The sequence below is a fragment of the Haloarcula rara genome, from assembly GCF_029338235.1.
Lineage (GTDB): Archaea > Halobacteriota > Halobacteria > Halobacteriales > Haloarculaceae > Haloarcula > Haloarcula rara.
Map to the genome: position 1 here is coordinate 2,041,746 of NZ_CP119785.1, position 57,171 is coordinate 2,098,916.

Below are 57,171 nucleotides of genomic sequence, written 5' to 3' on the forward strand. Positions count from 1 at the left end.
CGACAGGCGGGCGAGCTGGCGCTGACGGACACCCTGGAGCGTCTCATCGAGCACGACCGGGTCCGCGGCGTCGAGGTCGACGGAATGTGGGTCGACGCCACCTACCCGTGGGACCTGTTGACCGTGGCTCGCGAGGTACTGTCCCGGGGCCGCGTCGTCGAGGCGGCCCGCAGCGACGGCGTCTGGATTGCCGATTCGGCGCGGGTCCACCGCGAGGCCGTCCTCCAGGGGCCGGTCGTCGTCGGCCAGGACTGTGAGGTCGGGCCCGACGCCGTCATCGGCCCGAACACGGCGCTTGGCAGTAACGTCACCGTCGGCTCGAACGCCGTCGTCCAGGACAGCGTCATCGACGCGGACACGCGTATCGACCCCGGGTCGACGCTCATGGACACCGTCACCGGGCAGGACGTCCACCTCGGGGCGAGTACGGTGGTCCCCGCCGGCCCGGCCGACGTCCAGGTCGGGACGAACATCTTCGAGGAACAACGCCTTGGTGCGGTCATCGCCGACCGGGCCCGGGCCCGCGGCAACGTCAGCTTCACGCCGGGGTCGCTGGTCGGCCCGAAGGCCCGCCTCGACGTGGGCGTAACCGTGCGTGGCAACGTCGCGGAGGGCGCGGAGGTGACCCGCTGATGTGCGGAATTATCGGCTGTGTCGGCCGCGGGTCCGAGACGTTGGAGACGCTGGTGCATGGCCTCTCGAAGCTGGAGTACCGCGGCTACGACTCGGCTGGCGTGGCGATGGCCGACGAGCGGGTGTCGCTGTGCAAGAAATCGGGGAAGATAGCGGACCTCCGGGACGCCCTGGAGAGCGCCGCGCTGTCCGGCTCGGTCGGTATCGGCCACACCCGCTGGAGCACGCACGGGCCGCCGACCGACGCGAACTCCCACCCCCACCAGGACTGCCAGGGTGACGTGGCCGTCGTCCACAACGGCATCATCGAGAATTACCAGAGCCTGCGCGACGAGCTGGTCGCGGCCGGTCACACCTTCACCTCCGATACGGACACCGAGGTTGTCCCCCACCTCATCGAGGACGCCCGGGCCGAGGGCGCCGAACCCGAGGCGGCGTTCCGCCAGGCCATCGCCCGCCTCGAGGGCAGCTACGCCATCGCGGCCGTCGTCGCCGGCACCGAGGCCATCTTCGCGGCCCGCCACGACTCCCCGCTCGTTCTGGGACTTGACGACGGCGCGACCTACCTCGCCAGCGACGTCCCCGCGTTCCGCGATTTCACCGACCAGGTCGTCTATCTCGCCGATGGCGAGTTCGCTCGGCTCGATTCGAGCGGCTGGGAGGTCACCGATTCGGACGGTCTCGTCGTCGAGAAGGACGTCGACACCGTCGACTGGGACCCCGAGGAGACCGGGAAAAGCGGGTACGACCACTACATGATAAAGGAGATTCACGAACAGCCCCGCGCACTGCGGCAGTGCCTGCGCGAGCGCGTCGACGAGATGGCCGGCACTGTCGACCTCGATGATTTAGGCGACCTCTCGCCGACCGGCGTCCAGTTCGTCGCCTGCGGGACCTCCTATCACGCCGCGCTGTACGGCGCCCAGCTGTTCCGCGAGGCCGGCATCCCGGCCCAGGCCTTCCTCGCAAGCGAGTTCGCCACCTCGGTGCCGCCCATCGGCGACGCCCTGGTCATCGGCGTCACCCAGAGCGGCGAGACGGCCGACACGCTCTCGGCGCTGCGGGCGGCCCAGAAACGCGGCGCCCGAACGCTCGTGGTCACCAACACGGTCGGCTCGACGGCCGCCCGCGAGTGCGACCACGCCTTCTACATCCGTGCCGGCCCCGAAATTGGCGTCGCCGCGAGCAAGACCTTCTCCTCGCAACTGGCCGCGCTGAACCTGCTCACGCTGGGGATGACCAACTCCGACGACGCCCGCGAGGTCATCAACGCCCTGCGGGAACTGCCCGCGGACCTCCAGCGCATCCTCGATGAGTCACGCGCCGAGGCGGTCGCCGAGATGTACGCCGACGCCGGCGCGTACTTCTTCATCGGCCGCGGGCTCCAGTTCCCGGTCGCACTGGAGGGCGCCCTGAAGATGAAGGAAATCACCTACAAACACGCCGAGGGCTTTGCCGCCGGCGAGCTCAAACACGGCCCGCTTGCGCTCGTCACCTCGGAGACGCCCGTCTTCGCCGTGGTCATCGGCGACGACGAGAAGGCCCGCAAGACCGTGGGCAACGTCAAGGAAGTGGAAGCTCGTGACGCACCGGTGGTGGCGATCACGGACGGCCAGACCGACGTGCACCGGTACGCCGACCACGTGCTGGAGATTCCCGAGACCCACGAGCGGGCGGCCGCTGTGCTCGCGAACGCCCACCTGCAGCTGCTGTCCTATCACACCGCGGCGAAGCTCGGGCGGAACATCGACAAGCCGCGGAACCTAGCGAAAAGCGTGACCGTGGAGTAGACTGAATACGAGCAACGAGGGAAGTGAAGCTGTGAGGGGCTACTTGAACTCCAGATTCCGTATAAATTGTACTTGGATACGCAGAAATATTTCGAGGATGCGCCCCATCTGTACGTCTTGTTGGCAGTGTTTAGTTAGGCGGCTCGGAGCGCGAACAGCCAGAAAGCCCCGGCTGGCTGAACTCGGGGGGCTCGCTGTGCTCCTTGGCCTCCGGCCTGCGGTGCTTGCGTCGCCCGCCGTCGTTCAGCCAGCCGCCCCTTTCAGTCCCGCCCGTAGCCGGTCGGCCAGCCGGCATGGGCGGGACTGAAAGGGGCCGCGTTCTCGACGAAGCACGACGAAGTCGCCGAAAGACGCGGAGCGTCTTTCGAGATAATGAAAATCGCGTCGCGATTTTCAGATTACAAGCACCGATGGCGCGCAGCGAGTCGCGCGAGTCGAGAACGCGGGGGCTTTCTGGCTCTCGGAACCACTCGCTGCTAAACTAAACACCACCGTCTTGTTCGGCGAAACGCTTAGCCGTCCTGAACTCGAACACTGGGTGAGAGAACTGGAGGTAAGAGAGGCATATGACAGACTCCAGCGAACGTGAGTCGCTCGCGAAAAAACACGAGGCTAACAGAACGCAGCGACTCGAACAGATCAAACACTGGGTCGAGTATATCGAGTCGAACCCGTCGGAGACGTGGGGGCCACAGCTCAACCGACTCGTCAATACGCAGCTCGAATCGGCTCGTGACACCGACATTTCCCCGGAGCAGTACCGACGAATCAAACGAATCAGTGATTCTAGAGACGATTGAGAGACGGACTGCCGCCGGGTTCAGGCAGCACATCGACAAACCGCGGAATCTGGCGAAAAGCGTGACGGTCGAATAGGAGACGTCTCCGAACCCGCGAATCGCTACTCAATCTGCTCTTCGTCTTCTGCGGGCGGCTCCGGTGGTTCGAGCAACGCGGCGAGCAGCTGTCCCGTTCGAGAGTCTGCTAGCGCCGCGCCGATGGCGGTCACGGTCGACGCTATGTGCGAGTCTGCCCACGCTCGTTCGACGGGATCAAGCACCATCTCCAGCAGCCGAACGAACGGGCCGATAGTGCGTGTCACCCGCAGGTCGATGACGATGACATCGGGGTCCGGCTCAGCGGTCAGCCAGCGGAAGCAGTAGGAGTGACGGACTATCGTTTCCATGCGGCCTGTGAGGCGCTTCGCCGCGCCGACGAGTATCGACCCCTCGCTCGCTCGCCCAACTGCTGCTGTTGCCCCCCGGAGTAGACGCGCGGTTCTGGACTGGTCCCAAACCATGGGTCATCGCCCGATGTCGACGACTTCCGTTCGCACAGTGACCGGACCGAGGTCGAGCACGACCGTCGAGCCGTACTGTATCCGTTCCCCTCTGAACTCGACGCCGCCGTCCGTCTCGCTGACTCTGAGCTCGGTCGTGAGCGTGACGTCACGCAACGTCGGATGGTCGTTGACGACGATAGTCCCGTCCTGGGCAGTCGAGATAATCGGTGTCGGCTCCCTGTCGACATCCCTCACGTACGCCGTCGGGACGGTCCCAGCCTGCTCGGTCTGGCCCGGTCGAATCGCGTTCGCGGTCTCCTCGGACACTTCCGATAGCTCGAGCGTTACCGTTCGGTTGGTTAGGGCCCTGCTCTGGAGACTGGTATCGACCTGCTCGATGCGGCCGTCGATAGTGTACTCCTCCGTCGGCAGCGTCATCCGTTGGCCGGTCCTGAGATCTGTCCTGCCGAAGCGACGGCTGTCCTGCTGGGTGTAACTGGACACGTTGGCTTCGACCAGGACCCGGCGCCGATCTGGATTCGTAGTTGGATAGACGGCCACGTCCTCGACGGTCGCTGCAGTATAGCCGGCGACGCTGACCTCGTCACCGGGAGTGACCTCGCTCGCGTCGGTTGCCGAGACTCTATCACTGAGCAAGACGGTGGTGGTGCCTGTGTCGAGCCCGCTGCCGACTCGCACGATGCGACCGTTGATGGTGTACTCTGCTGTCGGGAGCCGCACTCTTTGTCCGGCACGAAGTGCCGTCGCGCCGAATCGCTCGGTGCCCTGCTGGGTGTAACTGGACACGTTGGCTTCGACTAGCAGGACTCGCCTGTTCGGGTTCGACGTCGGGTACACCGCCACGTCCTCGACGGTTGCAGCGGTGCGGCCGCCGACGTCGATTTCGTCACCGGGCGTGACTGCGCTCGCATCGTCCGCCGAAACCGTCTGCCGGAGAACGACACTCGTGGAGCTGCTGTCGAGGCTTGACTCGCCACCGATATCGCTTATCTTCCCCTTGACGTCGTACTGTGACGTATTTATGCTCAGGCTCCGACCGAGACGCGGCGGGGCCCCGGCGTAGTCGATACTATCGTTTCGGTCGATGCCCTGGAGTCGGACCTGAGCGATTACACGTGTCTGATCTCCCTGTGGCGCGAGGTAGAGGTCGGTAATCGTCAGGTTCGACCCCTTGGTCGCGTTCACTGTATCGCCTTCGTTGAGCGCGGTGACGATGTAATCCGGTTGCGTGCCGAGGTCCAGCGTGACGAACGCTGTGCCTGTCTCCGGGCCTGCGTCAGTCTGTTCTCCACCAGAGAGTACCAGTCCGATGCCGGCGACAGCGACTGCAAGAACGAGCAAGACGACGAGCGCATCGACGACGTTGACGACCCCGAAGAGATTGCCCTCGTCGTCGATGAGTCCGCCAGACGGGCCACCGAGGGAATCCATACGAGGACGTTTATTGGGCGGGGTATGGGTTTTTCGCTTGTTGAGAAAATAATTGCCCAGACGTGCGCAACTTGCTACACCGTTTTAGTAGACCATATATGTGTTTAATATGGGTCTATCACGACTACAAGTAGAATCTGATGTGTGGTGGAAGACTGATATAGGATCCAATTTTTGAACGGAGTAAAACGCCTGTTTCTATACATTGGGTTCACAGATTTTGAATCCAATAACCTATTACTGCGTGCCTCTGTACTCCCGTACACCTCGTTCAAATGTCTCTGAGAACTGCTGTGACGAACCTTCGAAAGGCCATTCAGAAACCCAAATTGGCTGTCAGAGAATTAAACCTCCGTTACTACCGAGTCAGTAATCAAACTCGATTTAATGATGATGGGCTCAATTTCATTGAAGAAGATTGGGATAATATGCTGTTACTTGACGCATGCCGTTTCGATATGTTCTCTAAGTTTTCTAATATTTCTGGAGAGCTTTCTAAGGTGCAGTCATCTGGATCCTGTACTATAGAGTTCCTTCATGCGAATATAGCCAACCAGGAATTACATGACACTGTCTATGTTACCGCGAATCCTGTTTACCATCGAAATCGCGATGAACTTAATGCTGAATTCCACGACGTGATTAATGTTTGGCAAGAGGATGGTTGGGATGATGAGTACGGAACTGTTTTACCTGAAACTACATCAGAATATGCTCGTAAAGCAGCTAAAAAATATCCAAATAAGCGCCTGCTTGTACACTATATTCAACCCCATTACCCTTTTATTGGTTCTGACACCTCATTTGATAAGCAGCAGCTCCACACGGACCCGGATCAGCGGACCGAGGATCAGATTCGGTTCTGGTTCAGGATTTTTATTGGCTCTCTTGACATTTCGCCCAATGTTGTTTGGGAAGCATATAATTCAAATCTACGCCCTGTTCTGAGTAGTGTAAAAGACCTTCTTGATGATCTCTCTGGCCGAACCATTGTTACTGCTGACCACGGAAATCTTGTTGCTGAACGAGCTTTCCCGATACCTATCCATGAGTGGGGGCACCCATGTGGGCTATATCATTCAAAACTAGTCAATGTCCCTTGGCTTGTAGTGACGGATGGTTTCCGAAAAAGTATCTCCGCTGAACCTCCTAAAAATAAAGACGGGGAAATAAATTCTGCTACCGTGGAGAACCGGTTGAATGATCTTGGTTATCTCTAACTATGGCTCCGATTACAGACGAACTTTCCACCGTTTTCAATAGCGCTGTATTTGTTTTATTCGGCGGCTTGCTGAGCAAAGGAATTGTATTGTTGGAAAAACTGTTGATTGGTAGGACGTTTTCTGTTGCTCAATTCGGCGAAATAAACCTCGCAATTGCGATTTTTGCGCTTGGTGCAACGGTATCTTCTGTAGGACTGACTCAGGGGGTACCGCGCTACTTACCACGTTCTGAAGATAAAAAGATACAGCGCGGAATATTATTTAGCAGTCTAATTATCACTGGTATAATTGCAATTCTTGTCAGCCTTATATTGGTTGTTATGACAGGATTTCTCCAGCAAGCACTATTTGACAGAGCAATTCCCAAATTGGCTCTTTGGGGCTTCTTTATTTGTATTCCTCTTTTTGCTCTCCTTCAAGTAATGGTGTCTGGCATTCGAGGACTCGAAAACACTCGATATAAAGTGTATGTGGAAGACATTTTTTACCCAGTTTCTCGTCTAGCTTTTATGTGGGGTTTGATAGTCTTTGGAATCGGAATCAACTCTGTTTGGATCTCCTATATCACAGCGCTAATTTTAGCTTTTGTTCTATCCAATTCCTTTTCTAATAAACTCTTAACACTAATTGGGGAATATCAGCCCCCGTCTAAAGAATTACTAACATACTCTGCGCCACTCATGGTTTCTGCAGTTGTTGCCACTTTATTAACTAAAGTTGATACTTTTATGTTGGGTGCCTTTACTAGCTCCTACGAGGTTGGGCTTTATAGTGCAGGGTACTCCATTGCTTCAAGCTTACTCATAATTTTATCATCATTTGGATTTATCTATTTACCAATTGTATCTAGGTTAGATGTTGACGACGATAGCGACGTTAGCACAATCTATCAAGTTGTCTCAAAGTGGGCTTACATTCTAACTTTCCCATTATTTGCTGTATTAATAATCCACTCCCACGAAATCTTGGGATTAGTACTTGGCAATCAATATCGAGCAGGTGGAACTGCCTTATCACTACTTTCGATCGGGTTCATGACGCACGTGGCTGCTGGTCGAAATCGTGAAACACTATCTGCATTAGGATTTCCACGATACGTGCTCCTATCAAATCTTATCGTCCTATTATTGAATATCGTGCTGAACGCCTTTTTTATACCCCTTTATGGGCATATTGGCGCAGCGCTCGCGTCTCTACTATCTTTTGTCGCTGTGACGGTTGTTGTTTATATACTCTTATACTATCTCGCAGATGTAACTCCAATTTCTAAACGTCTTATCCGAATCTATGTCGGCCTCCCAGTTTGCATACTCCCGATTATATGGGTTTTACAGGCTCTAATTCCAATCTCTGTTCTAAGTATTTTCATTTCTGCTTTTGTAGCTACCGTCTGTACAGGAGTAGTAGTGTATCTTTTGAATGGTCTACAAAAAGAAGATACTGCTATCATTGATGCGGTTGAGTCTCGAACCGGTATCTCGTTCGATGTGCTTAGGTCAGCTCTCCGTGAGTACATGAGAATATAGATTGTAAAAGCACCATTTGCTTGGTACCGACTACACCGCAAGGAATATTTCCTGTGATAGCTTTCTAAGTTACATCCACCATGTCACTTAGCAATATTTCGGGCCTATCAAATACTGTAAAAAAATTCCTTTCTAATATCGATAACGAGGCATGGATGCGTGCTCAATTCGCTGACCGAATTCTTGCTCCAATACATCAACAAGTCTATGATGATGAAAATGCAGTTGAGATCCTTGACGAAGATTGGGACAATCTATTCATTTTGGACGCCTGTCGGACAGATTTATTCGAACAAACTGCAAACCTAGACCAGTTTGATTCATACGGAACTCGCCAAAGCAAAGCTAGTGGTACACGCGAATGGGCGCAAAAAAATTTCAATGGAGATGCTGCTAGTGATGTTATTTATATCAATGCATCCCCAGTTGTCTCAAGAGAAATTGGCACTGCAGTTGGCCGCTTCATTGAAGTTTGGAAGAACGATTTTAATACAGAGATAGCTACTGTCCCACCAGAAAAGGTAGCTGAAGCCGCGATTGAAGCTGCAAAGGAGCATCCAGAGATGCGTTTGATAGTCCACTTCATGCAACCTCATTATCCATTTATCGGATATCCGGATCTTCGATTCACCTCGTTTCAGGGGACTGACGAAATTGAACTTGATGTGTCTGGAAAGGCCGACAATGTATGGGACGGTTTAGCACTGAATCTAGTGGACAGTGAACAATGCTGGGAGGGATATGAATCAAATCTTGAAACTGTGTTGGAAGTTGCTCTTCCGCTTGCAGAAAGCTTAGATGGGAAAACTGTGCTAACATCTGATCACGGAAACCTATTCGGCGAATATCCAGCAGGGTCCCCCCTCAAAATCTATGGCCACCCAAACGGGGTTTATCATAAGAACCTTCGATGTGTTCCATGGGCTGTAATAAATAAAGATTCTGAGCCAACAGAATCAACTCAGGAACAATCTATCGATAGAGATGATCAATTGAAAGCATTGGGATACACTTGAGGCCTTTCACTATGGTGTAACCAAATTGCTAATAATGATTTAAATTATGAAAGCCGACTTAATTGAGCGTGGCCGGAGCTTTAGGACAGCAATGTTAATGACTTTTTATATTTCATTCATTTCATATCAGCTGTTGGGGCGCCCGGTCAGCTTGAATCCTCTTTTTACTGTTCAAAATATAATATTAAGCATCTGCTTATTATCGCTATCATTTTCCGCCCTCCATTTGATTGCAGTAGAAAAACAAATAATTTTCAATAGGCAGCTACAAATGCTGACAGTAATTCTAATATTTGCATTGATTAGCATTCTTTGGGCTAAATCCACAGTAAGGCTTATTCAGCTTCTAAAATTCCAAGTCCTCTCCTGGGCGGCCTTCGGTATTTTAGTCTCAACAGTTAGAGATAGGAAGCAAATTAAGTATTGGATAGGTTTCCTGGTGTTTCTCCCCATATTTAGCATTATAATAATCACCGCAATTACACTAATATATCCACCAGCTGGCGGACCTTCTATAGGCTACTTCCGGAACTTCCCATTTGATTCAAATATTAACATACACTCAATAACATTACTCACCGCATTTCCAATTGCTACTCACTATTTTTATCATGGCGACACGATTTATAAGCGACTTGTCGGAGTTTTTATATTGGCCAGTGGCATCATCGTAATCCTGCTTTCAGGCTCTCGGAGCCCATTCTTGGTCTTGGGTTTCTATCTTGTTGGTTTAGCAATTCTCAATCATAAACAGATTGGATGGCAGCAATCACAAACTGTTGCTAGAGCCGCTCTTACACTTTCAATCTCATTTATGCCAATTATCCTTCTGTTTGAACCCTCGATTTTTGGAAGATTGGTAGAGCGGTCCGTATTAGAATTGACTTATTTAATCCAAGGAGATCTTTCTGAGCCAGGTCCGGTTCGCTCACGCATCTATATTACTGTTTGGTATATAATTAGTGAGCCGCATAACTTATTGACAGGTGTTGGATTCAACAACTTTGGTACTGTATATGCTGAATATTCGGGACAAAATTACTATCCGAACCCTCATAACCCTATATTCAAGCTTCTAACTGAATTAGGTGTACTCGGAGCAATATTCATAACCTTGATAATATCCTTTCCCCTTATATGGACGTATAAGGGATTGTTGCAAATTGGAAATAGGGTACGTGCAAGTGAGTTCGCCTCCATCGGTTGGGTTTACGTCTTACTTTTGTGCTTCGGCATCTTCCAGCCACTTTTATCAAGACATCAGTTTTTCATTTCCAGTGCCCTTGTTTTCTCTCTTTATCGACTTTCGGGATCTGAGCCTGGACAAGAAGATGGTGATTAATGATGGTTGATGATTTTAATATATTACTGATTACTGCACATCGTCCATCTAAGACAGCCGATCCGATTAAAACTGTTAATGGTTCGAGAGCGATTGTTTTGGATAACTCTAAACCCTTTATAAAAAAGTATATATGTTTACTCATAAATATATTTAAAACGATTAATTCTGGAGACTATGATACTATAGTGGTTAATGGGATGAATTTGTTGGGGCTATTGGTTGTGGCCACTGGCCAGGTTACTAGAACTCCGGTTGTGGTCCGACTTGGCGGGAATATATGGCTGAGAAATAAAAAACGAAGGAGGCAATATTGGAATCAAAAATCGTTCCGAAAACTTGCAAAATATGTGCTTCGTAGCGTAATTTCTTCTATTGTTCAATTGGGGGCTGTTGGATATATAACTGTCTCAGAGGATTTAAAAGAAAAGACCATCCGCAAGACTGGCTGTAACAAATCGTGTGTTCAGGTTGTTCATTCTCCAGTAAAACCAAACCCATATGTAAATGAATCCGACACAAACCTCAGCTTAGATATAGAAAAATCTAAACAAGTCATCTTGACCGTCACTAATCTCAAGTTCCCGGCCAAATATGAGGGTGTTATGGATGTAATTGAAGAAATCAGACCGTTGCTGGAGGAACATGAAGATGTCGTTTACATCATAGCTGGTGGCGGTCAATATTTATCTAAAATCGAACATTATGTCAAATCATTAGACATTAATAATATACATTTACTCGGCTACGTGGATGAAGTTGAGAAATTATATCCTAGTTGCGACATTTTCACGTACGTTTCGTATAATGATGGATATCCAAATGTTGTGCTTGAGGCTGCTGCTGCAGGATTACCCAGGGTAACGAATGATGCATGTGGTCTGCCAGAACAGATTGACAATGGTGTCGATGGTTTTTTAGTTGATATTAATTCCAATCCAGGCTCGCTTCGAGATTCTATAAAGTATTTATTGGATGATTCTGAACGTGCTGCTTCCATAGGTGATGCAGCAAAGAGTAGGGTTGAGACTCAAAATAATGATCGGCAAATTGGTGCGGATTTCCACTGCTCTGTAAAAAAAATACTCACCGAAATCCAGTAATGTAACTATGCGAGGTTGTTATACTAATCTACCGACGCTCTTTTTGACTCTTACTCAAGTATTCAGGTTAATGCCCGTCTCGAGCCATTGCCTGAGCTGTTTTCACCGTCGATATACCGTCGGTGAACTCATGGAAGTTGCTACTATGAATAAACTAGTATCCTGCCATCGCCACCCTGGTTTTAGAGTTTTTAATAACTCACTGGATATTGAAATAAAACCGCCGTTTGTATATCTCTGGCCGATGAATGGAAATAGTGACGCTTCAAAGGGAAACCCAGAATGTATCTCCAATCATCGAACTGTTAAACAAATTTCAGGAAGACCATGGTAGCTAACTCTCTTCGAGCGTCGTTCAGAGACCTCTCGGTTTCGAACGTCTTCGTCTACGTCGGTGATGCGGTTCGTGCAGATGCTATCCCTGCTGAGTTTGCGAATCAGGGTGCTTCGGTCCGAACAGTCGCCAGTTCCACACATAGCCCGGCATCGTTCGCGTCACTCGCCACCGGGTGTTATCCACCGACCCACGGCGTCCGGTCGTTCAACGACCGGCTGCCGGAGAGTCTAACCCGTCTTTTCGATCTCCCAGGTGTCGACACTCGGTTTCTGAACTCCATCTTCGCATATGCGACCGAGTATCACGGTAGCGATGTTGACCCAATACATTCTGTACTTAATACCGAGCCAGATGCAGTCTCGTCTCCCTTCGAGGGACTGGAGCCGCCGTTCGTTACGATGGAGCGGGGCCCTGGTGGACACGCACCATACGGCGACCACACCGGTACTGCGGTGGAATACTTCGAGGACAGAGGTGGCGACCGACAGACTATCCAAGCTGACTACGAACGGAGTATCGAACTCGATATCGAAGTGTTCGAGAGCCGCATCAAGGAGTTGGCCGAACGCGGAATACTCGAAGAGACGCTGGTAATTTACACTTCGGACCACGGGGAACTACTCGGTGAGGGCGGGGCGCTGGGTCACAACGACCCGATGCGTCCGGAACTGGTGTACGTCCCGACTATTTTCCGACACCCCGATGTCCCCCAAGAGACACTCGGTGACACGAGTTTCCATCATACGGACCTTTTCCCGACGATCCTTACAGCGCTCGGGCGTGACGCTGACTGGGACCAATTCGACGGGAAAAGCCTCGTCGAGGCACTCTCGGACACCCCGCGACCGTGCTTCTGGGAAAACCAGTTCCTTCCCGACAAGATACCCGGCATATCTGGACGCCTCGGATACGAAGGCGTCTGGGACAGCGGTGGCGGGTGGGTCCGAACTGACAGTTCGAGGCTTGACCGGTACAGCGTGTTGCTGGGGAAACTGTTCCGCAGTTCCAAGCGGCGATATATGCGCCGCCATATCGGGGAGTGTTTCCGGTCTCACTGGTGGGGCCAACAGACGTTTGGCAACCCCGGGTTCGATGATGACCAAGCCCAGTCAGTCCTTGAACGGGCAAAATCTGACGCACGAAGGGGAGAGAGGCGAGACTTATCCGAGGCAGAGACAGAACGACTCCGAGACCTAGGATACTTAAACTGATGTGGACCACACAGTTACACCTACGACCGACTCTACCTGTCCTGTTGAGACAGACGTATGCGCGTTCTCAGTAACGCTCCGGACCCCCGATTTGGGGGGCCGTTACAACGCTCGCTCTCGGTCGCGAAAAAGCTCCGACCACAGGGTATCGAGACAGTCTTTCTCGTACCACGAGGCGACGACCGATTCGTCGATCGTGCCCGTGAAGATGGCTTCGAGTGTCGCCGTATCGACCAGCCACGGATTCGTTCTCCGAGACTCGTCGGTGCAAACCTCCGGTTCCTCACCGGCTTTGCAGGATGTGTACGGACTGCGGCAGAAACTATCGACGAGTACGATATCGACGTCGTTCACGTCAACGGACCGCTGAACTACGCCGTGGCTCTTGCAGCTGCCCGCTCAGATGCGGCTCTGGTCTGGCATTTTAACGACACGCTCACGCCGACGCCCCTGAAACAGCTCTCGGCTACCCTCGCACGACGATGGGCCGACGAGATCGTCGTGGCTGCCAACGCTGTCGCGGACTACTTCTTCGACGAGGCAACCCAGACGGCGACAGTGTACGCCCCAGTGGACCTGGACCGGTTCGACCCCACTAAGGTCGGCGCTTCGTCGGATACGCTCCGCTCGGAGTTGGGTATCGAAGCGGGGGTTCCGATTGTCGGGACCGTGGGGAATATCAACCCGGCAAAAGGCCACGAGTACCTCGTCGAAGCATTTTCTGACATCGGTGGCCCAGCCCACTTGGTTGTGGTCGGGAAGCAACTCGACTCCCAGCAGGGGTACTACGATGACCTCCAAGCCAAACTCTCCGAGTTCGGTATCGACGCTCGGGTCACGTTCACCGGCTGGCGAACCGATATTCCGGCTCTGCTCTCTGCGTTCGACATCTTCGTGCTGGCCTCGGTAACGGAGGCCTGTCCGATGGTCGTCCTCGAAGCGATGGCTATGGAGTGTCCCGTCATCGCAACCGACGTTGGGGGTGTCCGGGAACAGATTCCCGGCCCGAAGTACGGATGGGTCGTTCCGCCAGAGGACTCCGCCGCGCTCGCAGCGGCCATTGAGTCTGCACTTTCGGCTGCAGACCGAACTGAACGGGCGTCTAACGGACGCGCCCGTGTCGAGGAACAGTTTTCTCTCGCAGCCTGTGCGGACGCCCACGAAGCGGTGTACCGGAGCGCAGTCACCGAGAATTGACGCCGTCCCGGAACAGTGTTCGAATAGCTTATCGGCTCGCACCTATCAGTGGGGGGCATGTCGTCTACTGGTGGGAAGAAACCCTCTGTTACGCTGGTCTCTCAGGTTTTCACTCCCGACAGCTCGGCTAACTCGACGATTCTCTCGGAGCTCGCTGTCGGACTTGCCGACCGCGGCGTGGACGTCACGGTAATCACGACCCAGCCGTCGTATACGGAAGAAGACCGAGCGACAGACGCGCCGAAACGGGAGGTTCGAGATGGTGTGGCGATTCGCCGCCTGCCCGCGACTCGGTTCGACCGGCAGGAGGGAATCGCGAAACGAATGTGTAACGAGCTAAGTTTCTTCCTCGTTGCCTTCTTTTATCTGCTTGGCCGCCGACCTGGCGACGTCTTACTGTTACCGACAGCGCCGACGTTCCTTCCGCTCGCTAGCTGGCCGCTCCGTCTGCGTGGCTATCAGCCGGTTCCTATCGTGATGGACCTCTACCCTGCGATGGCTGTCGAACTGGGATATCTCTCGCCCGGAAGCCGGGTCGCCGATGTCTGGGAGTGGCTGAACCGGCGGGCGTACCGGCGGGCAGTAGAGACCGTAACCATTGGGGACTCTATGGCTGACGAACTCCGCAACCGGTATGGAGACATTCCCGTCACAGTTATCCACAACTGGGAAGACGGCGAGTTTATCACGCCCATGGACAAATCGGAGAATGATTTCGCACGGGAACATGGGTTCGGTGAGGTCTTTACTATCCTGTACTCCGGGAACCTCGGTCAGCATCACGACTTGGAGAGTCTCGTCGAGGCGGCGGACAAACTCGAAGGCGAAGGCGTCGATGACTTCGAATTCGTCTTCATTGGAGAGGGCGGAAAAAAATCAGAGTTACAGGCGCGTTCGAAGCGTCTTGACCTCGACTCTGTCCGTTTTCTCCCGTACCAGCCGTTCGACAAACTCCCTCAATCACTGACATCGGCCGACGTCGCCGTCGTTACCATGGCGAAGGGTGTCGAAGGGCTCTGTGTGTCGAGCAAACTCTATTCAGCGCTTGCCAGTGGGCAGGCCGTTTTGGCGATAACGACACCCGATACTGAGGTCGCCCGTGTCGTCAAGCGTACTGGCTGTGGTATCCACGTCGAACCGGACAACCCAGAGGCAGTCGCTGAGGCTGTCCGGAAGCTCAAGAGTGACGCGGCAGCAGTCGACCGGATGGGAACTCGGGCCCGCGAAGTATTCGAGTCCGAGTTCGAGCAGGAGGTAGCTATCGACGCCTACGAGCGCCTCGTACGGGACTTGGGGTCTTCGAAGCCGAGATAGCTGCTCCATCGCTCCGTAATAGAAAGAAAAATACAGGCCGAAACGAGACGTGTGGCTAATCAGATGGATATCCAGTCCGAACTTGACGACCGGCCCGTCTTTGTCACGGGCGGCGACGGTTTCGTTGGCTCACACCTCGTTGACACACTCGTTGAACACGGCGCAGACGTACACGTGTTCGTTCGCGCCACTTCCAGTGGCGAACTGAACAACATCCGCCACCTGCGCGACGACATCACCGTCCACCGCGGCGACCTCAGGGACAAGCACTCCGTCGAACGCGCCCTGAAGACATTTACCGACCACAGCGAGACGCTCATTTTCCACCTCGCGGCTCAGGCCCACGTCGGCGAGTCGTGGGACCGGCCCTACGAGACCGTCGACACCAACGTCACGGGGACGCTCAACCTCCTGCAGTCCGTCGTCGACCTTGACCTCGACATCGCGAAGTTCGACACCGCAGGGACGAGCGAGGAGTACGGCAACGTCAAAGAGGAGATGGCCGACAACCACGAGTACGAGGACGACGGCCGCGTCCTCCTCTCCGAGCGCTCGCCGGTCAATCCGACGAGCATCTACGCGACATCGAAGCTTGCCGCCGACTTCCTCACGATGAACTACAACGACGCGTACGGGCTGCCGACGGTCACGACGCGGATGTTCAACAATTACGGGCCGCGCCAGAACCCCCGCTACATTACTGGGACTATCATCACGCAGGCGCTCGAACGGGATATCGTCGAACTCGGGAATCTCCAGCCAAAGCGGGATATGTGCTACGTCAGCGACGGCGTCCGTGGACACCTCCACGTCGCTCTCGGTGGCAACCCCGGTGAGCAGTACGTCTATGGCTACGGTGAGAACATCTCCATGCGCGAGTGGACCGAGACTATTCTGGAAGTCGGCGACGAACACGGCTACTGGGAGCGCCCCGAGATTGTCCAAGCCGACGACCGCTACCGGCCCGGTGACAGTGACGTCGAGGAACTGTTGGTCGGCTACGAGAAGCTCCACGAGGAGACCGGCTGGGAACCGCAGGTCTCCTGGCGTGAGGGTATCAAAGAGACTATCGACTGGTACGCGAATAACAAACAGGCGTGGTACGGACGGGTGGACTGGCGATGAGCGACGAGTTCTGGGACGGACGAACGGTGATGGTGACGGGCGGGAGCGGCTTCCTTGGCAGCCACCTCGTCGAGGAACTGCGTGAGCGATCGGACGATGTCGAGGTGTTTGTCCCACGTAGCAACGACTACGACCTGCGCGAGCGGGCCGCGATTCGACAGGCGTTCGTCGAGTCGGGAGCCGATACTGTAATCCATCTCGCAGCGACTGTCGGTGGCATCGGCGCAAACCGAAAGAACCCCGGCCGCTACTTCTACGACAACGCCGTCATGGGTATCGAGCTCATGGAGATGGCCCGGAAGTTCGACGTCGAGAAGTTCACTATCCTCGGGACTATCTGCTCGTACCCGAACCACACCGAGGTCCCGTTCAGTGAGGACGACCTCTTCGACGGGTACCCCGAAGAGACGAACGCCCCGTACGGTATCGCGAAGAAGGCGCTCCTCACGCAGTCGAAGGCCTACCGGAAGCAGTACGATTTCAACAGCATCTATCTGATGCCGGTGAACCTCTATGGTCCGCGGGACGATTTCGACCTCGAATCCGCCCACGTCATCCCTGCTATCATCCGCAAGTGTCTGGAGGCCCGCGACCGCGGCGACGACGCGATTACCGCGTGGGGGACCGGCGAACCGACCCGGGAGTTCCTCTACGTAAAAGACGCCGCCCGCGGCATCTTAGACGCCACCGAGGAACTCGACCGGAGCGAGCCGGTCAACCTCGGCAGCGGCGCGGAAATCAGCATCCGCGACCTCATCGAGAAAATCGCGGAACTGACGGAGTTCGACGGCGACATCGAGTGGGACACCTCGAAGCCGGACGGACAGCCGCGGCGAAAGCTCGATATCAGCCGTGCCGAGGCGTACTTCGGCTGGGACGCGGAGACCGACTTCGAGGATGGGCTCCGACAGACGATAGAGTGGTACGAGTCCGCCCGAGACGAGTATCCGGCCGGAGGTGTTCACCGCGGTGACTAGCGGTGAGGAAACAGCAAACTCAGGTCCGGTCGACCCGGGGTACATCTCAAATGGGGACTGGGAGACCGTCGTCCGTTCGGTCCCCATCGTTTCGGTCGACTTGGTCGTCCTGACCGATGACGGAGTTGTGCTGACCAAGCGAACGAACGAACCCGCCAGTGGAGAGTGGTTTGTCCCTGGTGGCCGGGTCAGGAAAGGCGAGCGGTTAGAGGCAGCCGTCCACCGAGTCGCAGAGACAGAACTCGGTATCGATGTCACTATCGAGCGGTCGCTGGGTGCCTACGAACACCTCTACGAAACGTCTGAACTCGGCGACGCTGGCGGAAAACACTACGTCCCACACGGGTTTGTCGTCCGAACTGTGGGTGAGTCGTTCACGCTCGATTCGCAACACGAGGCCGTCGATGTGTTTGCAGACCCGCCTGCGGATCTCCACGAGTACGTAGAAGCTTATCTCCACGATGCAGGCGTGTACTGACTCGTTAGCTCCGTGAGTCGGGCTGGCCACAATCGGTCAGTCGTGTTTTTGCGAGGACTGCACGCCCAGCTACTGTCGATGTATTTTTCGCCAGACCAGTAGTCCGACGTCCACACCCACACCGTACAGCTGCCTGGTGACAATTTTCAGGTCGAACCAGAACGACTGCTTCCGGATGTACTCGATGTCGTAGCGGAGTTTCTCTCTGGGGTGCTCGCTGGTCATCCCGTTTATCTGTGCCAGTCCGGTCAGGCCGGGTTTGACGAACCATCGCTTGCGCCACTCGTTTGTCTCCGCTTCGAGGTGCTCTTCTTCGTCAGTCCAGGCGGCGCGTGGGCCGACGACGCTCATGTCGCCGACGAGTATCGACCACAGCTGTGGAATCTCGTCGAGATGTGTCTGCCGGAGGTATGTACCGACACGCGTTATCCGGTCGTTGTCTTCCCCAGTTGGCGTGGTCGTTTCTTGGCCGGTCGTCATGCTCCGGAACTTGTAGATGGTAAAGCGCTCCCCGAACGCGGCCGTTCGCGTCTGGCTGTACAGTACCGGCCCCGGAGAGTCCAGCTTCACTGCGGCCGCGATGGCGACGATCACCGGCGAGAGACACAGCAACGCGAGCCCGGAGAAGGCGATGTCGAACGCGCGTTTGACGACGTAGTCCTGCCAGTCCCACGGCTCCAGATGGGTGTCGACGAGTTCCGCGCCCGCCGATTCTGCGACCAGGACGCTGTCGGCGTGGTCGCGGTGGACTTTCGCCTGCACGCCGTGTTCGAAACACGCCGAGAGCGCGCCGAAGAACTCCTCGCGGTCGGGGTGTTCGAACGCCAGCAGGACGGTGTCGATATCGTGTTCCACGAGCACTTCGTCGAGTCGCGAGAGCCCGCCCAGGCGCGGGAGCTGGTCCGGGCTCTCGATGGTGACGCCGCCGTCGGCGATACGGTACTCCGAACCGCCGTGCTGGACGCCGGCCGGGGCGACGAGTCCCAGAATCGGCACCTCGGAACTGTCGTGGAGGGTCCGCATAATCTCGATGTCGTCACCCACGATAATCGCCCGGGAGGAGACGCGCGGTCGCTGTCGAATCGTCACGAACCACAGCGGGAGGACGACGGCGAGGAGGACAATCGTCGCGATGAGCGTCGTCCGTGGCAGGCGCGACGACCAGTCGAAATACCCCAGTGTCGCCAGCACGGCCGCAGTGAGAAACACCCGTTTGTGCGTCAGCGAGATGGTGTCGAGAATCCGCCGCGGCCGGGGTTTGAACAGCGGCCACAGCACGGCGAGCGTTATCACGACTGTCGTGCCCACCTGGTCCGTCAGCGCGCCGTTGGAGAACGTGGTCGGCTGTAAGTTGTCGAGCGGTGGGACTGTCGTCACGACCGCCTGGACGAGCGGTGTGTTGGCGAGGACGACTGCGGCGGCGACGAACACCACTGCCCCACAGATTGCCGCCACCCGGTACCGCCACCCTGACTGCATTACCAGATAGGTTGGGAGTACAGTATAAAAATACTACGAGGTCGACTATCAGACATGATTCTGTCACAGAACGTTTGTCCCCGCCCACCGTTCCACAGTAGTAGGTGACTACTGTCCTCTGGCTCCTATCCTATCCCCGACCTGGACGTGGCCTCGTCTCACGACCGCCGAACCAGCGGTTCGTACCACTCCCGATTCGCCTCGTACCAGTCGATAAACTTTCCGACGCCCTCCCGAATCGTGTGACTGGCCTCGTACCCCAGCAGCTCCCCGGCCAGCTCGGTATCGGCGTGGGTGTGCTCGGAATCGGCATCGTGGCGCTCTGCGTACGCGAGCTCCAGCTCGGGGGCCAGCTGGTCGCGAATCTCCGCAGCCAGCGTCTTGATTTCGATGTTGTCCGTCGACCCGATATTCACGGCCCGCCCGTCGGCCGCGTCCTCCTCGAGTAGCGTGACGTTCGCTTCCACCACATCCTCGATGAACGTGAAGTCCCGCGTCTGCATCCCGTCTCCGTATATCACGGGCGGCTCCCCGTTCATACACCGGGAGACGAAGTTCGAGATGGCCATGTTGGGGCGCATTCGCGGACCGTACACGGTGAAATAGCGCAGTGCCACCACGGGGAAGTCGTACACCTCGCCGTAGGAACAGGCGTAGCGCTCGGCCGAGAGCTTCGAGGCGCCGTAGGGCGAGACCGGCGTCGTCGGGTGCTCCTCGTCGTATGGTAAATAGCGTGGTTTCCCGTACACCGACGAGGAGGAGGCCATGACAAAACGCTCGATACCGGTGTCGCGGCAGGCGTCCAGCAGGTTGAGCGTCCCGTCGACGTTGACCGAGTCGTACTTCCGGGGGTTCTCGACACTGGGGCGCACACCCGCCTGTGCGGCCTGATGGTAGACGTAGTCGGCCTCGCTCACGAGCTCTGTGACGAGGTCGGCGTCGCGGACGTCACCCTCCACGAGTTCGTAGCTGCCGCCGCCCGCCGTGGCGGCCTCGCGTCCGGTCTCGACGTTGTGTTCCTTGATCTCGAGGTCGTAGAACGGGTCGAAGTTGTCCAGGACGACGACGCTGTGCCCGTCGCGAGCGAACCGCTCGGCGAGGTGACCGCCGATGAAGCCCGCCCCACCGGTGACGAGAATTTGCATTATCGGAGGGGTGATTGGGTAGTAATTAGTTACGAGGAGCGTACCAGCAAACGAGCATCTGGTTCCCTCTGCTGGCTGGTGTCGCTTCCACGTGTCTGAAACAACGAGCTGTGACGGCTTCGGTATCGAGAGACGCGCTCGATGGCGTTTCGATGTCGATTACCTGTCGACGGACGAAGCGTCGGCGGGATACCGGAGAGGAGTGCCCGCAACCAGACACACGACGGTTACGGCGCTGTTTTTCCAGTGGCTCGTCGGGATATCGATACTACGTATTCCGAGACGGCTGTGGCCGTCGTTCGTCTGCGTGACCGGGCTGTTATCCAGTCTCTATACTCGGTTAGAAACTGCGGGCGACGGCCAGTGGCCATCGGTAATGGGAGAGGACGGGGCCACAGCGAAACACCGTCCCCGCTGTTTCGCTGTCTACTGTTCGCTCGCGGCCAGGTTCTCGGCCGCCAGCTCCGGGTCGACCTCGCCCTGCAAGCGCTCCTCTGCTTCGTCGCGGTCCTCGGGATAGCCGATGTCGTTGCGCCAGCCGTCCATCCGGATGGCGTCGATGGTGCGACCGGAGTGAAGGAGCAGGTCGATAGCGTCCGATATCTCGTACTCGTCCCGGTTGGACGGCTGGACGAGGTGGCAGGCGTGGAAGATGGCCGGCGTAAACGTATAGAACCCGGTCATCACCAGATTCGACGGCGGGTCCTCGGGTTTCTCGATGACTTCCGTTATTTCGCCGTACTTGTTCGTGTCACAGACGCCGTACCGGGAGGCTTCGTCCCACGGGACCTCCTCGACCAGGAACGCGGCGTCGGCGCGCTCTTCCTGCTGGCGGTTGACCACGTCCTGGAGATTAGCGCTGAAGATGTTATCGCCCAGCATCAGCATGAAGTCGTCGTCGACGTCGTCCTCAACGGTCAGCAGGGCGTGGGCCAGCCCCTTCTGTTCGCGCTGGTGGGTATAGGTGATGGGAACGCCGTCGAACTCGTCCTCGTAGTGGTTGATGATGGCCTGTTTCTTGTAGCCGACCACGACCAGCAGCTCCTCCGCACCGAGGTCGATGAGCTGCTCGAAGCAGTGTGTGAGGATGGGTTTGCCGGCGACCTCGACCATCCCCTTGGGCTTGTCCTCGGTGAGCGGACGGAGACGTGTCCCCTCTCCGGCGGCGAGTACGACTGCTTTCATGCTCCTCTGTCGTTCGTCCCCGGGTAAAACTCTTGTTGGCTCGAGTGACTCATCGGCTGGAGAGTGCGGCTGCCGTACCCTCGGCCCGCCGCTTGCACCACCGGCCGACTGCCCGGAGGCCGGGCGCGCCGTCGAACGCCCAGAGCAACGTCGCGGCGGCGAACAACACGACTTCGGCGAACAGGTTCGGCGTGATATCCGCCGCGAGGAAGTGTGCGAGGATGCCGGTCGACTCCTCGTAAGCCGGCAGCGCGAGGGCGGGCCAGAGCAGATAGGATAGCTCGGCGAACTCGCCGTCGAGGAACGCGTAGATGCCGTCGGTCGCGAGGTGGACGAGATACCCGATGGCGAAGCCGGCCCAGGCCCGGCGGGCTGCGGGAGTGTTGAAACGCCACCACAGCAGCGCCAGCAGCGGGACGGCCACCAGTAGCGAGTGGGCGCCCGCCCGTCCCGAGGGGAGGACGCCGAACGTCCACGAGAGCGGCTTGTCGATTAGGTCGGGGAACTGCGTCCCGACGGCCAGCGGGAGGACGAGGCCGGCCGTCGGGACGCGGCCGTACCGGCTGCGAATCCAGAGTGAACACAGCAGATAGCCGACGGCGGCGTGTCCCCAGGGCCACATATCGCCTCCTCCGTGCGAGGCGAAAATGAGCCTTCTGCTCTGGACCACGCGGACCGGGTCTAGTCGGCGGTGACCCTCGTCCCGTTCCGGACGGCGCTCTCGTTGACGGTCACAGTCGATGTCTCGCCGTCGCTCTCTACGGTGTAGTTGCCGGGGTTGGCGACGACCAGCCCGTAGCGCCCGTCCGCGTCTACGGCGGTCTGTCGCACGTACTCGAACTCGCCGTTGGGAACGGAGACAGTCGCCGTCGCGGTCACCGTCGCGTTCGGGCTGGCTGTCCCGGAAAGCGTGGCCCCGGGGACCAGCGCGAACGCCTTGTGTGACCCGCTGTCGGTCGCATAGACGGCCTGGTAGTGGCCCAGCCCCGCCACCGATCCGTTCCGACTCCCGTACCGAGTGTGCAGGCGGGACTGCATCGTCTCGGGCTCGGCCGCGCGGTACTCTGTGACGACGTAGCCGACCCTGCCACGCAGTCGGTCGTACCACTCGCTTTCGTTCGTGGACGAGACGAACGGCTCGTAGGTGTTCCGCGCGTAGGCGTAGCTCCGCGACTCACCGCTGACGAAGTAGTTGTACATTCGGTTCTTTCCCCACTGGCTGAGGACGTAGTTCTCAGGGTGCTCCAGCCCGTGTTCGGACGCGTCACGCTCGATGGCAGTCGCCGTCTGATACTGCCCGCCGTCGACGGTGACCTGCCCCGTCTTGACCGGCACCTGGACGAGGCCGAGGCTCCCGACGAGCAGGAAGAGCACGCAGAGCAGCCCCAGCATTCGCGGCTCGGGGACCAGCGCGTCGGTGACGGCCGCCGTCCGTTCGCCGGTCACTGGGCGGGCCAGTTCGACTTTGGCGGCCAGCCAGACGAAGGCGTAGCCGGCAAAGACCGCAGCGAACGTCGCGAGCTCACCGACGAAGCGGACCTGGATAGCCGCGAGGCCGAGGAAGTACCAGGCGTAGACCGCCACGACCAGCCAGTCGGCGCGGTCCCGCGTCGCGAACTGGACGCCAAGCACCATCACGGGCAGCGCCATGACGAGCCCGAAGCCAAACAGGAGCAGGAAGCCGATTGTCCCGGGGTCGAACAGCCCGACGGTCTCGGCGATAGCGTCGCTCCGGAACAGCGCGTCGGTCCGACTGAACGCCTCGTCCCAGCGCTCGCTGAACAGCGACCGGACGGTGAACAGCCCCACCACGAACGCGACGCCCTCGACGGCTGCGAGCTGTCGCGCCGTCCCACCCGCTCTGGCAACCACCGCTGCGGTCGCGACGACGCTACAGACGCCAAGGAACAACAGGAGCGGCGTGCTCGCGACAAGTTCCGTGTGCCACTCCCAGTTCGTGTGGACAGTCCAGACCAGCGCCGCGGCGAGGCCGGTCCCGCCGACGAGCGGGAGATTCGCAAGCAGGGGCGCCCGGCCGGCCTTGACGTCCAGCAGCGTCTTCGCCGCGACGACGACGCCGACGGGGACAATCAGGAGCGGTCCGGCTTCCCAGGCCAGTACCTGCCCGGTGATACCGACACCCAGCAGGACACCGCCGGCCCACGGCACGGGCGACCGCAGCGACGCCCGGTCCCGTGCCGTCGTCACGACCAGCAGCAGCGCCAGGGCGGTCAGTCCCAGCCAGGGGTAGTCGAAGGCGTGGTGGTCGGCAAAGCCCAGACTCGTCCGCAGCGCGTGGCCGGGGATGAGCGCCAGAAAGAGCACCGACGCAAGCCCGACGCGCCGGTCACTCGTCACCCGAACGGCGAGCAGATACACGAACACGCCCGAGATGACCGCCGAGACGACGGGGTACCACGCGAGCACGTGACCGATAGTCTCGGTGGTCCCGCCCAGCAGTTCGGCGACCCACCACAGCGTGGCGACCAGCAACGGTTCGCCCTTGGTCACGTCCGTGGGGAGCACCGACAGCGCGGCGAAGTCGGCACCGCCGCTGGCTTCGGCGGCCACCTGTTCGACCAGATAACGGTAAAAATACGCGTCGTTGCCGGAGAAGACGATATCGCCGCCCCGGTAGACGCTCCCGACGACGTAGGTCCGGGTGAGGACCACCACCGCCAGCGCGGCCGTGAGCAGGCCAGCGGCCCGTCCGTCGACGGCGGGAACGGCGAGCCAGTCGAGGTCGAACTCCCGCTCCCCGTTCGCCGTCTCGTCTCCCACTGCGTCGTCGCCATCGAGCGCCCGGCGAACGGCAGCCGGGTCGGCGACGGCGTACTCGTCGCCGCGCTTCTCGACGACTCCGTGCGAGACCAGTTCCCCGAAGGCCCCCGAGTCGACGTCGATGTCGTCGAAGCGCCACGCGTCGTGTTCGTCGTCGACCGCAAGTGCGGCCGCAAGCGCGGATTCCAGCTCGGGCCGCTCGTCGAGTAGTTCCGTCGGCCCGCGCTCGTCACTCATGTGTGCTCACATTCCCGTGGGGAGAATAAACCCATCGAGAGTCGAACGTGGCCGTCTGGGGCGGCTGGTGTGTTACTGCTGGATACGCCAGTCGGCGTGGCGCTGCTCACCCCCACCCCGCGACCGGCATCTCCAGGGTAACCCGAGTCCCCGACTCATCGGACTCAAATGCTACGGAGCCGCCGGCGATGTCGGTCCCCCAGGCGGTCAGGGCCAGCCCGAAGCCGCTGCCGTGTTTCAGCGGCGTCTCGGCCCCGTCTTCGACAAGTGCGAGCTCGTGGGGCTCGATACCGGGGCCGTTGTCCTCGACGTGGACCGCGACGGTCTCCTCGCCCGGGTCGACGCTGACGCGGACCCACGGCTCGGAACTGGTGTTGTGCTGGGCGGCGTTCTCGATCACGTTCGAACAGACGATGTCGAAGAGGCTATCGACGAGGATATCCTCTGGCGCGGGCTCGTACTCGATGTCCACTTCGGGATAGCGCCGCGCGGTCGCATCGACACACTCCCGGAGGATGCCGTGCAGTCGGACGTTCTCCCGTTCTTTCCGGCCCTTCTCGAAGACGTCGATAATCTTGCGGACCTTCTCCCCGATTTCTTCTATCTCGATGGCGTTCTGTTTGAGGGTATCGGCCTTCCGCTGGCAGTTGTGTGTCGCCAGGTAGCCGGCGTGGCCGATGATGATCTGGATGTTCGTCCGGATGTTGTGCCGGAAGACGCGATGTAACACTTCCAGGCGCTGTTGCATCCGGAAGAGGTCGCTGATGTCGTGGAGCGTGATGATGCGGCCGATGGTCCGGTCGTGGATATCGGTCACGGGGCTCTCGGAGACGTCGTAGGATTCACGCGTCCCCGGCGGCGTGAACACGCGATTGCTCGCGGTCTCCCCGGGTGCGTTCAGCGTCGGGCTGACGGTCTTGAGCTTGTTGCCGAGCGCTTCCTCGGGCGACGTCCGGAGGGCGGCTGCTGCCCGGTCGTTCATGTCTACGATAGTCCCGTGCGTGTCGAGGACGAGCGCACCCTGGTGCATCTGTTTGTACAGGGACCGCCGGGCGTGTCGAATGGGGGTGGGGCTGGCGCCGAAGAGCTTGAACCGCGTCAGCGCGGAGAGATACGCGACACCGGAGAGCGTGAAGGCGACCGGCGTCGGGTCGATTCCCGCGGTCGGGAGCTGTCCGGACAGGAACAGCAGGTTCGTCACCCAGGGGGCCACGAGCCCGATAAGCAGCGCGAGACTCTGGCCACGGAAGGTACGCACCTGGCTCGTGACGAGTTCTAGGAGTGGGACGATTCCGAGGACGCCGAGCAGATAGGTGTAGGCCGCGATGACCCAGAACCAGGGGCCGGGGAGTCGCATCGGCGTGTCGACGTAGAGCAACTGGTGATACTGGTCGGTGAGCGCGAGAAAGACCGTAATCGCAGGGATAACTGCCGCCAGCAGCACGTGTCGCTGTGTGGTATACTCGTTGTAGCCGCTGTATTCTAGCGCGAAGACGAGCCACGCGACGGGTATGAGTGCGATGCCGATCCAGGAGATGTCGATGAAGAACGCCCGGCCAGCCGCGGTGGTCGCCTGTATCTGGAACAGCAGTGTCGCCGACCACCAGCACTGCCCCGCCATGAGGAGGACCAGCGGCATCGCCCCGGGTTCCGGCCGCTCCCGCCACGCGAGGAGCCCGGCCGTGACACCGACCGCGACTGACCCGACGAGTGCCAACTTCATGAGTATCACTGATGCCACGGCTTACCATGAGTGACGGCTAACGACACTAATAAGATAGGGTAACTGGCGGAAGAATCACAGAGTGTCAAATAAATCCGCTGGAATACGCAGTTTCCCACAGTTCGTTGGTTCCATCACACCACTCCCCACCGTTCACACGGACCGATGCGACATCACACCGCTGGCGGGACCAGGAGTGCGAGCATGGGTAGCCGGCTGCACTCGGCAGCAACCGTGAGTTTCCCGCTGTCGTCGACACGGCCGAGACAGGTCACGATGACGGTCAGATATCCCACACAGAGGAGAAGCAGGACCGTCTCGGGTCGCGTGAGGAGGCCGTCGCTGGCCGCGGTGACGAGCACTGCGGCGGCGAGGCTCGTCACACCGTAGAGCGCGTACCGGGTGCCACGGACACCGAGGACGACGGGGAGGGTTTTGACACCCGCTTCTCGGTCGCTAGCGCGGTCACGGACGTTCGGTATCTCCACGTCGACGAACGTCGCAAGGAAGAAGGTCAGACACACGACGCCTGCGGTCAGGGTCACCGGCGCACCGGCGAACGCGATGGGCAAGAGGACGACGACGAGCGCCCAGGCACCGGCGACGAGCACGGAGTTGAGGATGAATATCTGCTTGAGCCGGTTCACGTGCCCAGAAAAGGGCAGCCAGTCCAGGGCGTAGACGACCCAGATGGCCCCTGGGACCAGCGCCAGCGCGAAGGCCGCTGGGCCGCCAAGCACCGATAGCGCGACCGCGAGTCCGTACGCGAGTGCCGACAGGGTGTAGAGGCGCCGATCGTAGCGCCTGATGAAGGCCGTCCGGGCCGGCGTCGTCTGCTCGTCGGTCTCGACGTCGGCCACCCTATCGTTGCCATATACCGCGAACGTCAACAGCCCCGCGATGGCCGGTGCCGGTGTCAGGGGAAGCGAGAGCAGTTCCGTCACGATGAGTACCTCTGCGACCGCGATGAACGCGAGATACGCTGAACTATACAGGAGGACGTCTCTGGCTGACCCGGCGAACCGATGCAGTCTGTCTCGCATCGGGCGGGGTGGCACAGTCGTCGAATCGTCCGTGTCGTTGGGGGAGTTCGTTGCCATTACTGCGTATAAACATTTGACAGATAACACAGAAAATTATCGACTGCAACACAGATACTAAGGGGTGGATAACTCGCCAGGACGAGGCGAGACTCACTCCTTACCGGCCCTCGCGCCCGCGGCCTGTGTGACGTGTGCGAACGTCACGAGACCGAGCCCGCCGACGATGTTGCCCGCCGTGACGACGCTCACCACGATGGTGAACCGGGACGTACCGACGCTCACACCGAAGAGAGCCCCCAGGAACACGTGCAGCGCCGTGACGACGACGTGTTCGAGCGGGCCCAGCGCGAGCAGGACACCCACGACGTAGGCCAGTGAGAGGCGGCTCCCCTCGCTATCGACCGAGACCAGCAGAAAGGACAGCAGGCTCACGAGCGCCCCGCCCGCGATGGCCCGGGCGAAAGAGGCACCCAGGGCCCGGCCGACGCTCTCGGTCGCCACTGTGGCCAGTACTGCGGGCGTCCCGGGTGGCAAGGCGCCCTCGACGGCGAAGACGAGCGAGAACAGTCCCCCGCCGACGAGGTTCCCGAGGAGCGTCACTACCCACAGCCGGCAGAGCGCCCACACTGCTGTGGGGTCACCGCTGTCGACGGCCGCGGCGACCGGGTCGGAAAAATTCTCGTTGAACAGCTCCGTCCGGCCCGCGACCAGAAAGGTGACGCCGACGCCGAAGGCCAGTGCCCCGCCGAGGGCGGCGACGCCGTGGCCGACCGATTCCAGGCGGCTCTCGACGATGCCGAGTGCGACGAGCCCGAAGACGATGGTAAACCCCGCGATGAAGCTCGTCGAGACGAGTTCGAGCAGCGACTGGTCGAGCCGGCGCTGGCCCGCTTCGACCGCCCGGTCGAAGATCTCGTCCGGCGCCGGGGCTGCTGGCATACGCCGTCGTGGACCACGGGCCTGAAAATGCCGGCGAGTGTTCGCGGCCGTAGCCGCTGCTTACGTTAATTTCCGCCCGTATTGATACTGTAGGTTTTTAAACACCCTCCCCCAACGGCAGTCTGATGGGTGTCCGCTCCGGATGGCTCGGTCGCGCGAAGCGACAGTTCTATGCGGACCTTAGAGCGGACCCATATCTCCGCTATCTCCTGGTTGGCGCGCTGCTACTGGCCGGCTTTGGCTTCTGGCATCGCATCCCTGTCTTTGCGACCTGGGACGAACACGACCGGGTGTTAGACGCCCTGGTCGCCTACGCCGAAATCGTCCACGACCCCAGTATCGAGGGGGTCCGCGAGGGGCTCTCCTGGAGCCGCGCTCCCTTCGGCGCCACGCTGTGGGTGTACTTACTGGCGGTGTTGCCGGTCGTCCTGGTCGCGCTCTTCACCGGGCAGGGCGACGCCATCGCGGCGATGCGGGGCCCGGCCTACGCGTACGGTCACTACCCCCTCTGGGCGGAGACGCCCCGATGGATATGGACGTGGAGTCTGACCTTCGTCCGGCTGACGAACGTCGTCTTCGCCGTCGTCACGGTCTATCTGCTCTACCGACTCGGCACACGACTGGAGAACCGCGTGACCGGCCGGCTTGCCGCCCTCCTGCTGATGCTTACCTTTGGCTTCCTCAAACTGGCCAAGGAGGGCGGCGAGGACATCCCCGCGACGATGTGTCTCGTGGCGTCGATATACTTCCTCGTCGGGTACCTTCAGACAGGCGAGCGACGCCAGTTCTACGCCGGAAGCGCCGTCGGTGGCCTCGCTATCGCGTTCAAACTCACGCTCGGGCTCGTGGTTCCGATTATCGCCCTCGCGTTCCTTTTGCGCGCCAGCGGTGAGGACGGTCTGCTCCGGCGAGCGCTCTGGCGGCCGCGGCTGCTGGTCGGCGGGGCCGCCCTCGGTGCCGTCGTCATCTGTCTGGGCTTCCCGACGCTGCTGGTGGGTGACTTCGAGGCCATCGGCGCCCGCTGGTTCGACCGGACCGGGCGACTCGAACGCGCTGTCGGGCCGACGGCACCGACGTGGTGGTGGTTCCTGCGGACCTACGCCAGCGGCTTCGGCTGGCCGCTGCTGATTGGGGCTATGGGCGCACTGGCCGCCAGTATCGTCCATCTGGTCCGCCTTGCGCCCAGTCGTGCGGCGCTCCGAGAGCGGGTCCCGGGGTTTGACGAGCGGGCACTGCTCGTGGGGGCGCTGGTGCTGTTCCTCCTCTTTTTCTCGCAGTGGCACGACTGGCGGGTCCACCATATCCTCCCGACGTTCCCGCTCGCGATGGTCGTCCTCGCCGACTCGCTCGAACGCTTGCGCGGCCACCGAAAGCGGGTCGGCCACGTGGCGCTGGCCGTCGTCGTCGTCAGTTCGGCTATCTACGCGGGTGTCGGCGTCGGGATGTATGCCTCGATGCCCCGCGACGAGGCGACCGGGTGGCTCAACGAGAACGCCGAGGAGGACGCCACCATGGAGGTGTACTTCCACGCCTTCTTCGAGAACGCCATCCCCCACGGGATGGACCTCAACACGCCGCTGGACGGGCCGGCGGAACGGGACCCCTGTCCCGAGTACATTCAGGTCGGCGACAAGGAACTGCTGTATCTGCAGGATATCTCCGACGCACAGCGTAGTTCGGAGGTAAACTCCAATCTAGACTCTCGGGCGGAGTACATCCGGGCGCTGCTGGAAGGCGAGTACAACTACGAGGTCGTCGCCGAGTTCGGACAGCGACCGCCGAACTTCGTCCCCCATCGCCCGGAGCCGGGGTCGCTACGTGACCTGATACCACTCGGTATCAATCCACACAGTGACCAGTACGGTGACGAGCAGGAACTCGCGAGCGACCAGTACGTCGCTATCCTCCGCCTCGAAGGCGACTGTGTCGAGTCCCGGGACCCGCCGTGGTAACGGGCGAGAAATCGACGCTGCGCATTCCCCGACGTAGCCGGTCCACAGGCCCGCGTTCACCCAGTGCACATCTGTGCTTTTTTGTATATACTACGCAAAATAAACCCAAATGGACGCCCGTGTTGGATGGTTCGGTCGCGCGAAGCGACAACTGTATGCCGACCTCAGAGACGACCCGTACCTCGGCTATATTCTTCTCGCGGCACTCGTACTTACCGGCTTTGGCTTCTGGCACCGCATCCCTATCTTCGCGACCTGGGACGAACACGACCGGGTGTTAGACGCCCTGGTCGCCTACGCCAAAATCGTCCACGACCCAAGCATCGAGGGGATTCGAGAGGGACTCTCCTGGGGCCGTGCCCCCTTCGGCGGAACGCTGTGGGTGTACTTACTGGCGGTGTTGCCGGTCGTCCTGGTCGCGCTCTTCACCGGGCAGGGCGACGCCATCACGGCGATGCGAGACCCGGCCTTCATCTACGCCCACTACCCCGTCTGGGCGGAGACGCCCCGATGGATATGGACGTGGAGTCTGACCTTCGTCCGGCTGACGAACGTCGTCTTCGCCGTCGTCACGGTCTATCTGCTCTACCGACTCGGCACACGACTGGAGAACCGCGTGACCGGCCGGCTTGCCGCCCTCCTGCTGATGCTTACCTTTGGCTTCCTCAAACTGGCCAAGGAGGGCGGCGAGGACATCCCCGCGACGATGTGTTTCGTCGCGGCGCTTTACTTCCTCGTGGGCTACGTCCAGACCGGGGACCGGCGCCAGTTCTACGCCGGCTGTCTCGCCGGTGGCGCCGCTATGGCGTTCAAACTCACGCTCGGACTGGTGGTGCCCGTCACCGTCCTCGCCTTTCTGCTGCGGGCCCGCATCGCGGACGGGTCGCTCCGGCGGGCGCTGTGGCAACCGCGCCTGCTGGTCGGCGGGGCCCTCCTGGGCGCGCTCATGATTGTCGTCGGCCACCCGACGGCGCTGGTGGGTGACTTCGACGCGGTGTATCACCGCTGGTTCGGCCGTTTCGGCCGGACCAATCGGGCCGTCGGCCCCACAGCACCGACGTGGTGGTGGTTCCTGCGGACCTACGGCAGCGCCTTCGGCTGGCCGTTACTGCTCGGTGCTATCGGTGGGCTGATCGCCAGCGTCGCCTACCTCGCTCGCCTCGCGCCGGGCCGGGCCGCGCTCAGAGAGCGGGTCCCGGGCTTCGACGAGCGGGTGCTGGTGATCGGCGCGCTCGTCGCCTACCTCCTCTTTTTCTCGCAGTGGCACGACTGGCGGGTCCACCATATCCTCCCGACGTTCCCGCTCGCGATGGTCGTCCTCGCCGACTCGCTCGAACGCCTGTGCGGCCACCGAAAACGGGTCGGCCACGCGGCGCTGGCCGTCGTCGTCGTGACCGCGGCCGTCTACGCCGGCGTCGGCGTCGGGCAGTTCGCCTCGATGCCCCGGGACGAGGCGACCGAGTGGCTCAACGAGAACGCCGAGGAGGACGCCACCATGGAGGTGTACTTCCACGCCTTCTTCGAGAACGCCATCCCCCACGGGATGGACCTCAACTACCCGCCAATCGACGAGAACGCCGACCCCTGTCCCGACTACATCCAGGTCGGCGACAAGGAGCTGCTGTACCTCCAGGACATCCCGAAGTCACAGCGCAGCGGGGAGGTAGACACCGCCGTCGAGCAGCGCCAGGCGTACATTCGGGCGCTGCTCGATGGCGAGTACAACTACGAGGTCGTCGCGGAGTTCGGCGAGCGGCCGCCGAACTACGTCCCGCACCGCCCGGCGCCGGGCTCCCTGCGCGAGCTCGGACCGCTCGGCGTCTACCCACACAGTGACCAGTACGGCGACGAAGTGGAGCTCGCGAGCGACCAGTACGTCGCTATCCTGGAGCGACGGGGCGAGTGTGACGGGTCGCGGGACCCGGCGTGGAACTGGTAGGGGCGAGTCCCGCGCTCACTCGCGGCCGCTCAGGCGGTCGTGTCTTCCTCGTAGGTGTCCGCCGTCGGGTCCCGCCCGGCGTAGAGGGCGACGGCCCCGATACCGGCGACGATGGCGACGACGAGTGTCCAGAACGCCGAGAACGCCCACAGGGAGTCGGCGAACATATCGAGTACGAACAGCGCTGTCAGGATGACGAAGCCGGCGACCGAGAACCAGCCGAACCAGCCGAGTGCGTTTCGTGTCATAGCAGCCAGAACGTAGGGGGGAGAGCGGGGTGAACGGACGCCTTGCGCCTGCAACGGGTGGGCCACTATCGCGGAGTAGGTGCGTGATAACAAACCGCCGAACCCGCCCACCCTCGCCCGATGAGTACGGACACAACTGCCGACCACTGCGACAGCGTCATAGACACCGTTTCGGGTGCTGTGATCGTCGAGCGCGAGACGCTCGAAACCGTCCTCTCGGGCTTTCTGGCGCGCGGGCACGTCCTGCTGGAGGACGTCCCCGGCACCGGCAAGACGTTGACCGCGCGCTCGCTGGCGGGCGCGCTCGGGCTCTCCTTTTCCCGTATCCAGTTCACGCCGGACCTGCTGCCCGCGGACGTGACCGGCACCTACGTCTTCGACGAGCAGTCCGGCGACTTCCAGTTCCGACCCGGCCCCATCTTCGGGAACGTGGTGCTGGCCGACGAGATAAACCGAGCGTCGCCGAAGACACAGGCCGCCCTGCTGGAGGCGATGGCCGAGGGACAGGTCACCATCGAGGGCCGGACCCACGAGCTACCCGAGCCCTTCTTCGTCATCGCGACGCAGAACCCAATCGAGCAGGACGGCACCTTCCCGTTGCCGGAGGCACAGGTCGACCGCTTCATCGTGAAGACGAGCCTGGGCTACCCGGACGAGGCCGGCGAGCGCGAACTCGTCGACCGCCGGGCCGCACGCACCGACCGCACGCCCGAGGTCCAGCCGAGTCCGGGCGTCGACCCGGCCGCGCTCCGCCGGGCGCCCGAAGCCGTCCACGTCGCCGACGAGGTCCGGGACTACGTCGTCGACCTGGCCCGGGCGACCCGCGAGGACCGACGCGTCGAGACCGGCGTTTCACCGCGGGGCACCCAGCGGCTGTTCGAGGCGGCCCGGGCGCTCGCAGTCGTGCGAGGGCGGGAGTACGTCACGCCGGACCACGTCGCCGAGATCGCGCCGGTCGTCCTCGCACATCGGCTCGTGTTGACGCCGGACGCCCGCGTCGAGGACGTCGCCAAGGACGCCGTCGTCGCGGACCTACTCGACGACGTGGCAGTGCCGACGGTCACCTATAGAGCAGCGCCAACAGAGTGACCGCGGCCGAAAGCAGGAGGACGAGCGCGCCGAGGGGGAGCCCGGTCGCCCCGTACTCGTAAGTAACCAGCGCGACGACCACCGTGACGGCGCCGTAGGCCGACGTCGTCCCGGTGTGTAACAGTTCGACCGAGCGGGTCTCGGCGTCGGTGCGGAGCTGTTCGCCCAGACTGATACCGTGTTCGGCGACGTCCCAGGCGGCGATGGCGGCGGCGGTCGCCCCCAGCAACCGCAGCGGGCCGGCGGCCTCGAAGATGCCGACCAGCGCCACGCCGACGACCATCGCCGCGAGTCCGGCCGAGACGAACCGGCGGGCAACGCGCTGGCCGAGCGGCCGAACGCCGAGTCCGACGAGCGCCATACCGACGAGTCCGGGTACCAGTTCGACGCTCTGGCGGGGTCCGCGAGCGTCTCGCCCCGGAGTATCGCGCCGAGGACGAGCGCCGCACCCAGGGCCGTCCAGAGCCGTCCCTGCGGGACGGGCGCCTCGAACTCGCGACCGCCGGCCACGACGAGGCCGACGCCGGCGAGGGCGGCGACGATAGCGACGCGCTGGTCGAGCGTGGGTGCGAGTATCGCCGTCGAGACGCCACAGAGCACCAGCGCGAGGCCGCTGGCGAGGGGCATCGGCCGGTGGCTGACGTTCTCGCTCACGCGGACCACCGCCGTCGCCCCTCGTCCAGCAACACCGTGCCAAGCGGCGTCGCCGGGTCCCAGTCGACGACCGGGATATCGGCCCCGCGGAGCGTGCGCAGTCGCAGTCGCCGCTCCCGTCGGGCCAGCCGCCGGCCCAGGCTCCCGTCGGTCGTCACGTCGGGGCTGATGACCGTCGTCGTGTGGCCGGCGGCCGCGAGGGTCCGTATCGTCTCGACGATGCGCTCGTCGGCAAGCGGCGAGAGCACGAGGACCTGCGTGTCGCTCCCGAGCTGTTTGCGCAGTAGCGTCGCCTGCCGGTCGAGGTCGCCTTCGTCCGTCTCCTCGGCCCCGCCACCAGCTCGCACGTGGCCCGGCGGCGTCGCGTCGAAGGCCGGATGGGTCCCGAGCAGTTGCCACAGCGCCGTCTCGTGGTCGGTCCCGACGCCGGGGGCGCGGAAACACAGCTCCCGACCGAAGGCGGCCAGGCCGACGGCATCTCGCGTCTCCGAGAGCGCCGAGACGAGCTGCTCGACGCCGGCCAGACAGTGAGCGACCGCGTTCGGACGGCCGTCGGCTTCGGCTCGGTAGGCCGGCGCGCGTGCGTCGACCAGCAGGCAGACGGACGTCGGCCACTCCTCGCGGAACTCGACGGTGGTGAGCTCGCCCGTCCTGGCCCACCGTTTCGAGTCGATACGGCCCACCGGGTCGCCGGGTCGGTACTCCCGGACCGAGTGGAACTCGATGCCGCTGCCGCCCTCGTCCGTGAGGAGCCGTCCCGCGTGACCGTCGGGCTGCTCGCGAACCGGCAACTCGGGGACGGCGTCGGCACACTGTATCTCGGTGCCGGCGGCGACGGTCGTCTCGACCTCGTGGGCGCCCGTGATATCGCGGGCGACGACCGTCGCCGGGTCGAACTGGTGGCGGCCGGGCTCGGTCTCGACGGCGTAGCTGAACTCGGCCGTCTCGCCGGGCCGGAGCACGGCGGCGTGGCGCGGGCTTCCAGACGCGACCGAGAGCATCGCCGGGACGCCGTCGACGATTCGACAGTCGGCCAGCGTCCGGTCGCCGGTGTTTGTCACCCTGGTCGTGACCGTCACCGGGTCGCTGCTCGCGGGCCGTCGGTCGCCGAGGCGCCGCTCCAGTTCGAGCTCGACCGCCGGCGGGCGCGAGAGCCGTGGGTACACCGCCATGCCCGCGCCGACGACGCCGACAAGTAGCGTCGCCGGGCGGTCCGTCAGGACGCCGACGGCCACGAAAAACAGCGCGACGGCGACAATTCCGCGCCAGCGCCCGGTCGCACGGACCGTCACGGCCCCTCACCGCCGTCAGACCGCCGGTCTGGCGTGTCTCGGGGACCGTCGGTCCCCTCACCACCGTCGGACCGCAGGTCCGACGAGGTTCGTCTCGCGTTGCTCGGCGCACCACCGTCGGCCGTCCGGTCCGTGTCGCCCTCGACCAGTACGTGGGCGGTCGTGCGGGCCGCGTGCTGTGTCCAGGCGTCGCCACGCAGCGCCAGCCGCAGGCGCTCGGTCACCGTCGGCCCGGCCGACTCGTCGGCCAGAAAGCGGGCCGCGACCGGGTCGTCGGTCCAGGCCCCCGACTCGACGCGCTCCCTGGCGCTCGCTCGGCTCCGGCCCTCGCCCAGCTGGTCGGAGACGGCGGCGGTCCGGAGCCGCTCGCGCAGGTACGCTCGGTCGGCCGTCGAGAGTGCCCACGGCAACCGGGCGAGCATCTCGTCGACCCGCTCGCCCGGTCGCGGGGCGTCGGGCACGGTCTCCGGGTCGGGCGGGGCCGCCTGCTCGACCTGGCCCGTCGCGCGCCGGGCCACCATCCAGCTCAGAACGACGAGTGCGACGCCGCCGAAGGCCCCGAGCAGGAAGTAGTCGTTGCCGAGCCACGCGAGGGCCGCCTCGACGGGCAACAGCGTCGCGACGCCGGGGAAAAGCGCCAGGGCGAAGGCGACGACGCCTATGGCCACGAGCGCCAGCCAGCCGATTCGGCGAGTGGTCGCGCTCACGCGCGCTCACCGTCGAGGCTGGCGAGCGTCTCGCGGGCGAGGCGGGCCTGTTCGTCGCTCGGGGGCTGGGTCCCGTAGCGGACGTCCTCGAAGGTCCGACGGAGCCGGTCGACCTGTCCCGGGTCGAACCCTCGCTCGACCGCGCGGCGGGCACAGTCACGCGGAGTGTGCGTGCGGGGCCGGTCGACGCCCGCCCGCTCGACCAGTTCGACCCACGCCCGCTCAACGTCGTTCTGTGGGACCGGTGCCAGTGGGTCGGCCGCCGGGTCAGTAGGGTCGCCCCAGACGGCCCGGCGGAGCCGCTCCCGGTAGCGGTAGGCGAGGATTACGACCGCCAGAACGAGCCCGAGCCACAGGAGCAGCGACAGCGGCCAGCCGACGGGGGCCAGCCCGCTGTCACTGTTCGACGCCGACTCACCGGCCGGCTCGTCGTCTTGCTCCCCGGCGCTGTCGGCGCGGCGCTCGCCCTCGCCTGCTCGCTCGTCCCGGGACTCCTGGTCCCCGGCGCCGCCGCTCTCCTGTTGGTCCTGTGGCCCGTCGCCGGCTTTCGCGTCGGGCTGCTTTGCGTCCCCACCGCCGTTGCCCTGGCTCTCTGTGTCACCACTTCCTCCCTCGCGGTACCGCTCGTCGACCTCCTGGGCGGCCGCCTGTATCTCCCCCTGGCTGTCCTCCCCCAGCGGCAGCAGCTCCCACTGGACGTCGACCGCGTCCGCCGGGTCCGTCGACATCGACGCCGCGAGCGTCGACGCCGAGAGCCCCACAGCGGCGATAACGACGACGGCCATCCCAGCCGAGAGTATCCGTTCGGTGTTCATTCAGTTGGTGCGGGCTGGGGCATAGGTGGGCCTTGTTATAGACCGACTATCTGTCCACAGCGGGCTCGAGCGCCGGTATCACTGGACTCGGCCCGCGCGGCGAGGGCACCCTCGAAGGACCCGAATTCTCATGACCCGTGACTGTCAAGCCAGGAGCGATGAACGTCAGTATCGTCGGCAGCGGCTACGTCGGGACAACCGTCGCGGCGTGTCTGGCCGACCTGGGACACGAGGTCACGGCGATAGATATCGACGCGGACATCGTCGACGCTATCAACGACGGCGAGTCACCGATTCACGAGCCGGGACTGGACGAACTGGTCGCCGAACACGGCGGGCGTCGACTGCGGGCGACGACCGACTACGACGCTATCCGGGACACCGAACTCACGATGCTCGCCCTGCCGACCCCCTCGAACGAGGACGGCAGCATCGACCTCCAGTACATGGAGGCCGGCGCCGCGAGCGTGGGCGAGGCGCTGGCTGACGGTGACGGCCGCGAGACGCCCCACCTCGTCGTCACCAAATCCACCGTCATCCCCCGGACGACCGACGAACGCCTCGCCCCTCGAATCGCCGAGGCCGGCCCGGAACGGGGCACGGACTTCCTCGTCGCCTCGAACCCCGAGTTCCAGCGCGAGGGGACCGCCGTCGCGGACTTCCTGAACCCGGACAAGCTGGTCTTCGGTGCCGACGATCCACGCGCGTTCGCCGCGCTGGGGGAGCTATATCTCCCGCTTCGGGAGGCCGCCGACAGCGAGGTGGCCGTCGTCGAGACCGGCATCGCCGAGGCCGAGATGATAAAGTACGCCAACAACACCTTCCTCGCGAGCAAGGTCAGCCTCATCAACGACATCGGCAACGTCTGTAAGGAGTTCGGCGTCGACGCCTACGAGGTCGCCGACGCCATCGGCCTGGACGACCGCATCGGTGAGCGGTTCCTGCGCAGCGGCGTGGGCTGGGGCGGCAGTTGCTTCCCGAAGGACACCGACGCCATCATCGCCGCCGCCCGCGAGGAAGGGTACGACCCCGCCGTCCTCTCCGCTGCGGTCGAACTCAACGACGAACAGCCCGAACGGTTGCTCGCCCTGCTCGACGATCACGTCGACGTGACGGGCAAGCGCATCGCCGTGTTAGGCCTGGCGTTCAAGCCCGGCACCGACGACATCCGTAACACGCGCGCGGTGCCGGTCATCGAGGGCCTACGCGAGCGTGGCGCGGAAATCGTCGCCTACGACCCGGTCGCGACAGAGAACATGCGCGAGAAGTATCCGGATATCGAGTACGCCGAGTCGGCTGCGGGGGCACTGGAAGGGGCCGCCGGTGCGGTCGTGGTCACCGACTGGGACGAGTTCGCGGCGCTGGACGACGAGTTCGACGCGATGGCCGAGCCGGCCGTGGTCGACGGCCGGCGGGTCGTCGACCGGCGCGAGGGAATCACGTATGAAGGACTGACCTGGTAGGCAGCGGGCGGGACTACTCCTCGTCCGACTCGAAGTGCTCGCGAACGACGGACTCGACGTTGTATTCCCGTTCCCAGCCGAGGCGCTCCTCGGCCGCCGTCGTGTCGACTGGGAACTCCGAGACGAGCGTCTCCTCGCCGGCGCGGGGGTTCTCGACGAGTTCGACGTCGACCTCGTGGCCGTGTTCGGCCGCGACGGACTGGACGAGTTCGGCGACGGTTTCGACGCCGGGGTCCTCGTCGCTGGCTATCTCGTACTTCTCGACGCCGGTCTCGCCGGCCTCGAGCTGTTCGACCAGTCGCTCGGCGCTGCGCAGGTAGGCTCGCGCCACGTCTTTCACGTGGACGAAGTTGCGACACTGGGTGCCGGGTTCGTACACCGTCAGCGTTTCGCCGGCCGTCGCCCGCGAGAGGAAGAAGTTGATGACAGTGCCCTTGGATATCTCCCGGCCGTCGATTTCGTGGCCGCCGTAGAGATTCGATATCATGAACTGGTGGGCCGGGAACGCGCCGTCGGCGAAGTCCTCGATGGCGCGCTCGCTGAGGAGCTTCGTCCGGCCGTACCAGTTCATCGGGTCGCGAGGATGGTCGACCGTGATGGGGAACTCTTGTGGGTCGCCAATGACCGCCATCGAGAAGGGGAATATCATGGCGGCGCCGGTCTTCCGGCAGAACCACGCGACGTTTTCGGTCCCCTGGACGTTACACTCGTAGGCGAGGTCCCGTTTTGCCTCGCAGTCGTCGACGCCCGAAATCGCCGCGAGGTGCATGACGACGTCGGCGCCCGAAAGGGCCTCCTCCAGCCGGTCGCGGTTCCGGATGTCGACGTGTTCGACGTCGACGTCGCCCACCGAGCGGACCTCGCCCAGATAGAAGTTGTCTATGGCGGTTATCTCCCAGTCGGGGTGCTGTGCCTCGAGTTCGACGAGGACGCGGCTGCCGATGTAGCCGGCCGCGCCCGTGATTGCGATGTGTGTCTCAGCCATCAGTGAATCTCCGTGCGATGTCGCGGACCCCCTCGCGGAGGGTCGTCTGTGGTTCGAAACCCGTCGTCGCCAGCCGGTCGAAGTTGACGTGGTAGGACGGGCCGGGATGTTCGTCCTCCAGATAGGTGATGTCGACCGCGCCGACCTCCTCGTCGACGACATCTGCGATCTCGGCTATCTGGTAGTTGGCGTCGTTGCTGCCGACGTTGTAGACGCGTCTGTCCCAGGCGTCGGGATTCAGCGCGGCGTGTTTGTACGCCCGCGCTGCGTCGCTGACGTGGACGAACGGTCGCCAGTTCGACCCGTCGCCGTAGACGGTGAGCGTGCGCCCGGTCAGCGCTCGGAAGACGAAGTAGTTCACGACGAGGTTGAACCGGACCCCCGGCGAGTAGCCGAAGTTCGTCGCCATCCGCAAAGCGGTACCGTCCATCCCGAACTCCTCGCAGTAGCTCTCCAAGAGCGCCTCCGAATCGAGTTTCGTCTCGGCGTAGGGGTTGATGGGGTCGGGGTTGACCGTCTCGTCGATGTCAGTGCTGGTCGCGCGGCCGTAGACGTTACACGAGGAGGCGAAGACGACGTTCTCGACGTCGAGCTTGCCGGCGGCAGTCAGCACGTTCTCCGTGCCGTCGTAGTTGACTGCGACGGTTTCCTCGCGGCGGTCGTGAGTGCTGGCCGCGCCCGTTATCGCGGCGAGGTGGACGACGGTGTCGACGCCGCGCATGGCGCTCTCGACGTCGCCGTACTCGCGGACGTCGCCCCGGCGGAACTCGAGCTTGCCGTTGACCGCGCCCATGAGCGCCCGCGGCGACCCGGAGGCGAGGCTGTCGAGAACGACCACTTCGCCGACCCGGTCGTCGTCGGCAAGCTGCGGAATCAGGTCGCTGCCGATGTAGCCACAGCCGCCCGTGACCAGCACGTCGGTGGCCATTATTCCTCGTCGACCAGGACGCCCGGCAGGAAGCGGTCCTCGTGGGCCTCGATGGTGTCGGCGTAGCTGGTCAGGGTCTCGAAGATGTCTTCGACGCCCTCCTCGAAGGTCTGGTCCTGCTCGCCGATGAGAGCCTCGTAGCGGTCGTACTCGATTTCCATCTTGTGGGTCTCGTCCTCGTCGCGCGGGTTCTCGAAGTGCTCGACGGCGACGTCGAGATCGAAGTCGTCACCGACCTCGGCGATGGTCTCGGCGATCTCGACGATGCTGATGGCGCGGGTGACCTGGTTGTACACCGTCAGGCCCTCCGGCCGGTCGTCGGCGTCACCGAGCGCGAGCTGGGCGAGCCCCTCGACGGCGTCCTCGAGCGAGACGAACGGCTTGCGCTGTTCGCCCTTGCCGTAGACGGTGACCGGGTACCCCGCGACGGCCTGGGCACAGAAGCGGTGCGTGACCGTCCCGAAGTAGTAGTCAAAGTCAAAGCGGGTCTTCAGCCGGTCGTCCTCGCGGGTCTCCTCTGTCTCGGTCCCGTAGGTGATGGCCGTGCGCACGTCCGAGACGGGGATGTCGAACTGCTTGTGGGCCAGCCGCATATTCGCCGCGTCGTGGGACTTGGTGAGGTGGTACCAGGACCCGGCCATCGCCGGGAACGGCACGTCGTCGGCCTCGCCCTGGTTCTCCATCGTCGCGCCGCCCTCCGGGATGGGGAACTCCGGCGCGCCGTAGACGCCCGTCGTCGTCGTCTCGATGAAGTGCGTGTCCGTGAGGTCGTTCTCCTCGAGGCCCCACAGCAGGTTCCGCGTGGACTGGAGGTTGTTGTGCTGGGTGAAGTTCGCCCGTTCGCCGTTTATCTGGGAGTAGGGCGCCGCGGGCTGGGCGGCCGCGTGGACGATGGCGCGTGGCTCGTGGACCTGGAGCAGCTCGTCGACGAACGACCGCTCGACGAGGTCGCCCTCGACGAAAGACATGTTCGTAATGCCCAGCGTCTCCCGGGCGGCGTCGAGACGTTCGTCGATGGACGCCACTGGGACGGCGCTGGTCGACCCGACGTCTTCGACCCACTCGCGCCGACCGAAGTTGTCGACCAGTACGACCCGCTCGTCCGTTCGCGACGCGATGCGCAGCGCTGTGGGCCAGCCGATGTAGCCGTCTGCCCCGGTTACCAGTATCGTCATTAGTTACTCGGGTCGTGAGTAACTCCCGAACGATATATATTTTCTGTACTCGCGCTAGCGGGAGTTGGTGTTCGTTGCGCTGTGGTCACTGCTGCTGATTGCCCATCTAACGCGACTGCTCACAGCCAGAAAGCCCCCGGTCGCTCGGGTCGCGCGCCTCGTTGTGCTCCTCACCACTCTCTGCGTTCGTGGTTCCGGTGCTTACGTCGTCGTGCTTCCCCGAGCGACCGGCCCCTTTCAGTCCACCCGTAGCCGGCTGGTCAATCTGTGCTGGGTGGGACTGAAAGGGGCCGGGCTATGGACGAACCCCGGCGAAGTAAGCACCGAAGCGAGTGTAACGAGCGAGGAGACAGCGAGCCGCGGGAGTCCATAGCCCGGGGGCTTTCTGGCTGTAGTCGACCGATATCACTCTCCTATCACTGACTTCGCCAACGGTCGGTTCCGGAAGGGTTAAAAATCGCCCTCGCATTCGTTCAGTTGCTATCGCACGGGCCGGTGGGGTAGCCTGGTATCCTTCGGCCTTCGGGTGGCCGTAACCGCGATTCGAATTCGCGCCGGCCCATACTTCTCGCGGCGCTCACGTTCCAGCGCCGCCTGCTGTCTGCCACAGCGGGGAACGCGAGGTCAGGAACCGCTCGCTGTGAGCACCACAGGCCCATCCGAGCGGGCCGGCTGGGCGGTCCGCGGAAAAACCGGCCAGCCGAACTATCGAGATTCAGTCGGCCAGTGCCAGAGGGGACCCACACTGTGGACACGACATCGTGACGGCGATCTGGGCGGGCTTGACCAGCAGGCTCGCCCGTTTACTGAAGCCACAGCTTCGACACTCCAGCTTGGCATTCTCTGCGCTCGTGTTAGTGACCATATAAATAGGATGGTGGCCTATATATTGAAACTATTGTATTATTTACCGAAATTCGGTGAAAAACCTTCACAGATCGGGTATATTATAAGCGATATTTACAATCTTATTCTGCACAGCAGGATTGCGCAGTCTGTCCCGTCCTCGCTGCACATCTTCGGACCCCGAGTTCACGAGGCCACGGCGCTGGTGGTCCCGGTGCCTGCCAGGCCAGCCCCAGCGGCCGTGGGAATCGTCGCAACTGGCCCCAGCAGCCCGCTCCCGGTCCGCTCGCGGCGACCTGTCCCGGACCAACAATATTATACTCGTCCTTACACTGCCGGAAGTATATGCGCTGGAACCGGTACAAGGGGTTTCTACTGCTGGCGCTCGGTCTCTCTGCGCTCGTCCAGGTCGCTTATCTCCGCACCCACGAGTTCCCGGCGCTGCTGGGTGGGCTCTTTCTGGAGATGGCGGCGACGGTCGCCGACTCCGGAACGCTGCCGACGACGATTGACGGGTTCACGCCCGCGGGTGTCCCATTCGCCTACCCGCCGCTGGGGTTCTACGTCATGGCCGTTTTCCTGAAGCTGGGCGTCGACGGCGTGGCGCTGCTTCGCTTCGGTGCGCCGGTCGTCTTGCTTGGCATCGTCGCGCTCGTCTATCACCTCACGTGGGTGCTCACCGACCGGTCCGAGACGGCACTCCTCGCGGGCATCATCACCGGGACACACGTCTCGCTGAACGTCTATCTCTTGGGGGCGAGCGGCTTCGTTCGCGGGCTGGGATTCATCTTCATGCTGGTCGCGATGCTCGGGGCCTACCAGTACTTCGCGAACGACGGGGGGCGGCGGGCACTGGCCACCGCGACCATCGGTTGGGGGCTCGTCGTGCTGACCCATCCCGTCCACGCCGCGGCGGCGGGGCGGCCGTCGCCGCGGCGTGGCTCGTCTGGGACCGCTCGCCGCGGGGGCTCGCGACCGGCGCGGGCATCGCCGGCGCCGGGCTCGTCATCGCCAGCCCGTGGTGGCTCACCGTCGTCTCGAACCACGGCCCGGATATCTTCTTCGCCGGCGCGGGCTCGCACGGCTCCATCAACAGCAGCCTCTCGGACCTTGGAGCGCTGGTCGGCTGGTTCTGGGACGGCGGCTACGTCCTGAACTGGCCCGCGGCCTTTGCGGTCGTGGGCGCGCGTCGCTGGTCGCCCGGGGCGAGTGGCACCAGCCCGCCTGGCTGGCCACACCGGTCGTCCTGCTGGTACCGCCCCACGGCCGACTCGGGATTCTGGTCGTCGCGCCGCTGGGTGCGGTGGGATTCATGCTCGCGCTGTCGCTGCTTACCGACCTGGACATCGACCTGCCCGACCGCTCGACGGGGCCCCGCTCCCGTCTTTCTCTCCCGTCTCGCTCCAGCCTGCCGACTCACCTCTCTCGCGTCGACCTGCCGGACCTGACGGCGCGGCAGGTGGTCGCTATCGCCTTCTTCCTCGTCCTCGTCGGCCCCTTCGTGGGCCAGAACATGGCCGCCGCGTCGGGGACGAGCACGTACAGTCCGCTGCCGGTGTACGCCGACGCCGAGGACCGGACGGCGATGGACTGGATCGAAGCCGAGACCGCCGCCGACGCCCAGGTCGCCGTCGTCGGTGGCGCAAGCGAGTGGTTCCCCTATCTGGCCAACCGCACGTCGGTCATCGTGAAGTACGGGACCGAGTGGTCGGGCCAGGAGACGTTCACCAGACACGAGTCGGCCCAGCACGAGCTGCGGAGCTGCTGGAACGCCTCGTGTGTGAACGCCACGCTCGTCGACCACGAGTTCGCGGCCGAGGTCGATTACCTCTACGTGCCCTACGGCGGGTTCATGTCCGGACGCAGCGGGGCGAGTATCTCGCCGGCGCTGCACGAGTCGCTGCGTTCCAGCGAGCAGTTCAGTCGGGTCTATCGCAACAGCGGTGTCGGCGTCTACGAGTACAACCTGACCGCAGCGGTGAGCGAACCGCGACAGCGAGCCGACGACGCGTAGGCGTCGGCGTCGCGCCGGAGTCGGACCGAACAGTCAGTCGTCTGATGCGGTCTCGAGGGCGTCCCAGTCGATGGCCCAGCCCTCATCGTACACCGCGGGGACCTGCCCGACCGCGTCCTCGGCGCCAGCGGAGTGTTCTTTGAGCCGCTCGTACTCCAGGGGCGAGGGCTGGAGCTCGAACTCGTCTGGGGTGTCTGCGGGGCCGTCGACGACGAACGAGAGGTAATGTCGCCCGTTCGTGGCCTTGTGCGTCTCACAGTCGGCGTCGTACTGGCTCATATCCGGGCCATCCGTCGGTGGTGATAAAAGCGCTGTGTGGGACTCCTAGTCACACCGGGCCGAAAACCTACCATCCCCGGCGCCGAATGGCCGCCAATGCACACAGGCGACATCGCCAGTCGACTCGACGACGAACTCGACACCGAGGCGTACGCGGACGTCGACGCCAGCCCGAATGGGCTCCAGGTCGGGCCGGCCGACCGCGAGGTCGAGACTGTCGCGGTGGCCGTCGACGCGGCCGTCGAGACCATCGAGCGGGCGAGCGAGGCCGGCGCCGACCTGCTCGTGACCCACCACGGCATCGTCTGGGGCTCCATCGAGCGGGTCACGGACGGTAACTACCGCCGCATCGCGCCGCTGCTCGAGAACGATCTCGCGCTGTACGTCGCCCACCTCCCGCTGGACGGTCACCAGCAGCTGGGCAACGCCGCCGGGCTGGCCGACCTGCTTGACCTCGACAACCGCGCGCCGTTCGGGGCGATGGGCGGCGAGTGGGTCGGCCAGCGCGGTCGACTGGTCGGAGGTCGCTCGCTCGAGGCGCTTGTCGACGACCTCCAAGACACTCTCGACACTGGCGGCCAGCCGGTCCAGACCCTCGACTTTGGCCCCGAGACCGTCGAGGACGTGACCATCGTCACGGGCAGCGGCGTCGACTGGCTCGGTGAGGCCGTCGACGTCGGTGCGGACGTGCTTATCACCGGCGAGGGGAAACAGCAGGCCTACCACGAGGCCCGCGAGGCCGGCATCAACGTCGTGCTCGCGGGCCACTACGCTACCGAGACCTTCGGCGTCCGGGCCCTGGCCGACCGGCTCGCGTCCTGGGACCTGGAGACGACGGTTATCGACTGTCCCACCGGGCTGTGATGGGCGGGGTCGACTACGCGGCCGTCGAGAGCGACAGTGACCTCCTCGAGTGGTCCCGGACCTACTGCCGCGAGGTCCGACGGCAGTGGGGCGTCGACGTGCGGTTCGACCTCGTTGAGTGGGAGATATCTCACCGGGCCAAGCGCCGGGCTGCGGCGGTCAAGCGACCGAAGCTGCCCGATGCGACCGTCGGCGAACCCTACGACTGGACCACTGTCGATGGGGCCGACGGCCGGCCGCTACCCTGTACGCTCTCGTTGACCCGCGAGGCCTTCGAGACGTTCGACCGGGCCGAGTGGGAGGCGACGCTGCGCCACGAGCTGATCCACGTCGAGCAGTACCAGCGGGACGGGACGACAGACCACGGCGCGGCGTTCCGCGAGCGGGCGTCGAAGCTTGACACCGACGTGCACTGCCAGGCCTTCGCCGAGGCGACGTACGTCCTGACGTGTGAGCGCTGTGGCGGACTCGTGGCCCGTCGATACCGGGACTGTCCGCTGGTCCGCGAGCGCGAACGGTACCGCTCGGACTGCTGTGGGGCGGCGCTGGAACTCGCGTAACTCACTGCTTGCGAATGGCGTAGCCGGTCACACTGAGGCCGATGCCGGAGACGCCGGCGACCGACGCGAACACCGGTATCCAGGCGCCCGGCAGGACCAGGAGGCCGGCGACACCGGTCACAAAGGTCAGGACGAACACTGCCAGCATCCCGAGCAGTGACCGCTCCATATTGTTGATGGTTGACGATTTCACGTGATAAGTATTTGGACTCGGTTTGTGGCGTGGTCAGCCACCGTTGCTCCGGGGGCGGACGTGGCGCCGGCGGCTCTGTCAGCGCTCGCTCAGCGGTGAGAGCCCCCGGAGTCGCCGGAGCGCTCTGACGGTGAGTGTCGACCCGGCCGCAACCAGTCGGTTCGGGACGCTCGGCACCGGGACGAGCGGGTCCCGCGCCGTCGAGACTGTCTGGCTCTCGGTGTACTTGCGGAGTCCCTCGGGTCCGTGGCGTCGGCCGATACCCGAGTCACCGACGCCGCCCATCGGGGCGTCCGTCGCCGCCCACATACTGAGGTACGCGTCGTTAACACACGCCGTCCCCGTCTCGATTCGGCGGGCCACGGTCTTCCCGCGAGCGGTGTCGCCGGTCCAGACGCTCGCGTGGAGCCCGTAGTCGGTGTCGTTTGCGCGCTCGACCGCCTCGTCGGCGTCGCCGACCGGCGTTATCGAGACGACCGGGCCGAACGTCTCTTCACAGGCCGCCGTGGCGTCGTCGGGGAGGTCGGTGAGGACCGTGGGGTCGTAGAACAGCGGACCCACGTCAGCCCGGCGACGGCCCCCGGTCTCGACGGTGGCTCCCCGCTCGCGGGCGTCGGCGACGTGTGACTCGACCGTCTCCAGCTGGTGCGTTCCGATGAGCGAGCCGACGTCGGGCCCGAAATCCAGCGACGCACCGAGTTCCAGTGCCTCGGCGGCTTCGACGAACTGGGTACAGAACTCGTCGTACACCTGCTCGTCGACGAAGATACGCTCGAAGGAGATACACAGCTGCCCGGCGTTGGCGAAGCTCCCGTGGACGAGCCCCCGGACCGCTGTCGGGATATCCGCGTCGTCGAGGACGACAGCAGCGTTTTTCCCGCCCAGCTCCAGCGAAGCGTCGATGAGGTGCTCGCCGGCCAGGGACGCCACAGTCCGTCCGGTCTCCGTGCTCCCGGTGAAGGTGACGTAGTCGACGGCCGAAAGCAGGGGTTCACCGAGCGCGTCGCCGTACCCGGTGACGACCTGGACGAGGTCCTCGGGCACGCCCGCCTCGACGAGCAATTCGACGGCCCTGAGCGCGGAGAAGGGCGTGTCTTCGGCCGGTTTGAGCACGGCCCCGTTGCCGGCCAGCAACGCCGGGAGCATATCGGAGATGGCCAGCGTCAGCGGGTAGTTCCACGGTTCGATGAGGCCGACGACGCCGACGGGGTCGTGGTGCTCGACGGCCGTCGTCACCAGCGGGAACGCGCCGTTTCTGCGGACCGGGGCGAGCTCGTCGGGCCCCCGCCGAGCGTAGTAGTCGGCGGTGAGGACGATATCGAGTAGTTCGGCGTGGGCATCCATACGGGATTTCCCGCCCTCCAGCTGGACGATATCGAGCAACTCGGCGTCGTTTGCGAGCATCTCGTCGGCGACCGACTGCAGTATCCCCGCTCGCTCTGTGACCGGACGCTCGGCCCACTCGGACTGGGCCGCTCGCGCCCGGGAGACGGCCTCGCTGACGTCCGCGGGCTGGCAGGCCGGGACTGTCCCCAGTTCGCCGTCGGTGAAGGGGCTCCGAACGACCAGCGAGTCACGGGCTTCGACCCGCGGTATCTGCCCCTGCAACCGCTCGATTGTCTGCTCGGACAGCGACGACGAACCGTTCAATCCTGCCATTGTTTCTCGAACAGGCGGACGACGTATCCTTCTTTTGTCGGTGCTCCTCGACGGCTGGTACGAACCACGCCGTTTTAGCCCGCTGGCCGACCACTGGGGACCAATGAGCGACCACGAAGACCGAGAGACGTTCTGTCACGACCCCATCGGCCACGCAGAGGCCCGCGCGGGGATGACCGTCGGCGAACTGGCCGACAGCTACGGCGAGGCCGGTATCGGTGCCGCCGACATCCACGAGGCCGTCGACATCTACGCAGAGATGCTAGACGACGACGTCACGACGTTCGTCGGCCTGGCCGGCGCGATGGTTCCCACGGGGATGCGGGCCATCGTTTCGGAACTCATCCGCGACGGCCACGTCGACGTCCTGGTGACGACCGGGGCCAACTGCACCCACGACACCATCGAGGCCATCGGCGGCAAACACCACCACGGCGAGGTGACCGCCGAGGGCCACACCGAGCGCGAACACGACGAGAACCTCCGGGACGAGGGCGTCGACCGTATCTACAACGTCTATCTCCCACAGGAACACTTCGCGCTGTTCGAGACCCACCTCCGCGAGGAGGTCTTCACCGTCCTCGAAGAGGAGGGCGCGGTCTCCATCCAGCGCATGACCGAGGAACTCGGCCGGGCCAACAGCGAGGTCAACGAGCGCGAGGACGTCCACGAGGACGCCGGGGTGCTGGCTGCCGCCTACGAGAACGACGTCCCGGTGTACTGTCCCGCTTTCCAGGACTCCGTGCTCGGCCTGCAGGCCTGGATGTACTCCCAGACGAGCGACTTCACCGTCGACGCCCTGGCCGATATGACCGATATCACCGACATCGCCTACGAGGCCGACAGCGCCGGCGCGCTGGTCGTCGGCGGCGGTGTCCCGAAGAACTACGTCCTCCAGACGATGCTCGTCTCGCCCGACGCCTACGACTACGCCGTCCAGCTGACGATGGACCCCGCCAACACCGGCGGGCTCTCCGGCGCGACGCTGGACGAGGCCCGCTCGTGGGGGAAATTAGAGAAGGACGCCCGCAACGTGAGCGTCTACGCCGACGCGACCATCACGCTCCCGCTGGTCGTGGCCGCCGCCCGCGAGCGCATCGGGGAGTAGCGAGGCCGACCGGAGGGAGACCTCGGATACCGACGCGGGGAGAGCGAGGCGCGAAGCGCCTCGAAGCGAGTAGCGCGGAACGAAGTTCCGCGGACCATTCGAGCGGGCGAAGCCCGCGAGAAGACGGTGGAACCGCGAGCAAAGTGACCTGCGGAGGAGTCGGCCGGGAAATCGTCCCGTCCCTGGCGGCGCCGCCCTTGCCGGGGCGCTCGACTCACCCCTGTTGCCAGAGGAACTCGTCGTCCTCGACGAGGTTGTCGAAGTGGCCCTGCTGGAGATAGCCACCGAACACGAGGACGACGATTCCGAGGGCGGCAAGCGGCAGCGCCCAGACCGTGCTGGCGCCGCTGACGACGACCGAGGTCGCCGCCGCGAAACACAGCGTCCCGGTCGCGATGGTGATAGCGAAGAGCACGCTCCGGCGGGCACCGGTCTCCGTCTCGTCGAACAGCTGTTGGTCCATGATAACTAGAGCGACGGTATGCACCAGTACGCCTTATTTATAATGGCTAGTCTCTGGGATTCCCTGGACGGCGATGGTCGGACCAGCAACCGCCGTGTGTGGCACTCTCACGCGCTCTCGCTCGGTTTGGCAATCCTTTAGCCGGTCTTTGCGCTCTAGCCGCCAATGAGCTACAAGATCGGACTCGTCGGCAAGCCGTCTGTCGGCAAGTCCACCTTCTTCAATGCGGCGACGATGAACGACGTGCCCGAGGGCGCGTATCCGTTCACGACCATCGACCCCTCGATGGGAGAGGCCTACGTTCGGGTCGACTGTGCGGCCCCGGAGTTCGAGCACAGCTGTACGCCCAACCACGGCTACTGTGACGATGGCGTCCGGTTCGTCCCGACGAAACTGGTCGACGTGGCCGGGCTGGTCCCCGGTGCTCACGAAGGCAAGGGGCTGGGCAACCAGTTCCTCTCGGACCTGAACGAGGCCGACGTGCTCATCCACGTCGTGGACTTCACCGGCGAGACGGACCTAGAGGGCGAACCGACCGAGGACCACGACCCGCGCGAGGACATCGAGTTCCTGGAGAACGAACTCGATATGTGGTATCTGGACGTCCTGGAGAAGGGCATCGAGCGGTACCGCTCGGGCTACCACGGCGAGAACGGCGACATCGAGGCCGACCTCGCCGAGCAGCTGTCGGCATTCAAAATAAGCGAAGAGGAAATAAAGCAGGTCATCCTCTCGCTCGACCTCGAACTGGACCCCGATGCGTGGGACGACGACGACCGCTTCGACCTCGCCCGCGAGATCCGCATCCGAACCAAGCCGATGGTTATCGCGGCCAACAAGATGGACACCGAGGCCGCCCAGGACAACTGGGAGACCGTGACCGAAGACCCCGACTACGAGCATCTCACCTTCGTCCCCGTCTCCGCCCACGCCGAGAAAGCCCTCAAGAACGGCGCGGAGCAGGACGTGCTCGACTACCGCCCCGGCGACACCGACTTCGAGGTGACGGCAGACCTCCCCGAGGAGAAGGCCGCCGGGCTCGAAGAGATACGTGCGTTCATCGACGACTTCGACGGCACTGGGGTCCAGCAGGCCCTGGAGACGGCGCTGTTCGAGGAACTGGACGCGATTGCGGTGTTCCCCGGGGCGCGCAAGCCACAGGACGACGGCACCTTCCTGCAGGACTGTTTCGTCCTGCCCGACGGCTCGACGGCGGAGGACTTCGCGTACTTCCTGCATACTGACATCGGTGACGGGTTCCTCCACGCCCACGACGTGCGCTCCCAGCGCCAGATCGGTGCGGACACCGAACTGGACCACCGCGACGTGGTCGAGATCACGACGACGAACTAGATAGCCACCGGACAGCCGTTTATCTCGCCGCCGCGCATCCCGTCGGCCAGCCAGTAAACCGAGAGCGTGAGCACGACCACGGCACCGAGGGCGAACTCCAGGCCCTCGAGTGGCAAAAAGAGCAGTGACGTCGAGACACCGACGAGCGAGAGCAGCCCGAGCAACACAGCGGAGCCACAGGCCGCACAGCCCGCCTCGAGCGTGCCCAGCACGACGCCCGCTGCCCCCGCGCCGCCCTGCTGGATGTCCAGCCCGTGCTCGCGGAAGTGGTAGGTCGCTATCGCGATGTCGAGGCCAGTCAGGAGCGCGACTGCGACAAGCAGGAGCCCCTGGGTCGGCGTGAAGTTGGCGCCGACGAAGGGGTACAGCTCCCAGAAGATGGTCAGCCGACTCGAAAGCGGAAGCGACCCGCCGACGACGAGGTCGATGAACACCGGCGCGTTCAGCGAGACGACGAAGGCCGAAAGCGAGGCGGCGAGTGTCAAATATCGTCGCCTGTTCACACCTTTGGGTGGTGGCGACCTCCTTTAGCCCTTGTTCCAATTTGCACCCGAAAGGGACAACCGCCAGCGACCGGTAGGTGCGCCCGGCCGATGACGAGCCGGTGTTCCGAGCCGGGGTGACTCCCCGCCGGTGACGAACCCTATGAGTGCCGAGGCCACTACTTTAACCTGAGCTGGTGACACAGCCGGCCGGACGGATACGCAGCGACGGTCGCCTCTTGCTGTCGAGAACGCGGCCGTCCCGACGCTTCCCGCCTCGCTCGCCGAGAACGGTACGTTATTACACGAGGAGCAAAAGATACCGAAAGATGGCGTCGGTGGCGCTTTTAGCAATCGCACTGCTTTCCAGTGTTTCGTTGGCGTGGGCCCTCGGCGCCAGTAGCACGTCACCCCCACTGGCTCCCGCGGTCGGTGCCCGCGCCCTTTCCGTGATGCGCGCGGCGCTCCTTGTCGGCGTCCTCGCGGCGGCGGGCGCGGTCCTGCAGGGCGGGAGCGTCTCGGAGACGGTCGGTAACGACCTCGTTCTCGGGCCGTCGTTGACGCCGCTTGCCGTCGCCGTCGGCCTGCTCACCGCTGCCGTCTTCATCGCTATCGGGGTCGCCACCAGCTATCCCATCCCCGCCGCGTTCGCGACGACCGGTGCGATAATCGGCGTCGGACTCGCACTCGGCGGCGACCCCGCCTTCGAGACTTACCGCGAACTGGCGATGTTCTGGGTGCTCGTTCCGCCGACCGGCGCGTCTATCGCCTATCTCACGGCTTCGATGCTCCGGCGCGAGGACGTCCCGGACACCGTCGCCATCCCGCTTCTGGGCGGTCTCGTAGGCGTCGTCGTGGCCAACGTCACCCTCGAAGCCCTCCCGGCCACCGCCGGCACCCGGCCGACCATCGCCAACTTCGTCTCGCGCCTGCTGGGGCCAACCCCCAAAGTCGTCGGGACGTACGACCTCGCTATGGTCGCGACCACCCTGGCCTGTGGCGCCGGGCTGTTCTTCGTGCTCCGACGACAGACGAGACAGTCGGTCGATGTCGCAGTCCGACGGTTTTTGCTCGCACTCGGCGGGCTCGTCGCCTTCTCCAGTGGCGGCAGTCAGGTCGGTCTCGCGATCGGACCACTGCGTGTCATCGCCAGCGAATCGGCGCTTTTGACGGCGCAAAACGTCGCGCTGGTGGGTGCCACCGGAATCCTGGTGGGGGGCTGGACCGGTGCGCCCCGAATCATACAGGCTGTCGCCAACGAGTATTCACAGCTCGGAACTCGGCGGTCCATCGCAGCGCTCGTCCCTGCCTTCGTCATCACCCAGACCGGTATTCTCCTCGGCTTTCCCATCTCGCTCAACAACATCATCATCTCGAGTGTCATCGGCAGCGGCCTCGTCGTCGGTACCGAGGGCGTCTCCATGCGGAAGATCACGGTCACCGCTGTCGCGTGGCTCTCGGCGCTGCTGGGCGCGTGTCTGGTCGGATATGTGGCCTTCGGTTTCGCGTCGACACGGCTTTGACCGGGCGGGTGCGACCGGTCGGGTGCGACCGGTCGGACGGCCCGCGAACAGACGCCGCGCACCGTTGCGCTGCCGCCCCGACTGACGTGGCGGTCGGGGTGCCGAGGCCAGCTTTTCACCTGGGACTCCCGACGGACGGTCGTTTGATTGGGGCCCGGATGAAGGGTGACATGTGAGCGACACCACAGTGACAGTATCTGCGGGCCGACGATGAGCGACGGCGACGACGGGCCGTGGACGTGCGACGAGTGCCTCGGTCAGTACCCGTCGACGCCCACCGGCTCACCCAGGCGGATGCCCATCGGCGGCGGGCCGGGGAGGGGCTCGCCACGGGCCGCGCCGACGTAGAGCGCGCTGTTGACGAGGCCGATGTGGCTGAAGGCCTGCGGGTAGTTGCCCAGATAGCTCCCGTCGGCGGGGTCTAGCTCCTCGGCGAGCAGCCCCAGCGAGTTGACGTACTCGACCAGCGTCGCCAGCCGGTCGGCAGCCTCGCCGACGCGACCGGACATGGCCAGCGCGTCGACGAGCCAGCACGCACAGAGGACGAACGCGCCCTCGTCGCCGGGGAGCCCGTCGTCGCCGTCGTAGCGCCTGACCAGCACCTCTGCTTCCAGCAGCCGGGACTCGACGGCGTCGATGGTCCCCTGGACGCGCTCGTCGTCGAACGGGAGGAACCCGACCACGGGGATGAGAAGCCCCGTCGCATCGAGCGTCTCCTCGTCGCCGTAGGTCTGGACGAACGCGCCGATATCCTCGTCGTACCCCTTCTCCAGTACGGACTTGCGAACCGCCGTCCGCGCCGCCCGCCACGCCTCGACTGGTGCGTCGAAGCCGTGGGTCTCGGCGATGTCTATACCGCGGTCGAGCGCGGTCCAGGACAGCACCTTCGAGTAGACGAACTGTTTCGGGCCGTCCCTGACCTCCCAGATACCGGCGTCGGGCTCGTCCCAGACCTCGGTGACGTAGTCGACGACGCCCCGGACGAGCGCCCACTCGTCGTCTGCGAGCCCGCGGTCGTGGCTGTAGAGTTCGTCGACTGCGAGCAGTAGTTCGCCGTAGATGTCGAGCTGGCGCTGGCCGGCGGCGCCGTTGCCGACCCGGACCGGCCGCGAGTCGCGATAGCCCGAGAGGTGGTCGAGTTCGCGTTCGGTCAGCTCCGCCTCGCCGTGGAGGCCATAGAGCGGCTGGATCGATTCCGGCTCGGACGCCGAACAGAGGTCGACGAACCACGAGACGTAGTCGGCGGCGGCGTCCGCGTGGCCGAGGTTCGAGAGCGCCTGGACGGTGAACCCGGCGTCCCGCAGCCAGTTGTAGCGGTAGTCCCAGTTCCGGACGCCGCCGATGTCCTCCGGGAGCGAGGTGGTCGGCGCGGCGGCGATGGCCCCGGATTCGGCGTGAGTGAGCAGCTTCAGCACCAGCCCGGAACGGACGACGTGGTCGTGCCAGGGGCCGCCGAAGACACACCCCTCCGAGGGGCAGTCGTGACACCAGTCGCGCCAGTACTCGACCGTGTCCGACAGCGCCGCGGCGGGGTCGGTGTCGGCGTCCTCGGCGCCGGTACACCGCAGTAACACCCACTCGGTCGAGCCCGGGTCGAGCGTCGTCGTCCCAGTGGCCCGCCCAGCGTCCCCGTCGAGTTCGAGGTCGAACGCGGCTTCGAGCGTCGTTCGCTCTTCCGGCCCGGCCGCCAGGAGCCCGGCGGCAGTCCGCTCGAAGGTCGCGTCGGCCCGCCCGTACTCGAAGGCCGGGTCGAAGGTTAGCTCGGCGCTAACCGGACCCCCCTCGCAGTCGAGCCGTCGGTAGAGCACTCTCTTCGGGTGGTCGACGGCACCGGCCGGCGGCATGAAATCCGTCACAGTCAGGACGCTGCCGTCGGTCTCGAACCGCGTTTCGAGGACGTTCGTCCTCTCGCGGTAGCGCTGGCGTCCAGCGGTCCCGTCGGTCGGGCCGACGCGGAACCGCCCGCCTCGCTTCGCGTCGAGTATCGCGGCGAAGACACTCGGGGATTCGACGTGTGGGAACGGGAACCAGTCGACCGAGCCGTCGGGACCGACCAGCGCACACGTCTCCAGGTTACCCACGAGCCCGTACGCTTCTATCGGGGTGTAGTCGCCGTCACGCACCGGCCCACCTCCGGTTGTGGGCCGCTCCAGCCAATATATTGTATAGTTGACAGCCCATGTGAGAGGCTACGTCCGGCAGCCTGAAAAATAACCGCCGCCGCTGCCAGCACAAGAGTGACCCCGTCAAAAGTACAACGATTTGTCAAGATGGCAGATTACGACATCATCGTGCTCGGCGGCGGGACCGGCTGCCTGGTCGCCACTGCGGCCGCCGACGCGGGGCTGGAGACGGCACTCGTCGAGCGCGGTCGGCTCGGCGGGACCTGTCTGAACCGCGGCTGTAACCCCTCGAAGAAGCTCATCCACCGCGCGGACGTCGCCGAGGCGGTCCGCCACGCCGACGGGCTCGGCATCGACGCCTCGGTCGACGGCGTCGCGTTCGGCGATATCGTCGCCGACGTGACGGCGACCATCACGGAGGAAGCCGAAGCGAAGGCCCAGCGCGCCCGCGAACGGGACGGACTCACCTTCTACCAAGCCGAGGGCCGCTTCGTCGGCCCCCACACGGTGGCGGTCGACACCGGCGAGGGACTCGGTGGCGACCGGTTCACCGCCGAGCGAATCGTCCTCGCCGGGGGCTCGCGGCCGATGATTCCAGCGGCCATCGACGGGATCGACGAAACGTCGTTTCTGACGAGCGCCGACGCGCTCCGGCTCGAAGCGCTCCCCGAACGGCTGCTCGTCGTCGGCGGCGGCTACATCGCCGTCGAGATGGGTCACTTCTTCGGCCAGATGGGCAGCGACGTGACCGTCGTCGGCCGCGGCGACGTACTCCTCGACCGCGAGGACGCGGCTATCGCCGAGCGTCTCACTGAGGCCTACCGGGCGAAACACGACCTGAAGCTTGGGTTCTCGGCGACGGCTATCGCGGACGACGACGGCGAACGCGTGGTCACGGCCGAGTCCGAGGGCGGCGAGGAAACCGAACTCCGCGGCGACCGACTCCTGCTGGCGACCGGCCGGCGGCCCAACAGCGACCTGTGGAACGTCTCGGCGGCCGGCATCGAGACCGACGAGCAGGGGTTCGTCGAGACCGACGACTACCTGCGTACGTCGGTCGAGGGCGTCTACGCCATCGGCGACATCGCGGGCAACTATATGTTCAAACACTCGGGCGATACGGAAGCCGAGTACGCCGTCGCGAACGCCGTCCACGGGAACGAGCGGGCCGTCGAGTACCCGGGGATGGCCCACGCCGTCTTCGGGTCGCCACAGGTCGCCGGCTTCGGCGCGACGGAGGGCGACGTCGACGGCGAGTACGCTGTCGGGACCTGCGCCTACGACGACACGGCGCTCGGGGCGGCGCTGCGCGACGAGGGCGGCTTCGCGAAGGCTATCGTGGACGAGGACGGGGAGATACTGGGCTGTCACGTCGTCGGGCCCGAAGCGTCGACGCTCATCCACGAGGTGAGCACGGCCGTCGCGGCCGGGGCTGACGCCCAGGATATCGCGGCGACGATACACGTCCACCCCGCGCTCTCGGAGGTCGTCCAGGGCGCGTTCCGCGATGCCGTCGATTACGGACACGACGGTCTTTGAGACACTCTTTCCCAGCCCAAACGCGACCGCACAGTCAGGCCGGGAACCTACACCTATCGAGAATATAACATGACTATGGTCAGAATCGCGCTCACCGGAGCGGCGGGCAACGTCGGCCGAGAACTCGTCGACGCCTTCGGCGACCACGACGTGGTCTCCTTTACCGACTCCGAGACCGACGACATCGACGGTGAACTGTTCGACGTGACCGACCCCGACGATGTGCTGGCGAAACTCGACACCTTCGACGCCGTCGTCCACCTCGCGGGAGCCGCATCGCCCGAGGCCGAGTGGGAGACGGTCGCCGAGACGAACGTCGAGGGGACGAAACACGTCCTCGACGCCGCCGTCGAGAACGGTATCGACCGGGTCGTCTTCGC

The 57,171-nt window shown here is 63.1% G+C and carries 51 protein-coding genes and 1 tRNA gene (2 of these 52 running past the window's edge); 28 read left to right on the forward strand and 24 right to left on the reverse strand.

From position 1 onward, the window contains the following. The 3 genes from glmU to P1K32_RS10865 all read left to right on the forward strand — a co-directional run. Positions 1-633, forward strand: the 3' portion of a protein-coding gene (glmU, locus tag P1K32_RS10855; RefSeq protein ID WP_276249750.1) for a bifunctional sugar-1-phosphate nucleotidylyltransferase/acetyltransferase. The gene continues 558 nt to the left of window position 1, outside the view; the window shows 633 of its 1,191 coding nt (coding positions 559-1,191); the start codon falls outside the window, past its left edge; it ends in the stop codon at positions 631-633. Beyond that, entirely contained in the window at positions 633-2,423 is a 1,791-nt protein-coding gene (gene glmS, locus P1K32_RS10860) for a glutamine--fructose-6-phosphate transaminase (isomerizing) (protein WP_276249751.1), read from the forward strand. Before glmU ends, glmS begins: the two co-directional genes overlap by 1 nt. A 566-nt stretch (positions 2,424-2,989) precedes the next feature. Beyond that, positions 2,990-3,223, forward strand: a complete 234-nt coding sequence (locus P1K32_RS10865) for a DUF8150 family protein (RefSeq protein WP_276249752.1) — start codon at positions 2,990-2,992, stop codon at positions 3,221-3,223. A gap of 101 nt (positions 3,224-3,324) precedes the next feature. On the opposite strand, the gene P1K32_RS10870 is transcribed toward P1K32_RS10865, so the two are convergent. After that, complete coding sequence (locus P1K32_RS10870) at positions 3,325-3,609, reverse strand: hypothetical protein (protein WP_276249753.1); 285 nt, start codon at positions 3,607-3,609, stop codon at positions 3,325-3,327. A gap of 117 nt (positions 3,610-3,726) precedes the next feature. After that, positions 3,727-5,157 (reverse strand): DUF4330 family protein, encoded by a 1,431-nt coding sequence (locus tag P1K32_RS10875; protein WP_276249754.1) that lies wholly within the window; start codon positions 5,155-5,157, stop codon positions 3,727-3,729. A 293-nt stretch (positions 5,158-5,450) separates the two neighbouring features. On the opposite strand from P1K32_RS10875, the gene P1K32_RS10880 reads away from it, so the two are divergent. From P1K32_RS10880 to P1K32_RS10930, 11 genes are all read left to right on the forward strand, one after another. Then, positions 5,451-6,377 (forward strand): hypothetical protein, encoded by a 927-nt coding sequence (locus P1K32_RS10880; protein WP_276249755.1) that lies wholly within the window; start codon positions 5,451-5,453, stop codon positions 6,375-6,377. Between the two features lie 2 nt (positions 6,378-6,379). Further along, positions 6,380-7,906 carry a flippase gene (locus P1K32_RS10885; RefSeq protein ID WP_276249756.1) on the forward strand — a complete coding sequence of 509 codons (1,527 nt, stop codon included), beginning with the start codon at positions 6,380-6,382 and terminating at the stop codon, positions 7,904-7,906. 80 nt (positions 7,907-7,986) lie between these two features. Continuing rightward, complete coding sequence (locus P1K32_RS10890; protein ID WP_276249757.1) at positions 7,987-8,922, forward strand: hypothetical protein; 936 nt, start codon at positions 7,987-7,989, stop codon at positions 8,920-8,922. A gap of 46 nt (positions 8,923-8,968) precedes the next feature. After that, positions 8,969-10,264: an O-antigen ligase family protein gene (locus P1K32_RS10895; protein ID WP_276249758.1), complete on the forward strand. Its 1,296-nt coding sequence runs from the start codon at positions 8,969-8,971 to the stop codon at positions 10,262-10,264. Continuing rightward, positions 10,264-11,367 carry a glycosyltransferase family 4 protein gene (locus P1K32_RS10900; protein ID WP_276249759.1) on the forward strand — a complete coding sequence of 368 codons (1,104 nt, stop codon included), beginning with the start codon at positions 10,264-10,266 and terminating at the stop codon, positions 11,365-11,367. Before P1K32_RS10895 ends, P1K32_RS10900 begins: the two co-directional genes overlap by 1 nt. Before the next feature lie 327 nt (positions 11,368-11,694). Further along, positions 11,695-12,915, forward strand: a complete 1,221-nt coding sequence (locus tag P1K32_RS10905) for a sulfatase-like hydrolase/transferase (protein WP_276249760.1) — start codon at positions 11,695-11,697, stop codon at positions 12,913-12,915. 57 nt (positions 12,916-12,972) lie between these two features. Beyond that, on the forward strand, positions 12,973-14,112 hold the full coding sequence (locus tag P1K32_RS10910; RefSeq protein ID WP_276249761.1) for a glycosyltransferase family 4 protein: 1,140 nt from the start codon (positions 12,973-12,975) through the stop codon (positions 14,110-14,112). A 57-nt stretch (positions 14,113-14,169) separates the two neighbouring features. Beyond that, positions 14,170-15,426 carry a glycosyltransferase family 4 protein gene (locus tag P1K32_RS10915; protein WP_276249762.1) on the forward strand — a complete coding sequence of 419 codons (1,257 nt, stop codon included), beginning with the start codon at positions 14,170-14,172 and terminating at the stop codon, positions 15,424-15,426. Positions 15,427-15,489: 63 nt separating this feature from the next. Then, on the forward strand, positions 15,490-16,551 hold the full coding sequence (locus P1K32_RS10920) for a GDP-mannose 4,6-dehydratase (protein WP_276249763.1): 1,062 nt from the start codon (positions 15,490-15,492) through the stop codon (positions 16,549-16,551). After that, the gene (locus tag P1K32_RS10925; protein WP_276249764.1) at positions 16,548-17,528 is read left to right on the forward strand and encodes a GDP-L-fucose synthase family protein; all 981 of its coding nucleotides are present in this window, start codon (positions 16,548-16,550) and stop codon (positions 17,526-17,528) included. The genes P1K32_RS10920 and P1K32_RS10925 overlap by 4 nt, the downstream gene beginning before the upstream one ends. Then, the gene (locus P1K32_RS10930; RefSeq protein ID WP_276249765.1) at positions 17,521-18,006 is read left to right on the forward strand and encodes an NUDIX domain-containing protein; all 486 of its coding nucleotides are present in this window, start codon (positions 17,521-17,523) and stop codon (positions 18,004-18,006) included. The genes P1K32_RS10925 and P1K32_RS10930 overlap by 8 nt, the downstream gene beginning before the upstream one ends. Positions 18,007-18,075: 69 nt before the next feature. Here P1K32_RS10930 and P1K32_RS10935 read toward each other — a convergent pair whose 3' ends face one another. The 8 genes from P1K32_RS10935 to P1K32_RS10970 form a co-directional block, all read right to left on the reverse strand. Further along, positions 18,076-19,485, reverse strand: a complete 1,410-nt coding sequence (locus tag P1K32_RS10935) for a sugar transferase (RefSeq protein WP_276249766.1) — start codon at positions 19,483-19,485, stop codon at positions 18,076-18,078. 158 nt (positions 19,486-19,643) lie between these two features. Beyond that, the gene (locus tag P1K32_RS10940) at positions 19,644-20,630 is read right to left on the reverse strand and encodes an SDR family oxidoreductase (RefSeq protein WP_276249767.1); all 987 of its coding nucleotides are present in this window, start codon (positions 20,628-20,630) and stop codon (positions 19,644-19,646) included. Between the two features lie 426 nt (positions 20,631-21,056). Beyond that, positions 21,057-21,815, reverse strand: coding sequence for a UTP--glucose-1-phosphate uridylyltransferase AglF (aglF, locus tag P1K32_RS10945; RefSeq protein WP_276249768.1), 759 nt, complete (start codon positions 21,813-21,815; stop codon positions 21,057-21,059). A gap of 49 nt (positions 21,816-21,864) precedes the next feature. Beyond that, positions 21,865-22,437, reverse strand: a complete 573-nt coding sequence (locus tag P1K32_RS10950; RefSeq protein WP_276249769.1) for a metal-dependent hydrolase — start codon at positions 22,435-22,437, stop codon at positions 21,865-21,867. 59 nt (positions 22,438-22,496) lie between these two features. After that, positions 22,497-24,833: an STT3 domain-containing protein gene (locus P1K32_RS10955; RefSeq protein WP_276249770.1), complete on the reverse strand. Its 2,337-nt coding sequence runs from the start codon at positions 24,831-24,833 to the stop codon at positions 22,497-22,499. A 106-nt stretch (positions 24,834-24,939) separates the two neighbouring features. Further along, positions 24,940-26,556: a histidine kinase N-terminal 7TM domain-containing protein gene (locus P1K32_RS10960; protein WP_276249771.1), complete on the reverse strand. Its 1,617-nt coding sequence runs from the start codon at positions 26,554-26,556 to the stop codon at positions 24,940-24,942. A 173-nt stretch (positions 26,557-26,729) separates the two neighbouring features. Then, entirely contained in the window at positions 26,730-27,656 is a 927-nt protein-coding gene (locus tag P1K32_RS10965; protein WP_276249772.1) for a UbiA family prenyltransferase, read from the reverse strand. A 93-nt stretch (positions 27,657-27,749) separates the two neighbouring features. Next, positions 27,750-28,538, reverse strand: coding sequence for a formate/nitrite transporter family protein (locus P1K32_RS10970; RefSeq protein ID WP_276249773.1), 789 nt, complete (start codon positions 28,536-28,538; stop codon positions 27,750-27,752). A 125-nt stretch (positions 28,539-28,663) separates the two neighbouring features. Here P1K32_RS10970 and P1K32_RS10975 point away from each other — a divergent pair, with 125 nt between their 5' ends. Both P1K32_RS10975 and P1K32_RS10980 read left to right on the forward strand, forming a co-directional pair. After that, entirely contained in the window at positions 28,664-30,490 is a 1,827-nt protein-coding gene (locus P1K32_RS10975) for an ArnT family glycosyltransferase (protein ID WP_276249774.1), read from the forward strand. Between the two features lie 109 nt (positions 30,491-30,599). Then, on the forward strand, positions 30,600-32,429 hold the full coding sequence (locus P1K32_RS10980; RefSeq protein ID WP_276249775.1) for an ArnT family glycosyltransferase: 1,830 nt from the start codon (positions 30,600-30,602) through the stop codon (positions 32,427-32,429). A 29-nt stretch (positions 32,430-32,458) separates the two neighbouring features. On the opposite strand, the gene P1K32_RS10985 is transcribed toward P1K32_RS10980, so the two are convergent. After that, the gene (locus P1K32_RS10985; RefSeq protein ID WP_276249776.1) at positions 32,459-32,677 is read right to left on the reverse strand and encodes a hypothetical protein; all 219 of its coding nucleotides are present in this window, start codon (positions 32,675-32,677) and stop codon (positions 32,459-32,461) included. Between the two features lie 120 nt (positions 32,678-32,797). On the opposite strand from P1K32_RS10985, the gene P1K32_RS10990 reads away from it, so the two are divergent. Continuing rightward, entirely contained in the window at positions 32,798-33,766 is a 969-nt protein-coding gene (locus P1K32_RS10990; protein ID WP_276249777.1) for an AAA family ATPase, read from the forward strand. Here P1K32_RS10990 and P1K32_RS10995 read toward each other — a convergent pair. From P1K32_RS10995 to P1K32_RS11010, 4 genes are all read right to left on the reverse strand, one after another. Further along, positions 33,738-34,127, reverse strand: coding sequence for a DUF7519 family protein (locus P1K32_RS10995; protein WP_276249778.1), 390 nt, complete (start codon positions 34,125-34,127; stop codon positions 33,738-33,740). The two genes, P1K32_RS10990 and P1K32_RS10995, sit on opposite strands and share 29 nt — an antisense overlap. Before the next feature lie 289 nt (positions 34,128-34,416). Then, entirely contained in the window at positions 34,417-35,712 is a 1,296-nt protein-coding gene (locus P1K32_RS11000) for a DUF58 domain-containing protein (RefSeq protein ID WP_276249779.1), read from the reverse strand. Next, on the reverse strand, positions 35,709-36,419 hold the full coding sequence (locus P1K32_RS11005; RefSeq protein ID WP_276249780.1) for a DUF7269 family protein: 711 nt from the start codon (positions 36,417-36,419) through the stop codon (positions 35,709-35,711). Before P1K32_RS11005 ends, P1K32_RS11000 begins: the two co-directional genes overlap by 4 nt. Then, positions 36,416-37,234 (reverse strand): DUF4129 domain-containing protein, encoded by an 819-nt coding sequence (locus P1K32_RS11010; RefSeq protein WP_276249781.1) that lies wholly within the window; start codon positions 37,232-37,234, stop codon positions 36,416-36,418. Before P1K32_RS11010 ends, P1K32_RS11005 begins: the two co-directional genes overlap by 4 nt. Positions 37,235-37,392: 158 nt before the next feature. On the opposite strand from P1K32_RS11010, the gene aglM reads away from it, so the two are divergent. Next, positions 37,393-38,697 (forward strand): UDP-glucose 6-dehydrogenase AglM, encoded by a 1,305-nt coding sequence (gene aglM / locus P1K32_RS11015; RefSeq protein WP_276249782.1) that lies wholly within the window; start codon positions 37,393-37,395, stop codon positions 38,695-38,697. A gap of 13 nt (positions 38,698-38,710) precedes the next feature. Here the strand turns inward: aglM and P1K32_RS11020 are convergent, their stop codons facing one another. From P1K32_RS11020 to P1K32_RS11030, 3 genes are read right to left on the reverse strand one after another with little or no spacing between them, the layout of a single operon-like run. Continuing rightward, complete coding sequence (locus P1K32_RS11020; protein WP_276249783.1) at positions 38,711-39,682, reverse strand: NAD-dependent epimerase/dehydratase family protein; 972 nt, start codon at positions 39,680-39,682, stop codon at positions 38,711-38,713. After that, positions 39,675-40,610, reverse strand: coding sequence for an NAD-dependent epimerase/dehydratase family protein (locus P1K32_RS11025; RefSeq protein ID WP_276249784.1), 936 nt, complete (start codon positions 40,608-40,610; stop codon positions 39,675-39,677). The genes P1K32_RS11020 and P1K32_RS11025 overlap by 8 nt, the downstream gene beginning before the upstream one ends. Next, positions 40,610-41,785, reverse strand: a complete 1,176-nt coding sequence (locus P1K32_RS11030; RefSeq protein WP_276249785.1) for an NAD-dependent epimerase/dehydratase family protein — start codon at positions 41,783-41,785, stop codon at positions 40,610-40,612. Before P1K32_RS11030 ends, P1K32_RS11025 begins: the two co-directional genes overlap by 1 nt. A 489-nt stretch (positions 41,786-42,274) precedes the next feature. Between P1K32_RS11030 and P1K32_RS11035 the strand changes: the two genes are divergently transcribed. From P1K32_RS11035 to P1K32_RS11045, 3 genes are all read left to right on the forward strand, one after another. Continuing rightward, positions 42,275-42,347: transfer RNA gene (locus P1K32_RS11035), tRNA-Pro, on the forward strand. Between the two features lie 629 nt (positions 42,348-42,976). Beyond that, the gene (locus tag P1K32_RS11040; protein WP_276249786.1) at positions 42,977-43,786 is read left to right on the forward strand and encodes a hypothetical protein; all 810 of its coding nucleotides are present in this window, start codon (positions 42,977-42,979) and stop codon (positions 43,784-43,786) included. A gap of 157 nt (positions 43,787-43,943) precedes the next feature. Further along, complete coding sequence (locus tag P1K32_RS11045) at positions 43,944-44,645, forward strand: hypothetical protein (RefSeq protein ID WP_276249787.1); 702 nt, start codon at positions 43,944-43,946, stop codon at positions 44,643-44,645. A 33-nt stretch (positions 44,646-44,678) separates the two neighbouring features. Here P1K32_RS11045 and P1K32_RS11050 read toward each other — a convergent pair whose 3' ends face one another. Then, positions 44,679-44,924, reverse strand: a complete 246-nt coding sequence (locus tag P1K32_RS11050; RefSeq protein ID WP_276249788.1) for a hypothetical protein — start codon at positions 44,922-44,924, stop codon at positions 44,679-44,681. Positions 44,925-45,020: 96 nt separating this feature from the next. Between P1K32_RS11050 and P1K32_RS11055 the strand changes: the two genes are divergently transcribed. After that, on the forward strand, positions 45,021-45,788 hold the full coding sequence (locus P1K32_RS11055; protein WP_276249789.1) for a Nif3-like dinuclear metal center hexameric protein: 768 nt from the start codon (positions 45,021-45,023) through the stop codon (positions 45,786-45,788). Then, a complete protein-coding gene (locus tag P1K32_RS11060; RefSeq protein ID WP_276249790.1) occupies positions 45,788-46,348 on the forward strand; it encodes a SprT-like domain-containing protein in 561 nt (186 codons plus the stop codon). Before P1K32_RS11055 ends, P1K32_RS11060 begins: the two co-directional genes overlap by 1 nt. Position 46,349: 1 nt before the next feature. On the opposite strand, the gene P1K32_RS11065 is transcribed toward P1K32_RS11060, so the two are convergent. Together P1K32_RS11065 and P1K32_RS11070 are read right to left on the reverse strand one after the other, a co-directional pair. Next, positions 46,350-46,517 carry a hypothetical protein gene (locus P1K32_RS11065; protein ID WP_276249791.1) on the reverse strand — a complete coding sequence of 56 codons (168 nt, stop codon included), beginning with the start codon at positions 46,515-46,517 and terminating at the stop codon, positions 46,350-46,352. Positions 46,518-46,619: 102 nt separating this feature from the next. Beyond that, positions 46,620-48,200 (reverse strand): succinic semialdehyde dehydrogenase, encoded by a 1,581-nt coding sequence (locus tag P1K32_RS11070; RefSeq protein WP_276249792.1) that lies wholly within the window; start codon positions 48,198-48,200, stop codon positions 46,620-46,622. 103 nt (positions 48,201-48,303) lie between these two features. On the opposite strand from P1K32_RS11070, the gene P1K32_RS11075 reads away from it, so the two are divergent. Beyond that, positions 48,304-49,308, forward strand: coding sequence for a deoxyhypusine synthase (locus P1K32_RS11075; RefSeq protein ID WP_276249793.1), 1,005 nt, complete (start codon positions 48,304-48,306; stop codon positions 49,306-49,308). A 214-nt stretch (positions 49,309-49,522) separates the two neighbouring features. On the opposite strand, the gene P1K32_RS11080 is transcribed toward P1K32_RS11075, so the two are convergent. Next, positions 49,523-49,771, reverse strand: coding sequence for a hypothetical protein (locus P1K32_RS11080; RefSeq protein WP_276249794.1), 249 nt, complete (start codon positions 49,769-49,771; stop codon positions 49,523-49,525). Positions 49,772-49,936: 165 nt separating this feature from the next. Here P1K32_RS11080 and P1K32_RS11085 point away from each other — a divergent pair, with 165 nt between their 5' ends. Continuing rightward, the gene (locus tag P1K32_RS11085; protein ID WP_276249795.1) at positions 49,937-51,124 is read left to right on the forward strand and encodes a redox-regulated ATPase YchF; all 1,188 of its coding nucleotides are present in this window, start codon (positions 49,937-49,939) and stop codon (positions 51,122-51,124) included. Here the strand turns inward: P1K32_RS11085 and P1K32_RS11090 are convergent. Further along, a complete protein-coding gene (locus P1K32_RS11090; protein WP_276249796.1) occupies positions 51,121-51,609 on the reverse strand; it encodes a hypothetical protein in 489 nt (162 codons plus the stop codon). The two genes, P1K32_RS11085 and P1K32_RS11090, sit on opposite strands and share 4 nt — an antisense overlap. Before the next feature lie 326 nt (positions 51,610-51,935). Here P1K32_RS11090 and P1K32_RS11095 point away from each other — a divergent pair, with 326 nt between their 5' ends. Further along, positions 51,936-53,129, forward strand: a complete 1,194-nt coding sequence (locus tag P1K32_RS11095; RefSeq protein WP_276249797.1) for an inorganic phosphate transporter — start codon at positions 51,936-51,938, stop codon at positions 53,127-53,129. A 257-nt stretch (positions 53,130-53,386) separates the two neighbouring features. Here the strand turns inward: P1K32_RS11095 and P1K32_RS11100 are convergent, their stop codons facing one another. Continuing rightward, positions 53,387-55,252, reverse strand: a complete 1,866-nt coding sequence (locus tag P1K32_RS11100; protein ID WP_276249798.1) for a glycoside hydrolase family 15 protein — start codon at positions 55,250-55,252, stop codon at positions 53,387-53,389. Between the two features lie 147 nt (positions 55,253-55,399). Between P1K32_RS11100 and P1K32_RS11105 the strand changes: the two genes are divergently transcribed. Next, a complete protein-coding gene (locus tag P1K32_RS11105; protein ID WP_276249799.1) occupies positions 55,400-56,791 on the forward strand; it encodes a dihydrolipoyl dehydrogenase family protein in 1,392 nt (463 codons plus the stop codon). Between the two features lie 69 nt (positions 56,792-56,860). After that, on the forward strand, positions 56,861-57,171 hold the 5' portion of the coding sequence (locus tag P1K32_RS11110) for an NAD-dependent epimerase/dehydratase family protein (RefSeq protein WP_276249800.1). It continues 148 nt past the right edge of the window; only the first 311 of its 459 coding nucleotides appear in the window; it begins with the start codon at positions 56,861-56,863; its stop codon lies off the right edge, out of view.

Excerpts from the sequence above, each read along its gene's own strand:
- glmS (WP_276249751.1), top strand. The coding sequence starts at position 633 with ATGTGCGGAATTATCGGCTGTGTCGGCCGCGGGTCCGAGACGTTGGAG.
- P1K32_RS10865 (WP_276249752.1), top strand. The coding sequence starts at position 2,990 with ATGACAGACTCCAGCGAACGTGAGTCGCTCGCGAAAAAACACGAGGCT.
- P1K32_RS10870 (WP_276249753.1), bottom strand. The coding sequence starts at position 3,609 with ATGGAAACGATAGTCCGTCACTCCTACTGCTTCCGCTGGCTGACCGCT.
- P1K32_RS10875 (WP_276249754.1), bottom strand. The coding sequence starts at position 5,157 with ATGGATTCCCTCGGTGGCCCGTCTGGCGGACTCATCGACGACGAGGGC.
- P1K32_RS10885 (WP_276249756.1), top strand. The coding sequence starts at position 6,380 with ATGGCTCCGATTACAGACGAACTTTCCACCGTTTTCAATAGCGCTGTA.
- P1K32_RS10890 (WP_276249757.1), top strand. The coding sequence starts at position 7,987 with ATGTCACTTAGCAATATTTCGGGCCTATCAAATACTGTAAAAAAATTC.
- P1K32_RS10895 (WP_276249758.1), top strand. The coding sequence starts at position 8,969 with ATGAAAGCCGACTTAATTGAGCGTGGCCGGAGCTTTAGGACAGCAATG.
- P1K32_RS10900 (WP_276249759.1), top strand. The coding sequence starts at position 10,264 with ATGATGGTTGATGATTTTAATATATTACTGATTACTGCACATCGTCCA.
- P1K32_RS10905 (WP_276249760.1), top strand. The coding sequence starts at position 11,695 with ATGGTAGCTAACTCTCTTCGAGCGTCGTTCAGAGACCTCTCGGTTTCG.
- P1K32_RS10910 (WP_276249761.1), top strand. The coding sequence starts at position 12,973 with ATGCGCGTTCTCAGTAACGCTCCGGACCCCCGATTTGGGGGGCCGTTA.
- P1K32_RS10915 (WP_276249762.1), top strand. The coding sequence starts at position 14,170 with ATGTCGTCTACTGGTGGGAAGAAACCCTCTGTTACGCTGGTCTCTCAG.
- P1K32_RS10920 (WP_276249763.1), top strand. The coding sequence starts at position 15,490 with ATGGATATCCAGTCCGAACTTGACGACCGGCCCGTCTTTGTCACGGGC.
- P1K32_RS10925 (WP_276249764.1), top strand. The coding sequence starts at position 16,548 with ATGAGCGACGAGTTCTGGGACGGACGAACGGTGATGGTGACGGGCGGG.
- P1K32_RS10935 (WP_276249766.1), bottom strand. The coding sequence starts at position 19,485 with ATGCAGTCAGGGTGGCGGTACCGGGTGGCGGCAATCTGTGGGGCAGTG.
- P1K32_RS10940 (WP_276249767.1), bottom strand. The coding sequence starts at position 20,630 with ATGCAAATTCTCGTCACCGGTGGGGCGGGCTTCATCGGCGGTCACCTC.
- aglF (WP_276249768.1), bottom strand. The coding sequence starts at position 21,815 with ATGAAAGCAGTCGTACTCGCCGCCGGAGAGGGGACACGTCTCCGTCCG.
- P1K32_RS10950 (WP_276249769.1), bottom strand. The coding sequence starts at position 22,437 with ATGTGGCCCTGGGGACACGCCGCCGTCGGCTATCTGCTGTGTTCACTC.
- P1K32_RS10955 (WP_276249770.1), bottom strand. The coding sequence starts at position 24,833 with ATGAGTGACGAGCGCGGGCCGACGGAACTACTCGACGAGCGGCCCGAG.
- P1K32_RS10960 (WP_276249771.1), bottom strand. The coding sequence starts at position 26,556 with ATGAAGTTGGCACTCGTCGGGTCAGTCGCGGTCGGTGTCACGGCCGGG.
- P1K32_RS10965 (WP_276249772.1), bottom strand. The coding sequence starts at position 27,656 with ATGGCAACGAACTCCCCCAACGACACGGACGATTCGACGACTGTGCCA.
- P1K32_RS10970 (WP_276249773.1), bottom strand. The coding sequence starts at position 28,538 with ATGCCAGCAGCCCCGGCGCCGGACGAGATCTTCGACCGGGCGGTCGAA.
- P1K32_RS10975 (WP_276249774.1), top strand. The coding sequence starts at position 28,664 with ATGGGTGTCCGCTCCGGATGGCTCGGTCGCGCGAAGCGACAGTTCTAT.
- P1K32_RS10980 (WP_276249775.1), top strand. The coding sequence starts at position 30,600 with ATGGACGCCCGTGTTGGATGGTTCGGTCGCGCGAAGCGACAACTGTAT.
- P1K32_RS10985 (WP_276249776.1), bottom strand. The coding sequence starts at position 32,677 with ATGACACGAAACGCACTCGGCTGGTTCGGCTGGTTCTCGGTCGCCGGC.
- P1K32_RS10990 (WP_276249777.1), top strand. The coding sequence starts at position 32,798 with ATGAGTACGGACACAACTGCCGACCACTGCGACAGCGTCATAGACACC.
- P1K32_RS10995 (WP_276249778.1), bottom strand. The coding sequence starts at position 34,127 with ATGGCGCTCGTCGGACTCGGCGTTCGGCCGCTCGGCCAGCGCGTTGCC.
- P1K32_RS11010 (WP_276249781.1), bottom strand. The coding sequence starts at position 37,234 with ATGAACACCGAACGGATACTCTCGGCTGGGATGGCCGTCGTCGTTATC.
- aglM (WP_276249782.1), top strand. The coding sequence starts at position 37,393 with ATGAACGTCAGTATCGTCGGCAGCGGCTACGTCGGGACAACCGTCGCG.
- P1K32_RS11020 (WP_276249783.1), bottom strand. The coding sequence starts at position 39,682 with ATGGCTGAGACACACATCGCAATCACGGGCGCGGCCGGCTACATCGGC.
- P1K32_RS11025 (WP_276249784.1), bottom strand. The coding sequence starts at position 40,610 with ATGGCCACCGACGTGCTGGTCACGGGCGGCTGTGGCTACATCGGCAGC.
- P1K32_RS11030 (WP_276249785.1), bottom strand. The coding sequence starts at position 41,785 with ATGACGATACTGGTAACCGGGGCAGACGGCTACATCGGCTGGCCCACA.
- P1K32_RS11040 (WP_276249786.1), top strand. The coding sequence starts at position 42,977 with ATGCGCTGGAACCGGTACAAGGGGTTTCTACTGCTGGCGCTCGGTCTC.
- P1K32_RS11045 (WP_276249787.1), top strand. The coding sequence starts at position 43,944 with ATGCTCGCGCTGTCGCTGCTTACCGACCTGGACATCGACCTGCCCGAC.
- P1K32_RS11050 (WP_276249788.1), bottom strand. The coding sequence starts at position 44,924 with ATGAGCCAGTACGACGCCGACTGTGAGACGCACAAGGCCACGAACGGG.
- P1K32_RS11055 (WP_276249789.1), top strand. The coding sequence starts at position 45,021 with ATGCACACAGGCGACATCGCCAGTCGACTCGACGACGAACTCGACACC.
- P1K32_RS11060 (WP_276249790.1), top strand. The coding sequence starts at position 45,788 with ATGGGCGGGGTCGACTACGCGGCCGTCGAGAGCGACAGTGACCTCCTC.
- P1K32_RS11065 (WP_276249791.1), bottom strand. The coding sequence starts at position 46,517 with ATGGAGCGGTCACTGCTCGGGATGCTGGCAGTGTTCGTCCTGACCTTT.
- P1K32_RS11070 (WP_276249792.1), bottom strand. The coding sequence starts at position 48,200 with ATGGCAGGATTGAACGGTTCGTCGTCGCTGTCCGAGCAGACAATCGAG.
- P1K32_RS11075 (WP_276249793.1), top strand. The coding sequence starts at position 48,304 with ATGAGCGACCACGAAGACCGAGAGACGTTCTGTCACGACCCCATCGGC.
- P1K32_RS11080 (WP_276249794.1), bottom strand. The coding sequence starts at position 49,771 with ATGGACCAACAGCTGTTCGACGAGACGGAGACCGGTGCCCGCCGGAGC.
- P1K32_RS11085 (WP_276249795.1), top strand. The coding sequence starts at position 49,937 with ATGAGCTACAAGATCGGACTCGTCGGCAAGCCGTCTGTCGGCAAGTCC.
- P1K32_RS11095 (WP_276249797.1), top strand. The coding sequence starts at position 51,936 with ATGGCGTCGGTGGCGCTTTTAGCAATCGCACTGCTTTCCAGTGTTTCG.
- P1K32_RS11105 (WP_276249799.1), top strand. The coding sequence starts at position 55,400 with ATGGCAGATTACGACATCATCGTGCTCGGCGGCGGGACCGGCTGCCTG.